Origin of the sequence: Streptomyces monomycini, assembly GCF_022271435.1 — a bacterium.
GTDB lineage: Bacteria > Actinomycetota > Actinomycetes > Streptomycetales > Streptomycetaceae > Streptomyces > Streptomyces monomycini.
This window is the reverse complement of sequence record NZ_JAFIQY010000008.1, coordinates 1-56,190: the sequence shown is the minus strand read 5'-3', so window position 1 is coordinate 56,190 and position 56,190 is coordinate 1. Positions and strand designations below refer to the sequence as shown.

Annotated in this window: 52 protein-coding genes and 1 CRISPR repeat array (1 of these 53 only partly in view); of the genes, 22 read left to right on the top strand and 30 right to left on the bottom strand. The window is 72.6% G+C overall.

What is annotated here, in order from left to right; all coding sequences use genetic code 11:
* The 4 genes from JXZ78_RS12700 to JXZ78_RS12685 all read right to left on the bottom strand — a co-directional run.
* On the bottom strand, positions 1-153 hold the start of the coding sequence (locus JXZ78_RS12700; protein WP_063726087.1) for a B12-binding domain-containing radical SAM protein. It extends 1,467 nt beyond the left edge of the window; only the first 153 of its 1,620 coding nucleotides appear in the window; it begins with the start codon at positions 151-153; the stop codon falls past the left edge of the window.
* A 139-nt stretch (positions 154-292) separates the two neighbouring features.
* Positions 293-685 (bottom strand): cupin domain-containing protein, encoded by a 393-nt coding sequence (locus JXZ78_RS12695; protein ID WP_030020161.1) that lies wholly within the window; start codon positions 683-685, stop codon positions 293-295.
* A gap of 107 nt (positions 686-792) precedes the next feature.
* On the bottom strand, positions 793-1,911 hold the full coding sequence (locus JXZ78_RS12690; protein WP_030020162.1) for a saccharopine dehydrogenase NADP-binding domain-containing protein: 1,119 nt from the start codon (positions 1,909-1,911) through the stop codon (positions 793-795).
* Positions 1,911-7,541 (bottom strand): non-ribosomal peptide synthetase, encoded by a 5,631-nt coding sequence (locus JXZ78_RS12685; RefSeq protein WP_050502476.1) that lies wholly within the window; start codon positions 7,539-7,541, stop codon positions 1,911-1,913. The genes JXZ78_RS12690 and JXZ78_RS12685 overlap by 1 nt, the downstream gene beginning before the upstream one ends.
* Before the next feature lie 634 nt (positions 7,542-8,175).
* Here JXZ78_RS12685 and JXZ78_RS12680 point away from each other — a divergent pair.
* The gene (locus tag JXZ78_RS12680) at positions 8,176-8,646 is read left to right on the top strand and encodes a hypothetical protein (RefSeq protein ID WP_030020164.1); all 471 of its coding nucleotides are present in this window, start codon (positions 8,176-8,178) and stop codon (positions 8,644-8,646) included.
* 303 nt (positions 8,647-8,949) lie between these two features.
* Positions 8,950-9,285: a CRISPR direct-repeat array (repeat unit 29 nt; unit sequence GTGGTCCCCGCGTGTGCGGGGGTGGTCCC).
* A gap of 164 nt (positions 9,286-9,449) precedes the next feature.
* On the opposite strand, the gene JXZ78_RS12675 is transcribed toward JXZ78_RS12680, so the two are convergent.
* On the bottom strand, positions 9,450-10,835 hold the full coding sequence (locus JXZ78_RS12675; RefSeq protein WP_238783070.1) for a glycosyltransferase family 2 protein: 1,386 nt from the start codon (positions 10,833-10,835) through the stop codon (positions 9,450-9,452).
* A gap of 819 nt (positions 10,836-11,654) precedes the next feature.
* Here JXZ78_RS12675 and wecB point away from each other — a divergent pair.
* The 3 genes from wecB to JXZ78_RS12660 all read left to right on the top strand — a co-directional run bounded on the left by wecB (position 11,655) and on the right by JXZ78_RS12660 (position 17,708).
* Positions 11,655-12,851, top strand: a complete 1,197-nt coding sequence (gene wecB, locus JXZ78_RS12670; protein ID WP_030025379.1) for a non-hydrolyzing UDP-N-acetylglucosamine 2-epimerase — start codon at positions 11,655-11,657, stop codon at positions 12,849-12,851.
* Positions 12,852-13,077: 226 nt separating this feature from the next.
* Positions 13,078-15,384: an NHL repeat-containing protein gene (locus JXZ78_RS12665; protein WP_238783069.1), complete on the top strand. Its 2,307-nt coding sequence runs from the start codon at positions 13,078-13,080 to the stop codon at positions 15,382-15,384.
* A 17-nt stretch (positions 15,385-15,401) separates the two neighbouring features.
* Positions 15,402-17,708, top strand: coding sequence for an NHL repeat-containing protein (locus JXZ78_RS12660; RefSeq protein ID WP_238783068.1), 2,307 nt, complete (start codon positions 15,402-15,404; stop codon positions 17,706-17,708).
* Between the two features lie 539 nt (positions 17,709-18,247).
* On the opposite strand, the gene JXZ78_RS12655 is transcribed toward JXZ78_RS12660, so the two are convergent.
* From JXZ78_RS12655 to JXZ78_RS12645, 3 genes are all read right to left on the bottom strand, one after another.
* Positions 18,248-19,642 carry an amidase gene (locus JXZ78_RS12655; RefSeq protein WP_238783067.1) on the bottom strand — a complete coding sequence of 465 codons (1,395 nt, stop codon included), beginning with the start codon at positions 19,640-19,642 and terminating at the stop codon, positions 18,248-18,250.
* Between the two features lie 48 nt (positions 19,643-19,690).
* The gene (locus JXZ78_RS41045; RefSeq protein ID WP_157851444.1) at positions 19,691-20,137 is read right to left on the bottom strand and encodes an MmyB family transcriptional regulator; all 447 of its coding nucleotides are present in this window, start codon (positions 20,135-20,137) and stop codon (positions 19,691-19,693) included.
* 351 nt (positions 20,138-20,488) lie between these two features.
* On the bottom strand, positions 20,489-21,133 hold the full coding sequence (locus JXZ78_RS12645) for a TetR/AcrR family transcriptional regulator C-terminal domain-containing protein (RefSeq protein WP_030017516.1): 645 nt from the start codon (positions 21,131-21,133) through the stop codon (positions 20,489-20,491).
* Positions 21,134-21,189: 56 nt separating this feature from the next.
* Between JXZ78_RS12645 and JXZ78_RS12640 the strand changes: the two genes are divergently transcribed.
* Genes JXZ78_RS12640 through JXZ78_RS12630 form a run of 3 tightly spaced genes read left to right on the top strand, consistent with a single transcriptional unit; the run spans position 21,190 to position 24,778 of the window.
* Positions 21,190-22,731 carry an FAD-dependent monooxygenase gene (locus JXZ78_RS12640; protein WP_050502004.1) on the top strand — a complete coding sequence of 514 codons (1,542 nt, stop codon included), beginning with the start codon at positions 21,190-21,192 and terminating at the stop codon, positions 22,729-22,731.
* Positions 22,728-23,138, top strand: coding sequence for a RidA family protein (locus tag JXZ78_RS12635; RefSeq protein ID WP_033037016.1), 411 nt, complete (start codon positions 22,728-22,730; stop codon positions 23,136-23,138). Before JXZ78_RS12640 ends, JXZ78_RS12635 begins: the two co-directional genes overlap by 4 nt.
* On the top strand, positions 23,135-24,778 hold the full coding sequence (locus tag JXZ78_RS12630) for an MFS transporter (RefSeq protein ID WP_078623931.1): 1,644 nt from the start codon (positions 23,135-23,137) through the stop codon (positions 24,776-24,778). Before JXZ78_RS12635 ends, JXZ78_RS12630 begins: the two co-directional genes overlap by 4 nt.
* Positions 24,779-24,884: 106 nt before the next feature.
* Here JXZ78_RS12630 and JXZ78_RS12625 read toward each other — a convergent pair whose 3' ends face one another.
* Both JXZ78_RS12625 and JXZ78_RS12620 read right to left on the bottom strand, forming a co-directional pair.
* Positions 24,885-25,301: a Dabb family protein gene (locus JXZ78_RS12625; RefSeq protein ID WP_030017520.1), complete on the bottom strand. Its 417-nt coding sequence runs from the start codon at positions 25,299-25,301 to the stop codon at positions 24,885-24,887.
* Between the two features lie 244 nt (positions 25,302-25,545).
* Positions 25,546-26,403: an SDR family oxidoreductase gene (locus tag JXZ78_RS12620; protein ID WP_030017521.1), complete on the bottom strand. Its 858-nt coding sequence runs from the start codon at positions 26,401-26,403 to the stop codon at positions 25,546-25,548.
* A gap of 196 nt (positions 26,404-26,599) precedes the next feature.
* On the opposite strand from JXZ78_RS12620, the gene JXZ78_RS12615 reads away from it, so the two are divergent.
* From JXZ78_RS12615 to JXZ78_RS12595, 5 genes are all read left to right on the top strand, one after another.
* Positions 26,600-27,478, top strand: a complete 879-nt coding sequence (locus tag JXZ78_RS12615; protein ID WP_030017522.1) for a helix-turn-helix domain-containing protein — start codon at positions 26,600-26,602, stop codon at positions 27,476-27,478.
* A gap of 539 nt (positions 27,479-28,017) precedes the next feature.
* A complete protein-coding gene (locus JXZ78_RS12610) occupies positions 28,018-28,662 on the top strand; it encodes a DUF6461 domain-containing protein (RefSeq protein ID WP_030017524.1) in 645 nt (214 codons plus the stop codon).
* Positions 28,663-29,328: 666 nt separating this feature from the next.
* Entirely contained in the window at positions 29,329-30,321 is a 993-nt protein-coding gene (gene dhaK, locus JXZ78_RS12605; protein ID WP_030017525.1) for a dihydroxyacetone kinase subunit DhaK, read from the top strand.
* Between the two features lie 143 nt (positions 30,322-30,464).
* A complete protein-coding gene (gene dhaL / locus JXZ78_RS12600; RefSeq protein WP_030017526.1) occupies positions 30,465-31,088 on the top strand; it encodes a dihydroxyacetone kinase subunit DhaL in 624 nt (207 codons plus the stop codon).
* A complete protein-coding gene (locus JXZ78_RS12595) occupies positions 31,085-31,501 on the top strand; it encodes a PTS-dependent dihydroxyacetone kinase phosphotransferase subunit DhaM (protein ID WP_030017527.1) in 417 nt (138 codons plus the stop codon). Before dhaL ends, JXZ78_RS12595 begins: the two co-directional genes overlap by 4 nt.
* 42 nt (positions 31,502-31,543) lie before the next feature.
* Here JXZ78_RS12595 and JXZ78_RS12590 read toward each other — a convergent pair whose 3' ends face one another.
* The 7 genes from JXZ78_RS12590 to JXZ78_RS12560 form a co-directional block, all read right to left on the bottom strand.
* Positions 31,544-33,442 (bottom strand): complex I subunit 5 family protein, encoded by a 1,899-nt coding sequence (locus JXZ78_RS12590; RefSeq protein WP_030017528.1) that lies wholly within the window; start codon positions 33,440-33,442, stop codon positions 31,544-31,546.
* Positions 33,439-33,786 (bottom strand): sodium:proton antiporter, encoded by a 348-nt coding sequence (locus JXZ78_RS12585; RefSeq protein ID WP_030017529.1) that lies wholly within the window; start codon positions 33,784-33,786, stop codon positions 33,439-33,441. Before JXZ78_RS12585 ends, JXZ78_RS12590 begins: the two co-directional genes overlap by 4 nt.
* Positions 33,783-34,580, bottom strand: a complete 798-nt coding sequence (gene mbhE / locus JXZ78_RS12580) for a hydrogen gas-evolving membrane-bound hydrogenase subunit E (protein WP_030017530.1) — start codon at positions 34,578-34,580, stop codon at positions 33,783-33,785. The genes JXZ78_RS12585 and mbhE overlap by 4 nt, the downstream gene beginning before the upstream one ends.
* Positions 34,577-34,882, bottom strand: a complete 306-nt coding sequence (locus JXZ78_RS12575; RefSeq protein WP_030017531.1) for a DUF4040 domain-containing protein — start codon at positions 34,880-34,882, stop codon at positions 34,577-34,579. Before JXZ78_RS12575 ends, mbhE begins: the two co-directional genes overlap by 4 nt.
* Positions 34,875-35,360, bottom strand: a complete 486-nt coding sequence (locus JXZ78_RS12570; protein ID WP_030017532.1) for a monovalent cation/H+ antiporter complex subunit F — start codon at positions 35,358-35,360, stop codon at positions 34,875-34,877. The genes JXZ78_RS12575 and JXZ78_RS12570 overlap by 8 nt, the downstream gene beginning before the upstream one ends.
* Positions 35,357-35,602 carry a hypothetical protein gene (locus tag JXZ78_RS12565; protein ID WP_033037017.1) on the bottom strand — a complete coding sequence of 82 codons (246 nt, stop codon included), beginning with the start codon at positions 35,600-35,602 and terminating at the stop codon, positions 35,357-35,359. Before JXZ78_RS12565 ends, JXZ78_RS12570 begins: the two co-directional genes overlap by 4 nt.
* A gap of 110 nt (positions 35,603-35,712) precedes the next feature.
* A complete protein-coding gene (locus JXZ78_RS12560) occupies positions 35,713-36,072 on the bottom strand; it encodes an ArsR/SmtB family transcription factor (protein ID WP_030017535.1) in 360 nt (119 codons plus the stop codon).
* Positions 36,073-36,237: 165 nt separating this feature from the next.
* Between JXZ78_RS12560 and JXZ78_RS12555 the strand changes: the two genes are divergently transcribed.
* Positions 36,238-36,624, top strand: coding sequence for a nuclear transport factor 2 family protein (locus JXZ78_RS12555; protein WP_030017536.1), 387 nt, complete (start codon positions 36,238-36,240; stop codon positions 36,622-36,624).
* Here JXZ78_RS12555 and JXZ78_RS12550 read toward each other — a convergent pair.
* A complete protein-coding gene (locus tag JXZ78_RS12550) occupies positions 36,582-38,351 on the bottom strand; it encodes a CocE/NonD family hydrolase (protein WP_078623932.1) in 1,770 nt (589 codons plus the stop codon). The genes JXZ78_RS12555 and JXZ78_RS12550 overlap by 43 nt on opposite strands.
* A 112-nt stretch (positions 38,352-38,463) precedes the next feature.
* Between JXZ78_RS12550 and JXZ78_RS12545 the strand changes: the two genes are divergently transcribed.
* Positions 38,464-39,207 carry a TetR/AcrR family transcriptional regulator gene (locus JXZ78_RS12545; protein ID WP_372498417.1) on the top strand — a complete coding sequence of 248 codons (744 nt, stop codon included), beginning with the start codon at positions 38,464-38,466 and terminating at the stop codon, positions 39,205-39,207.
* A gap of 174 nt (positions 39,208-39,381) precedes the next feature.
* Positions 39,382-39,969: an AAA family ATPase gene (locus JXZ78_RS12540; RefSeq protein WP_208870095.1), complete on the top strand. Its 588-nt coding sequence runs from the start codon at positions 39,382-39,384 to the stop codon at positions 39,967-39,969.
* A gap of 46 nt (positions 39,970-40,015) precedes the next feature.
* Here the strand turns inward: JXZ78_RS12540 and JXZ78_RS12535 are convergent, their stop codons facing one another.
* Positions 40,016-40,456 (bottom strand): hypothetical protein, encoded by a 441-nt coding sequence (locus JXZ78_RS12535; protein WP_050502006.1) that lies wholly within the window; start codon positions 40,454-40,456, stop codon positions 40,016-40,018.
* Positions 40,457-40,781: 325 nt separating this feature from the next.
* Here JXZ78_RS12535 and JXZ78_RS12530 point away from each other — a divergent pair, with 325 nt between their 5' ends.
* From JXZ78_RS12530 to JXZ78_RS12520, 3 genes are all read left to right on the top strand, one after another.
* Entirely contained in the window at positions 40,782-41,294 is a 513-nt protein-coding gene (locus tag JXZ78_RS12530; RefSeq protein ID WP_030017544.1) for a DUF5949 family protein, read from the top strand.
* Between the two features lie 121 nt (positions 41,295-41,415).
* Positions 41,416-41,610: an antitoxin gene (locus JXZ78_RS12525; protein ID WP_030017545.1), complete on the top strand. Its 195-nt coding sequence runs from the start codon at positions 41,416-41,418 to the stop codon at positions 41,608-41,610.
* 234 nt (positions 41,611-41,844) lie between these two features.
* The gene (locus tag JXZ78_RS12520; RefSeq protein WP_050502007.1) at positions 41,845-42,198 is read left to right on the top strand and encodes an STAS domain-containing protein; all 354 of its coding nucleotides are present in this window, start codon (positions 41,845-41,847) and stop codon (positions 42,196-42,198) included.
* A 36-nt stretch (positions 42,199-42,234) separates the two neighbouring features.
* Here the strand turns inward: JXZ78_RS12520 and amaB are convergent, their stop codons facing one another.
* From amaB to JXZ78_RS12495, 5 genes are all read right to left on the bottom strand, one after another.
* Positions 42,235-43,770, bottom strand: coding sequence for an L-piperidine-6-carboxylate dehydrogenase (amaB, locus tag JXZ78_RS12515; RefSeq protein WP_030017548.1), 1,536 nt, complete (start codon positions 43,768-43,770; stop codon positions 42,235-42,237).
* A gap of 77 nt (positions 43,771-43,847) precedes the next feature.
* Positions 43,848-45,380: a 2-oxoadipate dioxygenase/decarboxylase family protein gene (locus JXZ78_RS12510; RefSeq protein ID WP_030017551.1), complete on the bottom strand. Its 1,533-nt coding sequence runs from the start codon at positions 45,378-45,380 to the stop codon at positions 43,848-43,850.
* Between the two features lie 27 nt (positions 45,381-45,407).
* Complete coding sequence (locus JXZ78_RS12505) at positions 45,408-46,739, bottom strand: NAD(P)/FAD-dependent oxidoreductase (RefSeq protein WP_078623934.1); 1,332 nt, start codon at positions 46,737-46,739, stop codon at positions 45,408-45,410.
* 165 nt (positions 46,740-46,904) lie between these two features.
* Positions 46,905-47,621: a hypothetical protein gene (locus tag JXZ78_RS12500; protein ID WP_030017553.1), complete on the bottom strand. Its 717-nt coding sequence runs from the start codon at positions 47,619-47,621 to the stop codon at positions 46,905-46,907.
* A 3-nt stretch (positions 47,622-47,624) separates the two neighbouring features.
* Positions 47,625-48,206 carry an RNA polymerase sigma factor gene (locus JXZ78_RS12495; RefSeq protein ID WP_030017554.1) on the bottom strand — a complete coding sequence of 194 codons (582 nt, stop codon included), beginning with the start codon at positions 48,204-48,206 and terminating at the stop codon, positions 47,625-47,627.
* Positions 48,207-48,549: 343 nt separating this feature from the next.
* On the opposite strand from JXZ78_RS12495, the gene JXZ78_RS12490 reads away from it, so the two are divergent.
* The gene (locus tag JXZ78_RS12490) at positions 48,550-49,374 is read left to right on the top strand and encodes an SAM-dependent methyltransferase (RefSeq protein ID WP_030017555.1); all 825 of its coding nucleotides are present in this window, start codon (positions 48,550-48,552) and stop codon (positions 49,372-49,374) included.
* Between the two features lie 37 nt (positions 49,375-49,411).
* Here the strand turns inward: JXZ78_RS12490 and JXZ78_RS12485 are convergent, their stop codons facing one another.
* Positions 49,412-49,612: a hypothetical protein gene (locus JXZ78_RS12485; RefSeq protein ID WP_157851446.1), complete on the bottom strand. Its 201-nt coding sequence runs from the start codon at positions 49,610-49,612 to the stop codon at positions 49,412-49,414.
* 101 nt (positions 49,613-49,713) lie between these two features.
* Positions 49,714-49,917 (bottom strand): CsbD family protein, encoded by a 204-nt coding sequence (locus tag JXZ78_RS12480; RefSeq protein WP_030017557.1) that lies wholly within the window; start codon positions 49,915-49,917, stop codon positions 49,714-49,716.
* 242 nt (positions 49,918-50,159) lie between these two features.
* Between JXZ78_RS12480 and JXZ78_RS12475 the strand changes: the two genes are divergently transcribed.
* Positions 50,160-51,263 carry a ligand-binding sensor domain-containing protein gene (locus tag JXZ78_RS12475; RefSeq protein WP_030017558.1) on the top strand — a complete coding sequence of 368 codons (1,104 nt, stop codon included), beginning with the start codon at positions 50,160-50,162 and terminating at the stop codon, positions 51,261-51,263.
* 135 nt (positions 51,264-51,398) lie between these two features.
* Entirely contained in the window at positions 51,399-52,016 is a 618-nt protein-coding gene (locus JXZ78_RS12470) for a hypothetical protein (protein ID WP_050502008.1), read from the top strand.
* 58 nt (positions 52,017-52,074) lie between these two features.
* On the opposite strand, the gene JXZ78_RS12465 is transcribed toward JXZ78_RS12470, so the two are convergent.
* The 3 genes from JXZ78_RS12465 to JXZ78_RS12455 all read right to left on the bottom strand — a co-directional run bounded on the left by JXZ78_RS12465 (position 52,075) and on the right by JXZ78_RS12455 (position 54,120).
* Positions 52,075-52,557: an NUDIX hydrolase gene (locus tag JXZ78_RS12465; RefSeq protein WP_030017560.1), complete on the bottom strand. Its 483-nt coding sequence runs from the start codon at positions 52,555-52,557 to the stop codon at positions 52,075-52,077.
* Positions 52,558-52,642: 85 nt separating this feature from the next.
* Positions 52,643-53,260, bottom strand: a complete 618-nt coding sequence (locus tag JXZ78_RS12460; protein ID WP_030017561.1) for a hypothetical protein — start codon at positions 53,258-53,260, stop codon at positions 52,643-52,645.
* A 59-nt stretch (positions 53,261-53,319) separates the two neighbouring features.
* Positions 53,320-54,120: a glutamate racemase gene (locus tag JXZ78_RS12455; protein ID WP_030017562.1), complete on the bottom strand. Its 801-nt coding sequence runs from the start codon at positions 54,118-54,120 to the stop codon at positions 53,320-53,322.
* Positions 54,121-54,240: 120 nt separating this feature from the next.
* On the opposite strand from JXZ78_RS12455, the gene JXZ78_RS12450 reads away from it, so the two are divergent.
* A complete protein-coding gene (locus JXZ78_RS12450; protein WP_030017564.1) occupies positions 54,241-55,407 on the top strand; it encodes a glycosyltransferase in 1,167 nt (388 codons plus the stop codon).
* 25 nt (positions 55,408-55,432) lie between these two features.
* On the opposite strand, the gene JXZ78_RS12445 is transcribed toward JXZ78_RS12450, so the two are convergent.
* Positions 55,433-56,190, bottom strand: a 758-nt coding sequence (locus JXZ78_RS12445; protein ID WP_443735635.1) for a TerD family protein, incomplete at its 5' end; no start/stop codon positions are given.

The window sequence follows — 56,190 nt, the reverse complement described above, 5'->3', positions numbered from 1 at the left end:
GAGCCGCAGTTCCTCGTGTCCGGCGCGGCGCAGCATCTCCCGGCCCAGCTCGCTCGGGTTGTCCCCGAAGAGCGTCCCGGCCATGTACGGGGAGTTGAAATGCGTCGGGCCGAGTTCTCCGGGGCCGAGCCCGCTCAAAAGGAGAAAACGCATGAGATCCCATTCCTGTGAGGACACCGGAAGCGAAGACGAGGGCCGGCCGTACCGGAATCCCCCGCCGGGAAAAGAGCGTGGCAGGCTCCTCTGCACGAAATCTGGCCGCCGTCTGGCGCGGCGGGCCGCCGTGTCCGGCTCAGTGCCCGGGACGCTGTTCGATCAGCGTCCCCTCGGCCCGCAGCACCACCAGCATCTCGGTGGGCGCCTCCAGCTCCACCCGGTGCCAGGCGTCCGACGGCACGACGAACGCCTCGCCCGCGCCGACACGGACCCGCAGCTCGCCGTCGGTGTCCTCGGGGCCGCCCGTACGGTAGTAGATCCGCATCGCGCCCGACAGGACGCACATCACCTCGTCGCCGTCGGGGTGCCGCATCCAGTTGGCCGCGGACTTCAGGTCCGCCGTCGTCTCGGCACGCATGGTCACGGCCGTCCAGCCGTCCAGGTCGGGCCGCATGGTGAACTCCTCGGCGTCGACCGTGCCGTCGTGGCGCAGCCGGAACATGGAGGAATAGAGGTCTACGGCGGACATGGCGAATCCTCTCGGGGCAGTGCGCGGCGACCGGGCCGCCCGGGCTCACCGGATGATGGCAGGGCCGACTGGACGGAATCTGGACCCGCCGCCGGGCGCCCGCCGCGTCACAGGGCGCCCTCTTCCTCCGCCTCGTACGCGAGATCCGCGACGGATGCCGGGTCCGCGTCCCGCTCCGCCACCACGAGACCGCCGACGACCGCGCGCAGCCGGTCCACCACACGCCGGGGCAAAAGCACCTCGGCCGCCCGGCGCACCCCGGCGGGCACCCGCCCGTCACACACCTCGGACACCGCGAACGCACCGATCTCACCGGTCACCCCGGACCCGTCCGCACCACGGACCAGTACGGTCCGGCGCACCTCGGCACCCTCGTGCCCGATGCCGTCCAGGCTGCCCCACAGGGCGTGGTACGGCGTCCGCCCGGCCGCGTCCAGCGCGGACGCCCGCACCAGCTCGGCCGCGCGGGAGTCGAGGTCCGGGCTGTCGCCCGTCCGCACCCGGTTCAGGGCGTCGTACAGAAATCCGCCGTCGAAGGCGTTGTACCAGCGCGCCTCCGCCAGCCCCAGCGCCTCGGCCCGCTCCACCACTTCGGCGGTGAGGAAGGGAACCGCCGTCACCGGCCGGGGCAGGCCCGGCACCCGGAGACCGTCTTCGGTACGCAGCGCCCCGGGCACCGTACGGCCACGCCAGAGCCCCGTCGGCACACCGAATCCACGGTCCAGGCTCAGCAGGTAGTCGAGGGCGCCCGTGTGGGTGAGGGCGCCCAGCCCCGCGTAGCCGCCGGTGAACCGCAGCGGACGGTCCATCGGCCCGGCGAGCAGCCCGGGCAGCAGCCCGGACAGACCAGGCACCAGGCCCGCCGACAGTACGGCAGTACGGGGCCCGCCCGGCGCGGAGGCCGTGCCGTCGTCCATCACGTCCACGTAATCGGCGCCCGCGGCGAACGCCGCCCGCCGGACCCGGTCCAGCAGCAGATAGGCAGGACCGGCGCAGTTGAGCACCACGCGGCAGCCCTCGGCGAACGCCGCAAGCCCGTGCCCGTCCCGGGCATCCACCACCTGCGCCCCCGCCGACGGGCCCAGCTCGGCAGCCAGCCGCCGGGCGGGGTCCAGGGCGCGGCCACCCAGCCGCAGCCGGTAGCGCCCCTCGTCGGCGAGCCGGCGGGCGGCGACCGAACCCACCGCGCCGTACGCCCCGAGAATGCCGATCAGCGGCGCGGCCATCAGCCCCGCCCCCGCGCACCCCGAGCCGCCTCCGGCTCTCCCGCGAGCAGGGCCGCCACCGCCCGAGCATGCGGCGGACGCACACACGTGAAGTGGTCCCCCGGCACGTCCACGGTCCGCAGATCGCCGGTGCACACCTTCTGCCAGTACTCCTCCATGTCCCGGTGCATGCCGGGGAAAACTTCGGCCTCACCGACCTGCCGGACCAGCGTGGCGCGTCCCTTGTAGGGGGTCGCCTCGTGCAGGGCCACCGTCACCAGGCTGTGACGGACCGTGCGGTAGAGGCGGGTCAGTCGCTCCAGCGAGCTGAATTCCGCCTCGTCCCGGGACATGTGGGCGCCGATGGCCCGCAGCCGTTCCTCCTGCGGCCGTTCGGCCAGCGTCCGCAAGGCGCGCTGTGCCGCCGCCGCGTCCGGCCCCAGCCCTTCGGCGGGGTGTCCGGTGAGGCTGCCGTGCGGCACCCGGCCGCCGTGCTCGGCGGTGACCGCCTCGACGAGGGCGCGGGTCGTCGTCTCGTCCTCCGGGTAGCCGAGCCGTACGGTGTCGGCGCGCATCATGCGGGCGAAGACGTACTCGGCCAGCAGATCGTCCTCCACCAGATAGGGCACCCGGTAGCTGCTGATGACCGTCACATCGGTCACCTCTGTACCCGCCCCGGCGAGCCGGTCGGCCAGCTCGGTGACCAGCAGACCACCCATGCAGTAGCCGACAAGGTGGACCCTGGTGCACCCCTCGTCAAGCAGCACCCGCGCGTACCGGTCTGCCAGATCACCGACCAGCGTGCCGGGCTCGGCGGCGAGATAGGAGTCGAGGTCGTCCACGACGAGCCCCGCCAACGGCATTCGCCCGGCCAGTTCCTGGACCAGCGCGCGGTACGGCGCCACCGTCCCGGTGCCGTCGTGGACCAGGACGAGCACCGGCGCGCCGGCCGCGTCCGCGGGCCGCGGGCCGAGTTCCACCAGGGGCGAGGCTTCCGCTCCCCCAAGTGCCCGGGCGGCCCGCAGCCGGTCGGCAAGGGCCGCCACGCTGGGCCGGTTCAGCACCATGCGCAGCAAGTCGTCCCAGGTCACCGCGGCTGCCTGCGGAAGCTCCCGGCGCATCCGGCCGACGAGCTGGGCCACCAGCAGCGAGTCACCGCCGAGGGCGAAGAAGTCGGCGTCCCGTCCGACGGAAGGCACGTGCAGCACCTCGGCCCACAGCGCGGCCAGGGCACGCTCCAGCTCGTCGCGCGGGGCCGCTCCGCCGCCGACGGCGGCGCCGGGCGCGGCCGGCCCGGCCAGGGCGGTCAGCCGGTTCCGGTCCACCTTGCCGTTGCCGGTCAGCGGGATCGCGTCGACCACCTGGAGATCCGCCGGGATCATGTAGGCGGGCAGGCGCTCGGCGAGCCGGGCGTGCAGCTCGGCCGGGGTGACGGCGGCGCGGTCGGCCTTGAGGCGGGCCGCGAGGACCTGCTGGCCGATCTCGGCGAGCGCGCTGTCCGGCGCCGGCAGGCACAGCACGTCGGTGGCGCCGGCCGCGTCCAGCAGGTCGAGCCACTGCTGACGGGTGAAAAACGTGGCGCCGGTACGGGCGCGTTCGTCGGTGAAGCCGGTCAGCCCGTCGTTGAACTCCATGGACGTCATGCCGCGGCAGGTGTCGCGGGTCGCGTCGATGAACACCAGCCAGCCGCCCGGTGCCACCAGCTCGCGCAACCGGTCGAACATCTCCCCCGCGTGCACGGCGTTGTGCAGCACGTTCGCGGCGACCACGACGTCCGCGCAGTTCGGCCGGAGCCCCTGGGCGTACGGGTCCACGTTGAGGTCGTACAGCCCGTAGCGCACCCACGGATACGCGGCGAAAGCTTCCTGCGCCGCGTTGAGGAAGAAGTGCGACACGTCCGTGAAGTGGTAGTCGACGGGCAGGTCCGCCAGGGCCGGGATCAGCTCGGCGCTGGTCCCGCCGATCCCGGCGCCGATCTCCAGTACCCGCACGGGCCCCGGGCCGCCGTGACCGGCCACGATCGTGCGGACCGCGGCGACGGTGGCCGCGTTGTTGTACCGGCTGATCAGATTGTCCCGGTAGGCGGCCGCCGCCGTCTCCAGAGCACCCTCGGGAAAGAGCAGATCACGCAGCGGGAGGTCGCCGCTGAGCAGCTCCCCCAGCCGCCGCTCGCAGTCGCGATGGAAGCGGACGAGGGCGGCTCCCCAGCCGGTCAGCGGCTCCAGGGCGTCGATGCGCTCGTGTACGGCCCGTACGCACTCCTCGTCGGCCGCCGCCAACCCGTACCAGCGGTCCGCCGACGGATCATGCGTCAGGCGCCCCTCAGCGGCCAGTGCGGCAAGCCAACGCCGTACGAGGTAATGATGACCTCGCGAAGCACCGGAAGCAGCAACGACCTCGTCCGTGGAATGCCCGTCGCCCGACGCGGTGAACAGCCCACGGGAGCGCAGCAGCCGGGCCATGGACAGCAGCGCGGACTCGTCCAGGGCGGCACACATCGCCCGTACGTCGGCGTCCCGGACACCCTCCGCGGCGCGCGCGGCCTGTCCGGTCACCGCGACCGGCCAGCCGGCAGGCAGCGGGCCCGGCTCCGTACGGGCGGTCTCCGCGAAGGCCACCAGCCGACGGCCGCCACCCTCGCCATGGACGACCGCCGCGGCCAGATGAACGGCAGGGTGCCCCTGGAGCGCCGCCTCCACCTCGGCCAGTTCGACGCGGTGCCCGTTCAGCTTCACCTGCCCGTCCACCCGGCCCAGGAACTCGATCTCACCGTCGGCCAGACGGCGGCCCATGTCACCGGTGCGGTACAGCCGTTCACCGTCGTGCGGATGCTTGACGAAGCGCTCGGCGGTGCGCCGCTCGTCACCGAAGTAGCCCAGCGCCAGCCCGGCGCCCCCGATGTACAGCTCGCCGGTGACATGTTCCGGGCAGTCCCGCATCAGCGGGTCCAGCACCCGGAAGGTCTGGTTGGCCAGCGGCCGCCCGTACGGAATGCTGCCCCAGCTGGGATCGACCGCACCAATGGGATGATGGATGGACCAGATCGCAGCCTCGGTGGCCCCTCCCAGGCTGACCACGCCCAGCCCCGGCACCCGGGCCCGTACGGCATCCGGCAGCGTCACCGGGATCCAGTCACCGGACAGCATCGCGAGCCGCAGCCGACCCGTACCGGCGGTGGGCTCGGCACGCAGGTACTCGTGGAACATCACCAGTTGCGCGGGGACGGAGTTCCACACACTGACACCGTGTTCGTGCACCAGCTCCGCCCAGTGCACGGGGTCACCGCGGCGCGCGGCGTCGGGCAGCACGAGGGCGCCGCCCACCGCCAGGGGGCCGAAGATGTCGTACACCGACAGGTCGAAGCCCAGCTGGGCCAGCCCCAGCACCCGGTCGTCCGGGCCGACGCCGAAGCGGGAGTTGATGTCGTCCACGGTGTTGCGGGCGGCGCCGTGGCTGATCATCACGCCCTTCGGGGTGCCGGTGGAGCCGGAGGTGTAGATGACGTAGGCGAGATCATCCGGGTCGGTCACGGCCTCGGCGACCGCCGGTGCGTCGCCCGGATCTCCCGCGCCTTGCACGTCTTCCGCACCTCCCGCACCTCCCACGCCTTCCGCGCCTTCCGCGCCTTCCGCGCCTTCCGCGCCTTCCGCCTCCATCGTGTCCACCGCCAGGGCCGACATCCCCGTCGGCAGGCCAAGCGCAGGCGCCAGCCAGGACTGAGTGAGCACCCGCCGCACCCCGGCATCCTTCAGCACCGTGTCGCGGCGCAGCGGCGGCTGGGTGGTGTCGACGGGCAGGTAGGCGCCCTGGGCGAGGAGCACACCGAGGACGGCGACGACCTGCTCCCAGCCCTTGTCCATGACGACCGCCACCCGCTCCCCGCGGGCACTGCCGGAAGCGGTCAGCGCCGCGGCGACGGCCTGGGCGCGGGCGGCCAGTTCCGCGTAGTCCAGGGTGCGGCCGGGCGTGACGACGGCCGGGCGGCCGGGGGTGCGCCGCGCCTGGGCCATGACCTCGGCGTGCAGCGGGTCGGCAGAACGGGGTGCCTCGGTGGCATTGATGCGCGCCAGTCGCTCACGCTGCTGGGCGGGCAACTCCACAGGAACGGCCCGCTGCCAGTCACCGTCCCCCTCAGCCAGCCCGGCAACCAGCGTAGCGAACGCGTCGAACATGTCCTCGACCACACCATCAGGGAACAGCCCCTCCCGGACGTCCCAGTGCACCAGAAGGCCGCCCGTGTCCTCCATGACCTGGCAGTCGATCCACACCTGGGGAGTCTGGGTGATCCCGTGCACCAGTTCCGCGCCACGCAACAAAGCCGCCGGTTCGGATGTACCGGCCCCTGCCCCTGCCCCTGCCGCGCTACGGGACCCGCTGACCGTACTGGTGAAAGTGACCGGCATCAGAGCCTCGGCCCGGCCCCGGCGCCGGGCGAGTTCGCGCAGCACCTCCACCCCGGAGCACAGCTTGTGGTCCATGTCGTCCCAGAGCCGCGCCTGGGAAGCGCGCACCCGGTCCAGCAGCGTGTCACCTTCGGTGAGGTCCACCGCGAGCAGGCTGGTGGAGCTGAAGTCACCGATCACCCGATCGATCCCGGGGTGCAAGGGCAACCGATTCTGCAGAGTCAGACTCAGCGAGAAACACGGCTTACGACTCCACCGCCCCACAGTCTCCGCGAACGCCTGAAGCAGCACCACCGAGGCCGTCACACCCGCGTGGGCCGCACGCCGGTCCAAGGCCCGCCACTGCTCGGCCGTCAACCGGGTACCGTGCCGCCGGAACCTGGGCGGAGCTTTCAGTGACCCGGTACGCAGCGGCAGTTCAGGCGCCGGAGGCAGGTCGTCGACACGCTTCCACCAATACTCACGGTCCCGCTGATAACGGGTCCCCTCGCGCGCGGCCCGCGCCGCCAGCACATAATCCCGGAACGTCGGGACCTCTCCCCCGCCCCCGTCGGAATCCGTGCTCGCGGGTCCCGAACCGACCCACAGCTCCCGCAACTCACCGAGCAGCATCCGAATACTGCCGTAGTCACAGATGAGCAGATCAATCGCGATGTGCAGGAGCAGCCCACCAGCAGTACGGCTGGTACGCACTTCGAACAGCGGCCACTGGTCGGTCGCCCGCACCTGATGGGACATCTCGGTACGGATCTCCTCGACGACCCGCCGCGCCTGCTCGTCATCCACCTGCCGCGTGTCCGTACGGCGTACCGCATAACGCGGCACCTCGGCCAGCACCCGCTGGTACCCGTCGGCCGAGACCACCGCCCGCAGCATGTCGTGCCGCCGGACCAGGACGTTCCAAGCGTCCTCCAGCCGCTGCTCGTCCCCGTCCGGCAGCGCCAGTTCCAGGTACCCGTGACAGGCCACGCCCCCGTAATCGAACGCCTCGCTGCGCCCGAGCAGGTACGCCGACTGGACATCCGTCAGCGGGAACGGCTCGTGCCGCGCCGCCGCGTCCACCACCAGCCCCGGCCCGAACTCCTGGGCCCGCAGGTACGCCAGCACGGCGTCCTTCCGGTCCTTCAGTTCCCGCAGCCGCTCCTCGGTGAGGATTCCCTTCGGGGCCCGGTACCGCAGTCTGCCGTCCTCCTCGTAGAGCGTGACACCCAGTGCGGTGAGCCCGTCCACGTACTCGCCGGCATTCATACCGCTGCCCCTCCTGCGCCCTTCGTGCCGGGTCCCGGCACCGATGTACGGAGAACGCCCAGCGTGGCAGCCCCGGCTGGCGAGAATCTGGATGCCGATGCTGCGCGTGGATTGTCAGTGGCAGGTGGTTTCCTCGTCACCAGGCACCAGGAGAACCAAGTCCTGCCGCGAGAGGAGACCACCTCCATGACATCTGAGCCCGCACGCCCCGGCCCTCGCCCGCGCCCTGCCCTCTGGCGGCCGTGGACCGGGGCGACCGGCATCGGAACCGTCCTCGCCCTGACGGCAGTGGCCCTCAACACCACCTCCCTGCCCTTGTTCCGAGGGCTGGCCGCCCTCTCGGCTCTCCTGCTGCTCGGCTCGTACTGGATAGCGGCACCGTGGTTCATCACCCGCTCGGAGACCTGGCACCGAGTGATCACTTTCCTGCCGATGACGGCCTACGTGACGGCCGTCGGCCTGGTCGTGGCAGCGGCGATCAGCTTCCTGCCGGACGACCCCGTGCCGGCCGGCTCGGCCTTGCTGATGATCTGGATCTTCCACATCGGCGGCGGAGTACGGGAACCGACATCCTTCGCCTACGAGCGCCTGCGGGGACGCCTCACGTGGGCGGCGGGCCCTCCAGGTGGCCGCGATGAGCTGCGGCACGGTGGGAGCCGTCTGCCTGATACGCACACTGCCCGTTCCGGGACGCTACGCGCCCGCGGTCTTCGCGGCCTGCCTCAGCGTGGTGATCGGACTCGTCGTCTCATCGAAGAAGGTTTTCGAACGCGTCCGGAAGCTGGCCACACAACTGGACGAGCGCGCGCAGAAGCTGGAGCAGTGCCTGACCCGACTGTCACGAGGCGCGGTAGCGGACCGCGGCCCCCTTCGGGACGCCGCCGAAGACGCCTGGAACGACCTCCACCGAACCCTCCGCAACAAGGTGGAAACCGGCTTCCACCTGTACGGAACCTTCGTCCTCCCACCCGCAAGGCTCAGGACGCTGGAGGCGTTGGTGAAGGAGGCGATCGCCGGCCCCGGCGCGTCGGCGCACCGGGAGGCGACCGCACGGTTGACCGTGATACGCGCGGCGTGCGCATCCAAGATCGACACAGTGGCGTAAGGAGGGGAAAGCGGCAAAGCTGGTGCCTGAGGCGAGTGCGCCAGCCAACGAAGAGAAGGCTTGCCCTGGACAAGCTGACGGTCCTGCTGCCCTGAGGGAGCGAGGCGGGTCAACGGGTGTGTTTCCGCCTCTGCGGTGTGTCGATGCACCTTAGCCTGTGTCCCGAGATGCCTGACAGGCTCAACTCAAGACCTGCGCGAGCGAAGCAGCCAATCAACACCGGAGGGTATGCCGGATATGCCGGATTCCCAGAAAGTAAGTAAAGACCGCCACCCGCACTGAAAAACGCGCTGGTCACGGCCTGTGGTCCCCGCGTGTGCGGGGGTGGTCCCCACGGGTTCCGGTGTTGCTTGCGAGCGACGTCGTGGTCCCCGCGTGTGCGGGGGTGGTCCCGCGACGGCACTGGACTTCACCGGGGGCGCCAAGGTGGTCCCCGCGTGTGCGGGGGTGGTCCCGTCCACCTTCGCGAGGGCGAGCCGGAGCCATAGTGGTCCCCGCGTGTGCGGGGGTGGTCCCCTCTGATGGGGCGGGGGTGCAGGGGGTGATGCGTGGTCCCCGCGTGTGCGGGGGTGGTCCCACAGGAACTTGTCGCGGAACAACCAGGAGACAAGTGGTCCCCGCGTGTGCGGGGTTGCCCCCGCGGCCGGGGCCCAGTTCTTGAAGCCGGGCCTGTGGTCCCCGCGCGCGGGGTTGGCCCGTCGCCGCCGATGTCGTCGTGCAGCTCGTCGCGGCGGTCCCCGCGCCTGCGGGGTCCACCCCCCGCTGGATCGCCCCCTTCTCCATACCCAGCCGCCCCCGCCCCCTCACACAGCCGAAGCCGCGCCCCCAACCCCCACCCCCTCCACCTCCCGGCTCGTCTTGGTCCACCCCGTTTGGCCGCGCAGCATGCGGAACAGGGCTCTCCAGGCGCAGAGGAAGGACATGTAGTTCATGACGACGAAGGAGTGGCCCAGGAGCAGGGCGCGGGGCGGGCCGACGTTCTTGTCGCGGCGTAGGTAGGTGCAGGAGGTGAGCAGGGCGGGGGCGAAGGCCAGTAGGTACCAGGCCAGGAGGTTCAGGGGGAGGCGTAGGCAGGTGCTGTTGACCGCGGCGGCCGGCTTGCCGCGTAGGACCAGTACGTCGGGGCTGCGGAGGAACCAGTACAGGCAGTACTGGAAGAGGAGGGACCAGGGCAGGTCGAGAGCCCAGGGCACCAGTAGGTAGGCGAACATTTCCAGGGCCGCCAGGTGCCCCATGCGCGGGGCGCGCCAGATTTCGGGCATGCGGCCGATCGCGGTCATGTGGCCCTGGTACCAGCGGGTGCGCTGGCGGACGAGGCGGCGCAGGTCGCTGACGCCCTGTTGGTCGACGGAGGCGTGGGCGGTGGTGCGCAGCTTCCAGCCGCGTACGGCGAGGCTGATGGCCAGGTCGAGGTCTTCGGTGAGGGACTGGGACCAGGGGCGTTCGCCGAGGCCGTCGAGGGCGGAGAGGCGGGTGAACTGGCCGTTGCCGCCGAGACTGACGGTCTGGGTGAGGTTGCGGCCGAACTGGGTGACGGCGGCCATCGCCCAGAACTGGTAGTCCTGGAACCAGGTCAGGAAGTTGGCGCGGCGGTTGCGGATGCGGACGCCGAGCTGGACGCCGCCGACCCGTGGGTCGTCGAAGAGCGGCAGGACGTGGGACAGTGCCCGGTCCGAGAGGCGGCCGTCGGCGTCCATGACGCACACCACGGTCCGTGCGGGGTCCTGGCCGCGTGCCGCGACGCGCTCGCGCACCACGCGGATGGCGTGGTTGAGGGCCTCGCCCTTGCCCTGCCGTGCGTTGGGCGGCTCCCGTCGCAGTACGGTCACTTCGCCCTGGTGGCCGGCCGCGCGGGCCGCCGCGCCCGCCTGCTCGGCGGTCGCCCCCGTGGTGTCGTCCGAGCCGTCGTCGACGACCACGACCGTCGTACGCGGGCCGAGGAGGCCGCTGACCGTGGTGCCGATCACCGACTCCTCGTTGAGGCAGGGGACGAGGACGTAGAGGTGGTGGCGGTCGCGGCGGCCGAGGTGCGGGTGACCGTAGGGGGTGTCGCCCTGGACCCGTAACTTGGCTCGCTGGCGGCGCAGTTCGAGGAGGCCCGCGCCCATGGCCAGGGCGAGGTAGCCGGCGGACAGTCCGATGACGGTGCTGCCGATGGCGTCAACGGTCTTGAGCAGGACGTTTTTCACCTGGGTACCTCCCTTTGTCCCGGTGGGCCCCGGCGGCTCTGGCGGGCGTGCGGGGAGTGGGTCGGGTGCGGTTCGGAGCGTCCGGATGTCCGGGCCGGGGCAGGTGTGCGGGAACCGGCCGGCCGTCGCGCCCCAGTCTGCGCTGGATCTCCCGGCCCAGGACGAAACCCAGCGGTACCACGGCCGCGCCGATGGCGGCGGTGAGGACTCCGCGCCCACCGGACGTGCCGACGCGTGCCGCCGCCACGCCACCCGCCAACGACCAGGTGGTTCCCAGGTACATGGAAGGACGGCACCTCCGGGCGGCGAGGAGGGAGGGGTGGGTGTGGGCGAGCTGGTATGCAGGCCGGGCAGCGGGTCGAGCGGCGGGGCGGGCAGGCAGTAGGTAGGCAGGCAGGCAGTGACCACTGTGAATCACCGGGCAGGCGATGGCCAGACCCTGCCGTGGCGCTCGGGCGCTGCCCGGTGACGGGTGGAGGCGGTTTTGCGTCGATGGGCCGGGCACGGAAAAACACGGGCGGCCGTGGGCACCTGGGCTTTTCCGCTATCTCAGCAGGCATATTGGTCCGATCCGGCCAATCCCATGACTCCGGAACCATTGCCCACGTTATGTCCCCGCGCTTAGCGTCAGCGGACGCGAAGGGTTGCCGGACAACACCTGTATTCCTCGCCATCGCCTGCCACAGGTGTAACACGTCACACGTTCAACGTCCATGAGTTGCCGCGCCCTTACGCGCACTTGTCGTAAACCGACGCGATGAACGGTGTCTCTATGCGCCCGATCTCTTCTCCCCGCCCCCACACGAAAACGACTCGGCATTGAGCGGCCGACAGCGCGTCGTCATTGTCGTGGGCACCCGCCCGGAAGCCATCAAACTCGCTCCGGTCGTCCGGGAATTGCAGCGGACGCGCTGGGCCGAGCCGGCCGTACTGACCACCGGCCAGCACGGAGCGGTGGTACGGGACACCCTCGCCTGTTTCGGACTGCGCCCAGAGGCCGGACTCGACCCACCGCTCGTCACCGGCCGCACGGCCGGAGCCGGGCCGGTCGCCGAGCTGACGGCCGGCCTGCTCAGCGGGCTCGGCAGCCGGCTGCGCGCACCCGCCGTGCACGCGGTGCTCGTCCAGGGAGACACCTCGTCCGCGCTGGCCGGGGCGATGGCCGCCTTCTTCGCCAAGATCCCTGTCGTGCACGTGGAGGCGGGGCTGCGCTCCGGAGACGCGCGCAGCCCGTTCCCGGAGGAGGCCCACCGCCGGATGATCGCCGAGCTGAGCGATCTCCACCTGGCGCCCACGCGGGCCGCCCGCCGCAACCTGCTCGCCCAGGGGGTGGCGGCCGAGCGGATCGTGGTCACGGGGAACACCGTGATCGACGCCGTCGTCGCCGCGAGCCGGAGACCGCTTCCCCGCGCCGTACCCGGGCTCCGCGGAATCGATCAGGATTCCGCTCCGCTCGTCGTCGTGACCGCGCATCGCCGGGAGAACTGGGGCGAGCCGATCCGGCGGGTCGGCCGGGCGGTGGCCACATTGAGCCGTCAATATCCCGACGTGACGTTCGTCGTCGCCGCGCACATGAATCCCTCGGTCCGGAACGCGATCGAGGAATCCCTGCGAGGCCGGCCCAATGTTCTTCTGCCGGGCCCGATTCCGTACGACGCCTTCGCCCGTCTCCTGTCCCGGTCCGTTCTGGCCATCACCGACTCCGGCGGAATTCAGGAGGAGGCGGCGGCCTTCGGCCTGCCGATTCTGGTGACCCGGGACAACACCGAGCGGACCGAAGGGATCGATTCCGGTCTGGCCCGGCTCGTCGGTACGGACGAGACGGAGATCGTGGCCGCGGCGGAAAAGGAATTCGCCCGCGAGGGCGTGCTGGACGTCAAGAAGCCGAACCCGCCTTTCCCCCGGCCCAACCCGTACGGCGACGGACGGGCCGCCCGGCGGTGCGCCGCCGCCTGCGGCTGGCTGCTGGGCCTGGCCCCCAGGCCGTCCGACATCCCGGCCGAGGAGACGCGATGACCTCTGCCGCCACCGCGCCGGTCCGCACGGCCGGCGTCCACGCCGTGCCGGACACGACACCCGGCCGAGCGACGCCCGGTCGAACGACGCCCGGCCCAGCGCCACCCGTCCCGGCCACACCCGTCCCGACGACACCCGGACCCGCGACGGCCGGGCCGCCACCGGCCGCCCGGCCCCCGTACCGCTGTCCCCGCACGTCCTCCGATCCACGACAGGAGCAGCAATCATGACCACCGCATCCAGCACAGGCGCCGGTCCGCAGCCCGCGGGCCTGCTCGACGGATCGATAGCCACCGTCGCGGGCAACGGCGTGGCCGGATTCATCTCCGACGGCGGGCACGGCGCGCTGACCCGGACCCACTACCCCCACGGGGTGGCCGTCGACAAGAACGGCAACCTGTTCATCGCCGACCGGTACAACCACCGCGTCCGCAAGGTCACCCCGAACGGGAACATCACCACCGTCGCCGGAGACGGCACCGCCGGATACATCTCCGACGGCGGACCCGCCCTCGCCACCCGGCTCCACTACCCCGCGGACGTGGCCCTGGACGACGCGGGCAACCTCTACATCGCGGACACCAACAACCACCGCGTCCGCAAGGTCACCCCGAACGGCATCATCACCACCGTCGCGGGCAACGGCGAGGCCGGGTACATCTCCGACGGCGGACCCGCCCTCGCCACCCGGCTCCACTACCCCCACGCGCTGACCGTCGACCGCTCGGGCAACCTCTTCATCTCGGACTACGGCAACCACCGGGTCCGCAAGGTCGGTCCCAACGGCATCATCACCACCGTCGCGGGCAACGGCACCGCCGGATACATCTCCGACGGCGGACCCGCGATCTCGACCCGGCTCTACTACCCCATGGGGCTGGTGGCGGACGGCGAGGGAAGCCTGTACATCGCCGACCGGCACAACCACCGCATCCGCAAGGTCACCCCGAACGGCATCATCACCACCGTCGCGGGCAACGGCACCGCCGGATACATCTCCGACGGCGGGCCCGCCCTCGGCACCCGTCTCCACTACCCGTGGGGCCTGGCGCTGGACGAGGCCGGCAGCCTGTACATCGGCGACGGGCACAACCACCGCATCCGCAAGGTCACCTCGGACGGCATCATCACCACCGTCGCGGGCAACGGCCAGGCCGGTTACGTGGACGACGGCGGACCCGCCGCGGGCACCCGGCTGTACCACCCCTACGGCATAGCCCTGGACCGGGCCGGCAACCTGTACATCGCGGACAGCCACAACCACCGCGTGCGCGGCGTGACGGCCGTGGCGCAGATGACGCCGCCGCCCCCGCCGGCCGCCGACCTGTACGGCGAGGTCGTCAGCCCCTACCGCGTGCAGCGCGAGCAGGAATTCGACCTGGGCGCGCGGATCCGCAACCGCGGCCCCAACCCGGCCGACGGACAGTACGTCACCGTGGTGCTGAACCTGGCCGACGGCCTCGTCGGCGGCCCGGGCACCAGCGGCCGGCGCCTCACCCGCACCTTCTCCGCTCAGCAGCTGCTGTCCCAGCAGGGCACGCTGGACGGCGTGTTCCGGGTGACCGCACCGGCGAGCACCCCGCCCGGCACCTACCTCTCCACGCTGGAGATCCAGTACGGCGGCGACCTCAACCTCAAGGACAACGCGTACACCCTGCCTGTCACGATCGTGGTGCCCGACCCGGTGGCGGACGAGACCGCACTGACGATTTTCCAGGACACCGTCCCGCAGGTCGCGCCGGGCCAGCAGACCGTCCTGAACCTGCGCTACACCTCGGCCGCAGGTCAGCCGGTCAACCCCGGCACGATCGTCCAGCGCTTCACCGCACCGACCGGGTTCCTCTTCACCGGCCGCCCCACCTACGCGTACTACGAGACCATCCACGGCGTCATCTCCGGGGACCTGACCCACAGCGTCCTGGACGGCGGACGGACGCTGCTCGTCACCGCCAACCCACACGTCAACACCACCACCAGCGACACCGGATCGGTGATCTACACCCTTCCGGTGCAGGCCCGCGCCGACGCCGTGCCGGGACGGTACGACAACGGCTCGGCGAGCGTCGGCCGGCACACCCCGGTCCAGCTCTCCGGTGTCATCTCGGGGACCGCCCAGGACGAGACGGCGCTGCGGGTGGTGCAGGAGTCGGTGCCCTCGGCCACACCGGGCCAGCACACCACGTTCAACCTGGAGCTGCGGTCGCTGGGCAGCCAGCCGGTCAACCCCGGCACCATCGAGCAGCGCCTCACCGCCCCCACCGGCTTCGCCTTCACCGGCAGCGCCTCGTACGGCTACTACTTCGTGACGCCGTACGTGACCGGCAACCTGGACGCCCGGCTGGAGGACAGCGACCGGACCCTCGTCATCAGCTCCAACCCGCACCTGAACACCGGGACCACCGACAAGACGGCGCTGATCTACACCATCGGCATCCGCGCCCTGCCCAACGCGACCCCCGGCGCCCGGCACGACGACGGCCAGGCCGTCATCGGCCGCCTCGCGCCCATACCGCTGTCAGCCCAGGTCCTCTGACCTCGACGGGAGTCCGCATGGCAACCGAGACCACTCCGGGAAGCGGCCCGCAGCCCGCGGGTATCGCGCAAGGATGCATCGCCACGGTGGCGGGCAACGGCACCGCCGGGTACCTGTCCGACGGCGGACCCGCCACCCTCACCCAGCTCAACTGGCCGCACGACGTGGCGCTGGACAAGAACGGGAACCTGTACATCGCCGACCGGTACAACCACCGGGTCCGCAAGGTGACCCCACAGGGGATCATCACCACCGTCGCGGGCAACGGCCAGGCCGGGTACGTCTCCGACGGCGGGCCCGCCACCGCCACCAAGCTCTACGAGCCGAGCGGAGTAGCGGTCGACGACGCGGGCAACCTCTACATCGCGGATCTGTGGAACCACCGGGTCCGCAAGGTGGACCCGAACGGCATCATCACCACCGTCGCGGGCAACGGGATCGGCGGTTACGTGTCCGACGGCGGGCCCGCCACCGCCACCCAGCTCAACGCCCCGGCCGGGGTGACGGTGGACCGTGACGGCAACCTGTACATCGGCGACTTCTACAACCACCGGGTCCGCAAGGTCGACGCGCGGGGGATCATCACCACCGTCGCGGGCAACGGGCAGGCCGGGTACGTCTCCGACGGCGGCCCCGCCACCGCCACCAAGCTCTACAACCCGTCCGGGGTCGCGACCGACTCCGCCGGGAACCTGTACATCGGGGACAGCTCCAACCACCGCGTGCGCAAGGTGACGCCGCAGGGCACCATCACCACCGTCGCGGGCACCGGCACCGCCGGCTACACCTCCGACGGCGGCCCCGCGACGTCCTCGCAGCTCAACTACCCCCTCTTCGTCACGCTCGACGACGCGGGGAACCTCTACATCGGGGACCAGTCGAACCAGCGGGTCCGCAAGGTCACCGCGGACGGCATCATCACCACGATCGCGGGCACCGGTACCGCCGGGTACGTGGACGACGGCGGGCCCGCCATCTCGACCCGGCTCTACAACCCCCGCGGCGTCGCGCTGGACCGCGCAGGGAACCTCTACATCGCCGACGGCAGCAACGCGCGCGTGCGCGGCGTGACCTCGGTCGCCACCATGACCCCGCCGCCCCCGCCCACCGCCGACCTGTACGGCGAGGTCGTCAGCTCGCCCTCGGTCCAGACCGGTCACGAGTTCGACCTCGGCGCCCGCATCAAGAACCGCGGCCCCCACCCGGCCGACGGCCAGTACGTGACCGTCGTCCTCACCCTCGCCGACGGACTGCGCGGCCCGGCGGGCACCACCGGCCAGCGCCTGACCCGCACCTTCCCCGGGCAGCAGCTCCAGCCCCAACAGGGTTCGCTCGACGGCGTGTTCCGCATCACCGTCCCCGGCGACGCGCCTCCCGGCCAGTACACCTCCACCCTGGAGATCCAGTACAGCGGCGACCTCAACCTCAAGGACAACACCTACACGCTGCCGGTCATCGTCGTCGTCCCGCCGCCGCCCACCGACGAACGGGCACTGGCCATCACCCAGGACACCGTCCCCCAGGTGGCACCTGGCCAGCGCACCGCGTTCAACGTCAAGTTCGACTCGGCCGGCAGCCAGCCCGTCAACCCCGGGGACATCGTCCAGCGCTTCACCGCGCCGACCGGGTTCACCTTCCCCGGCCAGCCCACCTACGCGTACTACAACACCGCCCAGGGCGTGATCTCGGGCAACCTCGACTACCGGATCGAGGACGGCGGCCGCACCCTGATCGTCACCGCCAACCCGCACGTCAACACCACCAGCAGCGACACCGGCCCGCTGTACTACACCATCCCCGTCCAGGCCCGGCCCGACGCCACGGCCGGGACCTACCAGAACGGCTCGGCCAGCATCGGCAGGCACACACCCGTCCAGCTCACCGGCATCGTCAGCGGCTCCGCGCAGAACGAGACCGCGCTGCGGGCCCACCAGGAGAGCGTGCCGCAGGCCGCCCCCGGCCAGTCCACCACCTTCAACCTGGAGATCCGCTCGCTCAACGACCAGCCGGTCAACCCCGGCACCATCGAGCAGCGCTTCACCGCTCCCACCGGCTTCGCCTTCACCGGCGGCGCCTCCTACGGCTACTACTACGTCCAGCCCGCCGTCACCGGGAACCTCGACACCACCCTGGAGGACAACGGCCGGACACTGATCATCTCCTCCAACCCGCACGTCAACACCGGCACGACGGACAAGACCGCACTGATCTACACCATCGGCATCCGCGCCCTGGCCGACGCCGAGCCGGGCACCCAGTCCGACGACGGCTCGGCCGCCATCGGCCGCCTGACACCCGTACCGCTGAGCGCCCGCGTCAGCTGACCACCCCTGCACCGCAGGCCAGGGCCCCGACCGCAGCGCGGTCGGGGCCCTCGGGCCGACATGGGGGCAGACAGACCTTGCGTCGCCTCGGGTCCTGCCGCACATCCCGAGTAATGCACACCGAGGTATCGCGCCGTCAGTCCCTTTCCTCCCAGCTGCCGAGGAGCCCCCGTGAAGACGCTCATGAATGTCTTGGAACAGGGCATTTTCGCAGGTCACGAGGGCTACGAGGTGCTGCCGGTCAGCAAACAGGCAGCATGCGTCCCCGACTAGGGCCATCAAGCACCCTGCTGCCTTCGAACCGGTTCGCCATGGACATACTCAGCGTGATCTCGGATGTACCTCCTGGACGGAACCCGAGGGCGCGCCTCCGCTCCGGCTACGTATCCGTCAGCCTCTGGGGCCGCCTGCGCGGCCGCCCGCTGACCTACGCCACGGTCTCTACGGCCGGTGAGACCAGCATCTCCTGCCGCGACGTGACCCGGCATCACCGGATCAAAGCCGCGTAGCAGGATGAAACCTCGGTAGGAAACGACCGCTCAGAAGGCGGGTCGGCGGCCGCGGACGGGGCTGGCCTTCTCCAGGCGCTCCGCGAGGTCGAGGAGGAGGGTGTCGGTCCACCATCGGCTGACCATCTGGACGCCGAGCGGCAGGCCGTCGTCGGTGGCGCCGAAGGGGAGTGCGACGGCGGGCAGGCCGGTCAGGTTGAACGGTACGGTCGCGCGCATCACCGCGCGGGCGGGCAGGGAGACACCGTCCACGTCGAGGCGGCTGCGGCCATGAGGCGGTGCGGGAAAGGGGGTTACGGGGCACAGCAGGACGTCGTGGTCGGCGAACCATGCGGCGAATCGTGTGCGCAGGTGCTCCACTTCGTGTTCGGCGGCGACGTAGTCGGCCAGCGGGACCTCGGCGGACTTCAGGGTGGCCGCGATGACCGGGTGCACCTCCGTCTCGCGGCCGGCGGTGACGGCGCGCAGGGCGGGCCGTACCTCTGCGGGAAACAGCGTCGCCGACAGCAGGGTGCAGTCCCGCTCGGCGAGCCAGGGCAGCTCGTCCTCCCGGACGTCGTGGCCGAGCTCGGTCAGTGCCGTGGCCGCCGCGGCGACCGTAGCGGCGACCTGCTGGTCGGCCGCGCCGAACGCTGAGGCGGTCCAGCCGATGCGCAGCCGGCCTCTGCCGAGGGGGCGGTCTGCGGCGGGCAGCGCCACGGCGTAGGGGTCGCTGCCGTCGGGCCCTTCCATGAGGGAGAGGGCCAGGCGCAGGTCGCGCACGCTGCGGGCCATGGGGCCGGCGTGCCACCAGCGGCGCGGCACGGCGGGGAAGTGGCCGGTCATGGGCACCCTGCCGTGGGTCGGTTTGATCGATGCGATTCCCGTGTCGGCGGCGGGCCCGCGTACGGAGATGGCGACGTCGCTCCCGATGCCGAGCGGTGAGAGCCCGCTCGCGATGGCCGCCGACTCTCCGCCGCTGGAGCCCCCGGGAGTGCGCTGCGGATCGTAGGGGTTCAAGGACCTGCCGGTCAGGCGGTTGTCCGTCTCGGTCCAGTAGGACATCTCCGGCAGGTTCGTCTTGGCCAGCAGGATGCCGCCGGCCTGCCGCAGGCGGGCCACCACGGTGGCATCGGTGTCGGGCACCCGGTCGGCGAAGAGCCTCGATCCCCGGGTGGTGGGCGCCCCTGCGGTGTCGAAGGAGTCCTTGACCGTGAAAGGAACTCCGCCGAGCGGGCCTCCGGCCGGTCGCGCGGCGGCGTGCAGAGCCTGTTCACCGAGCACGGTCACGAAGGCGTTCACCCGGTCCGCGACCGCCTCGATCCGGTCGAGATGGGCGGCCACCACCTCTACGGCGCTCACCGTGCCCGCTGCGATCAGCCTCGCGAGGCCGACCGCGTCATGCCATACGAGATCGCTCGGCTCCATCGGCTCCATCGGCTCCATCGGCTCCAGGGCCCCTTTCTTCGCAACGAACGTCCCGAGGCTGTCTGTTCAACTCACCCTAAGGGAGGCGGTGTCACACCGTTTTTTGAGGCCAACGCGCGGGAAAGCCCAGGTAGGGGCAGTGGACCCGGTGCTTTCCCACCAGTGGTCGAAATCCGTGCTCTTTCCGCGCAGCTCTGCGACGTGATCGTTCGTGGCCTGGTCGTCCGCGCCCCGTCCCCCCTCCGAACGCAGGCTTTCCACCGCGGCCCGCGCCTGGTCCTCCCAGTCGGCGAACAAGGACCGGGGAGTCTTCGCGCGCTCCGGCTTTGCCGCCGTGACGGCGCGGCCGTCACGCCGACGAGGACACGATGGTTGTTGGCCATGCCTTGCCGTATCACGGGCGTGGGTGTTTCCCGCGTGGGTCTGCGAGTCCTGATCTGCCGGGTCCACTGTTGCGCAGGGTCCGCCAGGGGCGCCTGCGGGGGCTGGTGGCAGGTCATGCTGGATGTACATCCTCCGGGCCAGTGACCAAGGACGGATCACGGATCACGGATCACGGATCACGGATCACGGATTGCGGCATGCGCGCGGCACACAGGGGCGGTCATGGCCCGAACAGCGACAGTGAAGCCTCGCCCCACCCCACAAGCGCGGCCGATGCCGCCATCGGCACGCTCCCGAGCACCCGCGACGGCGGGGGCCGCGCTCAGCTTTGGCGGCCCCGCGTACCAGCCGCTCCGACCCCGGCGGCCGCGTCACTGCTGACTGCGACGGCACTCAAAAAGCCCCCATCGTCACGTCACTGCCCACGAACCGCAGTCCGCGCCCGTCCTCGTGACCCCGTGGGCCTCGGTTCGGCACAGCTCAGTGCTCGGGTGCCGCTTCGGTCGCGGCGGAGCGGAGGAGCTGCCTGATGCCGAAGTGGAAGCGGGCCTCGAAGTCGACGGACATGAAGTCCTCCAGCGCCGAGTCGAGTCCGGGGAGCCGGCGCTCGGCCACGTGGGCGCGCAGGCGGTCGCGGTCGTCGACGGGTGCCGCCTGTTCCTCCTGGACCAGGCCCAGGGTGAAGTAGAAGAGGTTCCAGGCCGTCCAAGCGGCTGTCCTGCGGGTGGGGCAGCCGCGCAGGAGGGCGGTCAGCAGGCGGTCGGTGAAGGCGAGAGTGCGGGGCTCGGCGGGGAAGGTGCCTGCGACGAGCAGGGCGCCGTCGCGGTGACCGAGCATCGCCTCGCGCAGCCGCCCGAGCAGTTCGGCCGCCTGGTCGTGCCAGTCCTCGGGCAGGTCTTCCAGGCCGACCTCGCCGAAGACGGCCTCGGCCATGGTGTCCAGAAGCCGGTCCTTGGTGCGGATGTGCCACATGACGGTGTTCATGCTGACCCCGAGCTCGGCCGCGATGGCGCGGGTGGAGAGCTTGGCGACACCGCCTCGGTCCAGTACGTCGAACGCCGCGCCGACCACGTGGTCGAGGGTGATCCCGACCTTGGCGGGGGCGGCAGCTTGTTTCTTGGTCACTGATCGAGTATACCTGGCTCCGACAATCTACTTGGTCAGTGATAGAGAGGTGTGGCATGGAGAAAAGCGTCGTCATCGCCGGTGGCGGACCGACGGGCATGTGGCTCGCCTGCGAACTGCGGCTGGCCGGCGTCCCCACCGTGGTCCTGGAGCAGGAGCCGGGGATCGATCCGAACTCCCGGGCGCTGACGGTCCACGCCCGTACGATCGAGACCTTCGCTCTCCGCGGAGCGCACCAGGAACTGCTGGCCGAGGGCGGCCGGATACCCAGCGGACACTTCGCGGTCCTCGACGACCGCCTCGACTTCGCCGGGCTGGACACCGACTTCCCCTACACGCTCACGATCCCGCAGGCGCGCACCACGGAACTGCTCCAGGCCCGGGCCGTGTCCCTGGGCGCGGACGTCCGCCGCGGGCACCGGGTGACGGACTGCGTGGACACCGGTGACACGGTGACCGTGTCGGTCGAAGGTCCGGGCGGTGCCTACGTGCTCGATGCCGCGTACGCGGTCGGGTGCGACGGCACGCGCAGCACGGTGCGCCGCTGCGCGGGGGTCGATTTCGAGGGAACCCCGTTCACGGCCCTCGGGGCGCTGGGCGATGTGGTGCTCGACGACCCGCCGTCGGGCCCGGTCACGAGCAGGTGGACGGAGCGGGGCACGTTCATGCTCGTACCGTTGTCCGGTGGCCGGCACCGGATCGTGGTGCACTCGCCCGAGGACCTTCGTGACGACTGGCCGGGCGACCTCACCCTGGAGGAGCTGCGGGAGCGGGTGCGGCGCGTCGCCGGCACGGACTACGGGATGCACAGCCCCTCCTGGCTGTCCCGCTACAGCAACAGCAGCCGGGTGGCCCGGCACTACCGCAAGGGCCGTGTCCTGCTGGCGGGTGACGCGGCGCATCAGCACATGCCGATGGGCGGCGTGGGGCTGAACGTGGGCGTGCAGGACGCGATGAACCTCGGCTGGAAGCTGGCGGCGGCCGTGAGCGGGCGGGCGACGGACGCGCTGCTGGACACCTACCACCAAGAGCGGCACCCGGTGGGAGAGGACACGATCGAGCACACCCAGGCGCAGACCGCGATCATGTCCGTCTTCTCGCCGCAGGGAGCCGCGCTGCGGTCCCTGCTGGGCAAGCTGATCGCGGAGCAGCCGCAGCTCAACGACGCCCTGGCGCAGCGTCTGTCCGGGTTGTCGGTGGCGTACACCCTGCCCGGCCGGCGCCATCCGCTCGCGGGCTGCCGGGCGCCGAACCTGAAGCTCTCGCACACGGAGAACCTGTTCGACTTCCTGCGGGACGGGCGCCCCCTGCTCATCGACTTCGCGCGCGTCGACGGCTTCGACGGCTTCGACACCGACGGCCGCTCTGCCGACCGCGCCGCCGCCTCCTGCACCCCGTACCGGTGCCCGCAGCCGGCCGAACAGTCCCGTCCGGCATGGGCCGGCGTCAGCGCCGCCCTGATACGGCCGGACGGGTACGTGGCATGGGCCTCGGACGACACCGACGCGGCCGCTCTGACGGCCGGGGCCGCGCACGCCGTCGCCGCCCTCCACGATCCGCAGCCCGCACCCGTACAGCTCGAAGGGGACCTCGCATGATTCACCGCATCGAACCGGAAGGCGTCTACGGCCTTCCGGACCTGGTCAGCCAGATATCCGTCCCGGTCGGCCGCCAACTGGCGTTCCTCAGCGGCCAGGTGGCCTGGGACGAGGAGGGCCGCGTCGTGGGAGAAGGCGATCATGTGGCGCAGGCCGCGCAAGTGGCCCGCCGGATCGACCGCCTGCTCGACGCCCTCGGCGCGCAGCGGCAGGACATCGTCAAGGAGACGATCTACGTCGTGGACCACGAGCCGCATCTGACCCCCGGCATTCTGGCGGCCCTGCACGGTTCGCCGCCGCCCTCGTCGACCCTGGTGGGTGTGGCGCAGCTGTTCGCCCCGGAGTTCCTGATCGAGGTCGAGTGCGTGGTCGCCCTGCCCGGCGGAGAGCGGGAACGCGCGCGATGACCAGCACCGGGCAGACCGGCCAGGCCGAACAGACCAGACAGGCAAGACAGGCAAGACAGACAAGACAGGCCCGGCAGCCCACCGTCCGTCCCTTCCGTGCGCTGTGCGCGCTCACGCTCACGGTTTCGGCGGTGCTGCTGGGCAGCACCATCCTCAACGTGGCGCTGCCCACGATGCAGAACGAACTCGGTGCGAGCAACACCGAACAGCAATGGTTCCTGAACGCCTACACCCTCACCTTCGCCGGCTTCCTGCCCGTGGCCGGAAGCGCCGGCGACAGGCTCGGCCTGAAGCGCCTTCTGACCTGGGGAACGGCCGCCTTCGCCGGGACGACGGCAGTGGCCGGGTTTCTCGATTCGGCCCTGGGCATCATCGTCCTCCGCGCGCTCATGGGCGTGGCCGCGGCCGCCATCATGCCCGCCACTCTTGCGGTGATCCTGCGGATCTTCCCGCCCGAGCGCCGGGCTCGGGCCATCGCCTCGTGGGCGGCCGCGTCAGGGCTGTCCATCTCGCTCGGCCCGCTTCTCGGGGGCGCGCTGCTGAGCGCGGGCATGTGGTGGGGCTCCGTCCTCGAACTCGTCGCGTTGTTCGCGCTCCTCGGCCTCGCCGCGACCTGGGCGTGGGTTCCGAAGACACCGGCGAGCGGCGTCGGACGGCTGCGCATGGTGCCCGTCGCCGCTTCCCTGGCAGGTATCGGCCTGCTCGTGTTCGGAGTGGTGCACGCCACCGACGACGGCTGGGCCTACCTGGGGACCTGGCTGCCCGCGGTCGTCGGCCTGGCTGTGCTGGCCGTACTCGTGCTGGCCGAGGTACGGCACCGGGAGCCGCTCCTGGACGTACGCCTCTTCCAGCACTCCTCGTTCACCGCCGCCGCGGTGGCCCTGACGCTCGGCTCCTTCGTCGTCTTCGGCTACCTGTACTTCACCACCTTCTACCTGCAACAGGTGCGCGGTGACACGCCGTTGCAGACAGGGCTGCTCTTCATCCCGCTGTCGGCGGGCCTGGTGGCCGGAGCCCCGCTGTCACAGCGGGCGACCCAACGGTTCGGCGCCCGGACGACGATCGCCGCCGGCATCGCGCTCATGGGTGTGGCGTTCGCCGGCGTGACCGGGCTGGGCGCTCGCACCAGCCCCGGCTGGTTCGCCCTGGACGCGTTCGCCCTGCAACTCGGCTTCGCACTCGTCCTGGCACCCGGCACCACCTTGGCCACCTCCTCCGTCCCCACGGACCGGGCGGGAGCGGGGTCGGCACTGCTGAACACCCTTCGCCAGCTGGGCAGCGCGCTCGGGGTGGCGGTTCTCGGGTCGGCCCTGTGGTCCCGGTACTCGGACATGATGACCGACCGGCTCACGGACAGCCCGGCAGACGTCCGCCGGACCGCGGCGGAGTCGCTCGCCTCGGCCCTGGGCACGGGCGATCCCGCGGCGACGGAGGCCGCCGCGCCGACGTTCCTCAGCGCCATGCACACGACGACGCTCATCGCCGCCGGAGTGTGCGGGATCGCCCTGCTCGTCACGCTGCTCATACGCCCGTCCCGCCGGACCGGAACCACCCTCGCGCAGGCCGCCGTACGCGAAAAGGAGCGGGAAGAGGAATGGGAAGAGCAACGGGAACGGGAGTGCGCCGGGCACGGTGCATGACCCTCCTTGCGGGAAGCCGCGTACGGGGCCGTGGCGGTCGTCACCGTCCCCCTCCCCGGGGGCCTGTCCGATCGGTACGGCCGCCGCCCCGTCGCCCGTTGGCGGGTCAGGTGGAGTGGGGGCCGGGGGCGGCGCTCCCTTCGTACCGGTTGATGTGGGAGACGAGTTCGGTGAGGCCGGGGTCGGTGTCGAAACGCCGCTGGTGGAGGGCGGCGATCCGCTTGCCGGTCTCGGGGTCGGGGTCGTCAGTGATGTCGAAGGAGACGAACTGGTCGACCAGGGGCAGCCCGATCTCGTCGGTGCGACGGTGGGCCTGGTGGACGAGGTACTCCCAGTAGCCCTCCAGGTCCGCTATCTGGAAGGTGGCACCCCACTCGTATACGCCGCCGTGGTCGCGGCCGACAAGGAAGGACTGTACGGAGGGGATGGCCTCCCCCTGGTGGCGCAGGCCGGCAAGGGCGTCTTCGAGCTGTTCCGGTGTCGTGCCGGGTTTGAAGGTGAAGCGGACGCAGTGGTGGATCATCGAAGTGTTCCTTCCGCAGTTCTTTTCTTGTTGTGAAGGGGGTCGGTGTCGTGGGCTCCGCCGCAGACCGTGTGGCGGAGAGACGAAACGGTTCTGTCTGCCCGCCCCCCACCGCCCGGAGTTGCACGACTGCCGATGCATCTGATGCAGGGCGGTCTCCGGCAACGCGACCGGAGTCAAGAATGAGCAAGAGGCCCCAGGCTGCCGGTGCGCTGCCGGGACGGCGCGGGTGGGCGGCGCGTGCTCAGGCTTCGGGGAAGTCGGTGGCGGGGGCGGTGGCCGCGGTGGCGTCGAGGTTGGCCCGTAGGGCGTCGACCTTCGCGCTGGCGTAGGCGTGGGCGTCGGAGCCCAGCAGCTGGCGCAGGGGGCCGTCGTCGAGACCGGCGCGCTCGATGATGGCTGCGGCTCCCTTGACCGGGTCACCGAGCTGGTGTCCCTGGAGCTTGAGGTGGTGGTCGACCATGGTCCGTACGGCCGGGTAGTGGTCCGAGATCTCAGCGGGCAGGGCCAGCGAGTCCGTGGTGAGGAAGGAGGTGCGGAAGTAGCCGGGCTCGACGACGGTGACCTTGATGCCGAAGTCGGCGACCTCGGCGGCGAGCGCCTCGCTCAGCCCCTCCAGCGCGAACTTGCCCGCGCAGTACAGAGCCCACCCGGGCATCGTGGTCAGCCCCAGGATCGAGGAGATGTTGACGACGCGGCCTCCGCGCTGCTCACGCAGGACCGGCAACGCGGCGCGCAGCACGTTCCACACGCCGACGACCTGGACGTCGAGCATGTCCCGCACGTCCTGGGCGCTGGTCTCCTCGACGGCCGCGAGGTAGCCGTAACCGGCGTTGTTCACGACGACGTCGAGGCGGCCGAATCGCTCGGTGGCCTGGTCCACGGCGCTCTTGACCTGCGTCTCGTCTGTCAGGTCCACGTTCAGCGCGAGGAGGCGGCTGGTGTCGGCCGCGCCGCCCAGCGCGGCCGACAAGCGCTCGGTGGAACGGGTGGTGGCGGCCACGTTGTCGCCCTGGGCGAGCAACTGCCGGACCAGCTCCAGTCCGATCCCGCGGGAGGCGCCGGTGACGAACCAGGTGGCGGGGGCGGTGGTGGCAGGCATGAGTGTTCCTCTTTCGTACGTGCTGAAGGGAAAACCGGACCAGAGCTGCTGTTCCGGCGTTGACTCCAGCGTGAATCGCCCCGGAACGGCTTGTGGGGCCATGCCAGGCCCTGTGCGTCCTGGGCCGCGGCTGACTAGGACTGACAGACCCAGCTTGGGCGGCCGGCAGCGCTTCTCGTGCCACAGACTTGTTCCCATGGCTTCCGTCAACCGTGAAATCGCCGATTTCCTCAGGCGCTCCCGTGCCCAGTGCGACCCCGAGCAGGCGGGGCTGCCACCGGACGGGCGGGTGCGGCGCGTACCGGGACTCCGGCGAGAGGAAGTCGCCCTCCTGGCGGGGGTCTCCGCCGATTACTACGCCCGTCTCGAACAGGGCCGTCCCATCAACCCGTCCCCTGCCGTCGTCGAAGCCATCGGGCACGCCCTGAGGCTGGACGCGGCAAGCCTTGCCCACCTCAAGGATCTCGTCGGCATCACCGCCACCCGCACCCCGGCCCGTACGCCCAGCGTCCAGCGCCTCCGCCCCGGGCTCCACCGGCTGCTGGACACCCTGGACAACGCCCTCCCCGCCCTCATCCTGGGACGTCGGTCCGTGGTCCTGGGAGCGAACCGGATGGCCAGAGCCCTGTTCGCGGACTTCGACGCCATGCCGGCCACCGAACGCAACTACACCCGCTGGCTGTTCCTCGACGAGGACGCGCGCGAACTGTTCGTCGACTGGGAGGCGCAGGCCCGCGCTGCGGTGGAGAACTTGCGCCTGGACGCGGCCCGCGCATCGGAGCGGCAGGCCACGCAGGCACTCGTTGCCGAACTCCGGGAACTGAGCGACGACTTCGACCACTGGTGGCAGCAGCACCGCGTGCACCAGCGCACGCACGGTTCCAAGCGGCTGAGGCACCCCTTGGTCGGCGAACTCACGGTGGCATACGAGACCCTCGCACTGCCCGGGGACAGCGAAACCACCCTGTTCCTCTACACCGCCGAACCCGAATCGGCGTCCGCCCAGGCGCTGAGCCTGCTGGCGTCGTGGACCTTGGCGGAACCGTCCATCGCCCCGGACCGGTCGCGCGACTGACCCGCGGGGAGCGCCCTCTGCGGACCGGTCGGCGTGGACGATGTCCTCGCCGCACGGCGCCCCCGTTGCCATCCGCGTACGGGTTTGATCGCCCGAACCCTCGTCAAGCCCGACCAGCACCGCCAGGCGCCCGCCATATCGCTCACACCACACACCATGCGCACCCGCAAAACCCGCAGGTCAGGCGCTCTTCGCGGCACGCTCCACGATCACCACACACTCCACGTGATGCGTCACCGAATCGTGTCGCCTCGGCCAACGGCTGGAAGGACGTATGCGGTCGCTCGGCCATGTCGGGCTGGATCAACTCCACCTCGACGGTCGGGGCCTTCAGCTCGGGCTTCTCAGGCAAGGACCGGCTGCTGGACAAGGGCCCGTACTGGGTGGGCTTCCCGCAGTTCACGCACTGCAACGCATCCAAGGCAACCGTAGCCTGCACGGTCCCCAAGCCCTGACCGAGCACTGACAACCGGTGGAGCACAGCACACGTTCTACGCTGTGCCCCACCCGCTCTACGTCACGAACGGAGGAAACCAGCAGTGCCCGAAGATCTTGCCTGGATCGCCGACGCCTGGCGCGGCACCCACCTGAACGCCGGCGACCTCTACATCACCTGCGCCCGCGGCCTCAGCCCCCAGCAGCTCGCCGAACGCATATCCGACAACGAACCGGTCGAGACAGGCGCCGCCCTCACCGGCCGGGAAGCATCCGCCCTGGTCGACCTCGCACAGATCTACTGCGTCGGCCGTCTCGGCAAAAGCGGCGACTGGTCGTTCATCGTGGAGTCCGGAGGCAGCGAAGGGTGGGCTCTCGATCCAGCAGTCTCCCGAGACGGTGCCGAGGTCCTGATCTTCGACCCACGGCCGGACGACCCGCCCTCCTTCTTCCGCTACCTCGCCGATGGTGAGCTGCAGCTGCACTTCGAGCTGGGCGCCGGCTACCACCCCAGCGGCGCCCAACCCGGCCTGCTGCGCCCAGCCCTGGAAGCCGTCGGGGCCATCGCGCCGGAAGGCTCCCTCGAAGACCTGCTCGGCGACGACGAGGAACTATCGCCTCACGAAGCCAAGCGCAGGGCCCTCCAGGCCATTGGTGAGCATTTCGGGCTGGCCCTGTCGCGGCAGGTGCTCGAAAGCGGGCAACTTCCTTCCGTCGTCACCCGCACCTCGCCCCCCTCATCTTGGTAAGCCTGAACGGGCCTGTCCGGAGGGACGGACCCGGTGCGGTCCAGTCACCCACCTCACCGCGAGCGTGGCCCCGGCCTGATCACCACCCGTAAGCCGCAGCTGGACACCGACGGGGATCGCGCCTGAGAGAGGACCTCCGCTCGCAGACACTTGTCCCGGCACCAGCAGACAGCTCGCCGCCGAAGTAGGCGTGGTATCGCCGGAGGTAAGCGGGGATGTGGGCGAGGATGTTGCGGCGGGAGGGAGCGAGCCGGTTGCGGTGGCCATGCCGCCGTAGGTGCGCGGGCCAGACCCGAGTGGACCCCCGGGAGCGGGCGATCTACGCGCCGCGCCTAGCGTCGGCCAACCGCCCCCCCCCCGCCCCCGGCGACACACCTCACCTTGACTACGCGCCGCCCAAGACGCCGCCGCGCACAAGGCTCGCGCCCTCCAGCCTCCACCCCTTGCGCCACCTCCAGCGGCTCCACATATCCTGAGGTCGTCACGCTGAGTAACCCGTCCGGAAGCTGACACCTCGTCAGCAAGTCAGCATCAGGTCAGCATCGGTACCGACGGAGTCCGCCGCCAATCGCCGGAGACCGCCAGAGTCAACAAGCCCTTACACCACCTCTGAACTGCAACCTTGTAGGCCACCGCCGATTCCTTCGAGCACCCGAGGAGCCCCGTATGAAGATGCTCATGAACGTCCCCGAAACCGTCGTCGCCGACGCGCTGCGCGGGATGGCCGCGGCCCACCCCGACCTGGTGGTGGATGTCGAGAACCGGGTGGTGGTGCGGCGGGACGCGCCGGTTGCCGGAAAGGTGGCTCTGGTTTCGGGTGGGGGCAGTGGGCACGAGCCGTTGCACGGGGGGTATGTCGGGCCGGGGATGCTGGATGCCGCCTGTCCCGGTGAGGTGTTCACCTCGCCGGTGCCCGATCAGATGGTGCGCGCCGCCGCGGCCGTGGACAGTGGTGCAGGTGTGTTGTTCGTCGTGAAGAACTACACCGGTGACGTGCTGAACTTCCAGATGGCCGCCGAGCTGGCGGAGGACGAGGGGGTACGGGTCGCCAGTGTGCTCGTGAACGACGACGTGGCGGTGACGGACTCGCTGCACACGGCCGGGCGCCGGGGTACCGGGGCCACCCTGTTCGTGGAGAAGATCGCGGGGGCGGCGGCCGAGGAAGGCGCGCCGCTGGAGCGGGTGGCGGAGCTGGCGCGCCGGGTCGTCGAGTGCTCGCGCAGCTTCGGGGTCGCGCTCAGCGCGTGCGCCACGCCGGCCAAGGGCGGCCCGATGTTCGAGCTGCCCGCCGGTGAGCTGGAGCTGGGCGTGGGGATCCACGGGGAGCCGGGGCGGGAGCGGCGGCCGATGATGACGGCGCGCGAGATCGCGGACTACGCGGTGGACGCGGTGCTGGCCGACCTGAATCCCCGGCGGCCGGTGCTGGCGCTGGTCAACGGGATGGGCGGTACGCCGCTGCTGGAGCTGTACGGGTTCGGCGCCGAGGTCCACCGGGTGCTCGGCGAGCGGGGTGTGCCGGTCGCCCGTACGCTGCTCGGGAATTACGTCACTTCGCTGGACATGGCCGGCTGCTCGGTGACGCTGTGCCAGGCCGACGAGGAACTGCTGCGGCTGTGGGACGCGCCGGTGCAGACGGCGGGGCTGCGGTGGGGGCGCTGAGGGCGCGCGGGCGGTGCGGATCGCGGAGGCGCCGGTGTAGCGGAGAGACTGGTGGAGACGTACACACTGGTGGAGACGTTCACCCGCACAGGTGAGTCTGTGCCATGACGTCGCACGCGCACGTACGACCAGAGGAGCAGTTCGTGTCCGAAACGGCACTGGATGCCGGGTTCTTCCTGCGCTGGATGACGGCGGCCGCCGCCTCCGTCGACCGGGAAGCGTCCCGCCTGACCGACCTGGATTCCGCCATCGGCGACGCCGACCACGGCAGCAACCTCCAGCGCGGCTTCGCGGCCGTCGTCAAGACCCTCGAAGCCGAGCCGCCGCAGACCCCCGGTGCCGTGCTGACGACCGCCGGGCGGCAGTTGATCTCGACGGTGGGCGGCGCGTCGGGCCCGCTGTACGGGACGCTGCTGCGGCGTACGGGCAAGGAGCTCGGCGAGGCGGAACGTGTGACCGTCGACGAGCTGCGGACGGCGCTGCGCACCGCGGTGGACGCCGTCGCCCAGCTGGGCGGGTCCGCGCTCGGTGACGCGACGATGCTCGACGCGCTGGACCCCGGCGTCGAGGCGCTGACCACGTCCTTCGCGGCCGCCGCCGAGGCGGCCGGGCAGGGGGCGCGGGACACCGTGCCGCTCCAGGCCCGCAAGGGCAGGGCGAGCTATCTCGGTGCGCGCAGCATCGGCCACCAGGATCCGGGGGCGGCCTCGTCCGCGCTGCTGTTCGCGGCGCTGGCGGAGGCCGCGGACCAGGGGGTGGCCGAGTGAGCGGCGCGGAGACCGCGTACGTGGGCGTCGTGCTGGTGTCGCACAGCGGGCCGGTGGCCGAGTCGGTGGCGCGGCTGGCCGTCGGCCTGGCGGGCGGTGACGTCAAGGCGCCGGTCGCGGCGGCGGGCGGCACTCCGGACGGCGGCCTCGGGACCAGCGCGGAACTGATCACGGAAGCGGCGCGGACGGTGGACCAGGGCGCGGGTGTCGCGGTCCTGGTGGACCTCGGAAGCGCCGTACTGACCGTCAAGGCGCTGCTGGCCGAGGGCGACGAACTGCCCGAAGGCACGCGGCTGGTGGACGCGCCGTTCGTCGAGGGCGCGGTGGCCGCCGTGGTCACCGCTGCGACGGGGGCGGATCTGGACGCGGTCGCGGCGGCCGCCGGGGAGGCGTACGCGTACCGGAAGGACTGACGGGCTACCGCCACCGAGGCCCCGGCAGTCGCTGTCGGGGCCTCAGTGGACGGACGGCAGCAGGAGCGCCGCCACCAGGGCCATGCCTGCCAGGATGAAGGCGACGTAGTCGCCGATGTGTCCGGAGTGGAGGCGGCGTACGGGGGCGGCCCAGCGGGTTTGGCGGGTCGGGCCCGTGTGGCGTACGGCCCACCGGGCGAGGAGGCAGGCCAGGGCGGCGGACAGCAGGCCGAGGGCCACGCCCGCCGCGGACCAGTGCGGTCCGGGCGTCGGTACGGACGCGGCCGGGGGCGTGTGCAGGACGGCGGCCGTGTAGCCCGCCCGGTCGAGGAAGGCGTCGGCGGCCCGGCCGACCGCCGCGTGCAGTCCCGGTACGACGCCGACGGCCAGGGCGCCCGCCAGCAGCACGACCGGGACCGCCAGCATGGTGTCCGGAATGCGGCTCAGCGGGCCGGCGGTCTCGGGTTCCTCGTCCTTGCCGCTGGTCTCGTCCGTGCGGGCCTCCGCCTGGCCGGCGGCTTCGGGACGTACCCCCAGCCCCAGGAAGACGCGGGCGACGGCGCGCAGCACCGCTCCCCCGGTGACCGCCGACACCACCACGAACAGGGCCGCCTGCCAGCCGCCCGCCGCCTCCTCGGTGACGGCCTTGCCCAGTCCCGTACCGAAGGGCGGCAGCCCGGCCAGGGCCAGCCCGCCGACGGCGCAGACCACGCCGACCAGGGGCAGTTCCCGGCCTCGGCCGTGGAGTTCGTGTTCGTCGACGCTGCGGAAGCGGTCGAGGAGGATGCCCATGGCGGCGAACAGCGCGGCCTTGACGCCCGCGTGCGCGAGGACGTACAGCGCCGTTCCGCCCGTGCCCTCGGGGGTCATGACGGCGAGTCCGACCAGGAACAGGCCGGTGTGCGCGACGGTGGAGAAGGCCAGCAGCCGCTTGAGGTGGCGCTGCTGCCAGCACATGAGCGCGCCGACGACGGCGGTGAGCGTGCCGAGGGTGAGGAGCAGGCGGTGCGCGTCGGCGGTGGGGATGCCGCCGGGGCCCGCGAAGATCGTCCAGTAGACGCGGGCCGTGCCGTAGACGCCCAGTTCGACCATGACGCCGGACAGCAGCATGCACACCGGGGTGGGGGCCACCGCGTGGGCGTCCGGGAGCCAGAAGTGGAAGGGGACGGCCGCGGCCTTGACGAGCAGGCCGGTCAGGACGAGGACGAAGGCGGTCAGGACGAGGAAGTCGGGGCCGCCGCCGGAGGACCCGGTCGGGTGGGCGGCCAGCCGGGCGCCGATCTGGGCGAAGCCGAGTTCGCCGGTACGTCCGTACAGCAGGCCGACACCGAGCAGCGTCGCGTAGCCGCCGAGGGAGTTGACGACGCCGAAGGTGAGGGCGCCCTGGACGGCGCGCTTCTCCTCGACGCGGTAGCCGGTGAGCGCGTACGCGACGACGCCCATCAGCTCGAAGAAGACGAACGCGTTGAAGAGGTCGCCGGTGAGCGCGAAGCCGCACATGCCCGCCTGGAAGATCAGGACGAGGGCGGGGAAGGTGCCCGCCTGGCGGTGCGGCGGCTCGTCGAAGTAGCGCCAGGAGTAGGCGAGGACGGCGACGACGAGCAGCGAGGTGACGGCGGCCAGGCCGACGCCGATCCGGTCGCCGACCAGGACGATGCCGACACCCGCGCCGCCGTGCGGGTGCCGGCCGCCGAGCCATTCGACGGCGCGTGCGCCCGGTACGTCCCCGGACGTGCCGCGCAGCAGGACGGAGAGGGCGAGTACGGCGGTGGCCGCGGCGAAGACGGTGCCCGCGGTCTCGGCGGCCCGGCGCGGCATCCGGCGCCCGGCGGCCACCAGGAACGCGGCACCGAGCAGCGGGGTGGCCACGATCAGCGGGAGGGTGGCGGCGGGCGTGAGGGTCGTCGCGGCGGCGGGGGCGAGCGTGCCGGCCGGGGTCACCCGCGCAGCTCCGAGAGTTCGTCCGGGTTCACGGTGCCGTGCCGTTTGCCCACCTGGACGACGAGGGCCAGCAGCAGCGCGGTGACCGTCGCGCCCACCACCACGTCGGTGAGGGTCAGGGCCTGGACGACGGGATCGACGACCGGACGGGCGCCGGGCCGCAGGTCGGAGAAGACCGGCGCGGTGCCGCCGTCCCGGTAGCCGACGGCGAGCAGCAGGACATACGTGGACGCCTGGCAGACGGCGAGGCAGCCGACGGCGTGGATGAGGTTGCGGCTGGTGGCCAGCCCGTAACAGCCGATCAGGAAGATCCAGCCGGCGACGAGATACGGCAGCACGCTCATGTCGGCTTCTCCTCGGAAGGGGGCGGAAGGGTGGGGTGGCGGGCCGGTCCCGAGGCGGTGTGCTCCGTCGCGTCCTCGATCTCCACCGCCTGGTCGAGGAAGGAGGCCAGCAGCACCACGACCCCGCTGGCCACCTCCACCCCGACGGACGCGTTGAGCAGCGGGACCACGCCGCCCGAGGCGAGCGTGCCGAAGGTGCCGTACGGGAGGAAGTTGGCCAGGTAGGCGGTACCGGCTACCAGGCCGGCGGCGCCCAGCAGGAGGTAGGCGGCCTCCCCCGCCGCGTCCGCCGTCGCGTACAGGCCGACCGGTCTGATCCGCTCCAGCGCGCGGTAGTCCACGGCGATGTAGAGCAGGTGCAGGGCGGTGGCGACGACCACCCCGCCCTGGAAGCCGCCGCCGGGGCTGAGCTGGCCGTGCGCGACGACGTAGAGACCGATGAGCAGGGTGACCGGGAGCGCGACGAGCGCGTAGCGGCGTACGGGTGGGTCGACGCGCGCCGGTTCGGGGCGTACCCGGTGCTCGTCGCGCGTCTGGCGGAGCAGGACGACGGTGCCGAGGGCCGCGCAGAAGAGGATCGATTCCTCGCCGAGGGTGTCGAACGCCCGCTGGTCGAAGTTGACCGCCGCGACGACGTTGGCGGTGTGCCGGGCGAGGGCGGCCTCGACGGCCCGCGCGCCGTACGGGTGCCGGTCGCCGCCGAATTCCGGCAGGTCCAGGCTCGCGGCGAACAGCAGGACGGCCACGCCCAGGCCGCCGAGGAGCAGTACCCACGTCCGGATCCGCCGGCTCACCGCCGTTCCCCCTCCCCCGCGCTTCCGGTCTCCTGCTCGCGGTCGTCCGCCCGGCCGTCCGCACGGCCCTTGCGCCGCACCTTCCGCACCGAGAGCAGCAGCATCAGCGGGGTGAGGACGGAGCCGACCGCGAGCTGGGAGAGCGCGACGTCCGGCGCCTGGAGGATGGCGAAGAGGAGGGCGAGGGCGAGGCCGAGGAGGGCCAGTACGGTCGACTGCCGGACCGGGTCGCGGGCCAGTACGGCAGCGGTCGCGGCCGCCGCCACCAGCGCCAGGGCCAGCACGATCAGGACGTCATTCATCGGCCGCACCGGCTTTCTCCCCGGCCCGCCGCCCGGACAGCGCGCGCGAGGACACGATGTTCCCGCCGACCAGCAGCACCCCGATGACCAGCAGCTTCACCATCGCCCGACCTGGCCCGGCAGCAACGCACAGCGGCACCACCACCAGAGGAACGGCGAGGGCGGCGAGCGGTGTCATGGCGCGGTCGAGGCCGCGCGCGACCCGGTCGCGCACCGGCTGTCCGGCCAGTTCGTCGGCGAGCAGCCGGGCGTAGACGAGCGTTCCGGCGGGACCGAGGACGGCGAGGACCAGTCCGAGGTCGGCGTACGAGGGCCGCGCGTAGCCCTGTGCGAGCAGCAGTACGGCCAGGCAGGCGACGAGCGTCGCGAGGTTCTGCGCCATGATCCGCCGCCGTACGGGCCCGCTCGCCGCGCCCCACACGGTGGGGGCGAAGCCGACGAGGAGCAGCAGCGCGGCGGCGAGCAGCCAGCCGTTCACCGCGGCCGGCCTTCCTCCGGGCCGGTGCGCGCGGGCCGGTCGGCGGCGGCACCGCCGACGGCGGCTCTGCGGGCCGCGCGGGCGGCGCACGCGCCGAGCAGGGCGGCCGCCGCGCCGACCAGGCACTCCAGCAGGTCGAGGCTGCTGACCAGCACCAGCCACAGCGCGGTCAGCGCGGCCCACCAGACGGCCAGTTCGACGACGGCCGCCGTCGTCCCAGACGGCCTCGCTGCACCGGACATGCGCTCACCTCCGGCCTCGCCCGTACCCGGCCGTCAGGCTCTCATGCAGCGCTCCCCTTACGGACAAACCGCGCCGAACAGGCCGATTCGCGGCAGCACCGCCACGCCCGTCAGGAGCGCAGCGCCCCGGCGGCCTGCGCGCCCTCGCCCTCGACCACCTCGGGATCGCCCCCGGCAGCCACCAGCACCACGTCCAGCAACCCCGGGAAGCGCGCCTCCAGGTCGTCGCGGCGCAGATGCATGATCAGGCGGCGGCCCTCCCGCCGCTGATGGAGCACGCCGCTCTCCCGCAGCACGCGCCAGTGGTGGCTGGCGGTGGACTTGGACACTTCGGGCAGCAGCTCGCCGCAGGAGCGCTCGGCCCCATGGGCGAGCCGGTGCACGATGCGCAGCCGGATCGGGTGCGCGAATGCCTCCAGGACGTCCGCGATGCGCAGTTCGGCACGGTCGGGGTGACTCAGTACGGCCATGCCCCGAGCGTACGCGGACGCACCGGCACGCGGCCCGCCTCCCTCCCCTCCCCGTCACCATCTTCCCCGCCACCAGTTTGCTACTGTTCTAGTACATACGAACTGACGGGTCGGCAGGTCCGTCCGGACCGGCGCACCCGTCCCCTCTCGCATGAAGGAGCCCTCATGACCGTCTACGAGGACAACTACTCCCTCGGCAAGCAGTTCCACGCCGCGCTCGCCACCACCGACTGGGACACCATCCGCTCCCTGCTCCACGAGGACGCGACCTGGGAGCTGCCCGGCGACAACACGATCTCCGGGATGGCGCACGGAGCGGACGGCGTGGTCGAACGTGCCCGCAAGATCGCCGGGTACGGCCTGAACTTCGCCCTGCTGCACATCCTCGTCAGCCCCCGCAACATGGCGCTGTCCCTGCACAACACCGCCCAGCGCGGCGATCTGGTCCTGGACGAGCACCTGTCCACGGTGTGCACCGTGCGGGACGGGAAGATCGCGGCCATCGAGACCTATCTGTCCGACGTGGACGGCATGAACGCCTTCTTCGTCTGAGACCGCGTCCGCACTGCCCGCTCCGCCCGTTCCACCCCCTCCGCCTCAGGGCCGGCCTGCGGCAGCACCAGCGCCGACGGGTGATGCAGCGAGACCACGACGGGCACCAGCCGGGTGGCCGTCGCCAGCGGCTCTCCCGTCCCGGTGTTGCGGGCGAAGCGCGGGTGGGCGCCGCCGCTGATCTGGAGGCGGACGCGGTGTCCGGCGGCGAAGGAGTGGGCGGTGGGGCTCATCGCCACCGTCACCTCCGCCGGGCCGGACGCGCCCCCGGCCGCGGCAGGGTCCAGGCGCCGGATCCCGTCGCAGACGTTGACCGAACGCCCCCGCTCGTCGACGTCGCAGAGCCGGGCGAAGACGTCGGCGTACCCGGTGTCCGTCGCGACCCGCAGCTCCACGGCGACCGTGCCGAGGACGTCGAGCGGCTCGGTGAGCGGCGGGGTGGTGAAGGTCAGTACGTCGTCGCGGGCCTCCAGGGCGGCGTTGTCCCGGGGCCCGGCGGTCCGGCTCAGCAGGGGACCGCCGACCGAGGGCGTCGGGTCGGCCGGGTCGTGACGGAAGGACAGCGGGGGCGCGCCCTCGGGGGCCCGGGGGCTCAGCGTGCCGTCACCCGCACCGTCGAGGTACCAGCGGCGGCCGGTCGCCGCCGGCGGCCAGTCGGCCAGGTCGCGCCACTCCTGACGCCCTCCCACATGGACGCGCACCGGCGTTTCCCGCAGGCCCGACGCGTCGTCGCACAGGTGGGCCCGGAGCCAGGCCAGGGTCTCGGCGAAGACGTCCGGCCAGCCCTGCTGCATGGCGGAGTTGTGGGTCCAGGGGCCGACGAGCAGGGAGGTCTCGCACCCGGCGCGGCGCAGCCGGTCGTACTGCTGGAGCGTCTGGTCGAGGCAGACGTCGTGCCAGCCGGTGATCAGGCTGGTCGGTACGGCCGCCCGCGCGGCCGCCGCACCGACGTCCGCGCCCTGCCAGTGGGCGTCCTCCGGATCGGGCCGGGCCATCGCCTCGTCCAGGAGCGGCGCCCGGCCGCCGAGACCGGGCACGTACGTCTCGCCGAGCGGCAGCGTCCGGGTGATCCTCCGGAGGTGGCGCTGCAGGCGCAGCGCGGCCCGCGCGAAGGCCAGGGTGCCCCGGCCGTAGTGCATCCGGCCGACGACCGAGACCAGGGCGTTCTCCAGGGCGAACGGGCCCGAAGCGCAGCCCGAGGGGTAGAAGAAGCCGTGCAGGTCGTGCATGCCGACCTGGATCACCATCGCCCGCAGCTCCGGAGGCGGATCGGTGGCGAGGGCCCACTGGGCGTACCCGAGGGCACTGGGTCCCAGCGTGCCGAGGACGCCGGTGAACCAGGGCTGCCGGCGCAGCCACGCGACGGCCGCCCGGCCGTCGGCGGCCTCGTGCTGCCACGGGGCGTAGGTGCCGCCGGACCCCCCGGTGCCGCGGCTGCTCTGCAGGACGACGTGGAAGCCCTGTTCGGCGAAGAGCATGCCGAACATCGGGGCCCACGGGATGCCGCGGCCGTACGGCGAGCGGACCAGCAGGGTGGGGAAGTCGCCGGCGGCGCGGGGGAAGTAGTGGTCGGTCAGCAGCGGGCTGCCGTCGGCGGCGGGCACCACGAGTCCGCCTTCGCGGGCGACGTCGTGGCGCCGCTCGGGCATGCCGCGCAGGGTGCGCCGCAGCACCCGGGCCGAGAGGGGCGGCTTCTTCGTGGTGGGGTGGTTCGTCGCCGTCGTCACGGTGCCTCGATTCCTCGTGCGGACTGCTCCGTCTGGCACGGAACGCTATTCCCGTACTACGTACGAGAATAGCGGATGATTGGATGGCGGCGGACAGCAGAGGGAGGTTGCCGTGACCCGTACAGGCACATCCGGTACAGGCACATCCGGCCGTACCGCCGGAGTGGACCCGGAGGCGCTCTGGGCACCGGCCGAACGCCCCCGGCGCGGCCGTCCCCCGGCGCACAGCCGGGCCGAGATCACCGCCGCGGCCGTCGCTCTCGCCGACGCCGAAGGGCTCGGCGCCGTCACCATGCGCGCGGTCGCGGCCCGGGTCGGAGCCGGCACCATGTCGCTCTACAGCTACGTCCCCGACAAGGAGACGCTGCTGGAGCTGATGATCGACCAGGCCGCCGGGGAGCACCGGCTGCCCCCCGCACCGTCCGGCGACTGGCGCGCGGACCTGCGCCACCTCTTCCACGAGCAGCGCGACCTGATGCGGCGCCACCCGTGGCTGCCCGCGGCGCTGCCCGCACGGCAGACGTTCGGCCCGAACACCCTCGCCACCCTGGAGCACGCCCTCGCCGTCCTCGCTCCCGCGGGGCTCGGCGCCCCGGCGGCACTCGAAATCTTCAGCCTGCTCTCCGGCTTCGTGGCGAGCCATGTCACCCATGAACTCGCCCAGGAAGCGGCGGCCGACGCCACCGGCCGGGCCTTCCACGACGCGCAGGCCCGCTACCTGCGCTCCGCCGCCGTCACGGACGCCTGCCCGAAGGTCGCCGAGGCCCTGACCGCGCCGGGCGGCACGCCCTCCCCCGACGCGACCTTCGACCGGCTCCTCAACCGCATGATCGACGGGCTGACGGCGACCGGCTGACAGCGAGGACGGGCGGCGAGGGGCAGACGGCCAGGGGCGGGCACCGCCCCGCCGCGCCCGTACCGCACCGGCAGGCATCCGCCGTGCTCGGCGCGGGCGTTACGATGCCCCGGCGGAGCGGCCCCGACGGCTCCGCGACCGGCCGGAACCCCGCGCGGAAAGGCAGCCGAACGCATGACGGCACACTCCACCGACAGCGCGCCCATCACACCCCGGGGACCGTGGCTCGGCCCGGGTGTCGTCGTACTGACGGGCATTCAGGCCGCCGGGAAGTCCTCCGTGGCGCAGGCACTCGCCGAGCGGCTGGCGCGGTCGGTGCACCTGCGCGGTGACACCTTCCGGCGCATGGTCGTCCGGGGGCGGGAGGAGATGACGCCCGACGCCGGCGCGTCGGCCCTCGCGCAGCTGCGGCTACGGCACCGGCTGACCGCCGCCTGCGCCGACCAGTACGCCCAGGCCGGGTTCACCGTGATCGCCCAGGACATCCTGCTCGGCGAGCATCTGACCGAGATGGCCGAGCACATCAGGACCCGCCCGCTGGCGGTGGTCGTGCTGACCCCGGACCCGTCGGCGGTCGAGCGGCGGGAGGCGGCCCGGGCCAAGACGGCGTACGGGCCCGACTGGAGCGTGCGCGACCTCGACACGGCGCTGCGCGAGCACACCCCGCCGATCGGGCTGTGGCTGGACACCACGCACCAGACCGTCGAGCAGACCGTGGACGAGATCCTCGACCGGGCCTGGACGGAAGGCGCCATCGCCTGAGCCGCCCGCCGTCTGCCGCCCGCGGCACGACCCACCGGCCCCCGCTTCAGTACCCCTTCGGCGGCCGGGTCGGGTCGGCCTGCTGCACCCGCTCCGCGAAGTTCGAGCCGGACTCGTCGACGCCGTACCGGTCGCGGACGTACCCGATGGTCGCGGTCATGCAGGCCACCACGTCGTACGGCGTGCGGGCGGTGCCGCACCGGTGGTACGCGGCGAAGGTCGGCGGAACGCACTGGGTGGCGCCGCGTGAGCAGTTGCGCGGGTGCCCGTCGGTCATGACCGGGCCCCAGGCGTTGCCGTCGGTGGTGTTCACCCGCCAGCGCGGATGGTTGTACGCGGACTCCCGCCGCGCGATCGTGACCAGCGCCGGTATGCCGTACCGGGGGTCCATGCCGGTCAGTTCGCAGGCCAGCCGGGCGTAGCCGGCCATCGCCTCCTCGCCCGACGCGTCGTCGGGGTCGTGGTACTCCACCTCGGAAAGGTCCATCGGGCCCCCACTCCCCTCCGACACCGGGTCGCGGCACCGGGCCCACCGCCGGGAGCACCGTGTCCCGTGCCGTTGCCGGGCCTGCCGTCATGGTGCCCGCGCCCGGGACGCGCGAACCGGCCGCCGGGGCCCGGCCGCCGCCGGACCGCGGCCGTACGGTGCCGTACCCGCGGCCGTACAGGGCCGCTCGCGCGGCATACGGACCCCTCGGGATCGCCGGTACGGGTGACCCTCCGGACCTCGTTCGGCTGGGATGCCGGCGCGGCTCCGCCAACCGGGTGAAGCGCGCGGACGACGGCGCGTGAAGGTCACTAAGGTGCCCGCCATGACCACATCCCAGGCCACCACCGGCAACCCTCCGTACAGCCAGCTGGGCACGCTCATGATGATCGGCTGGAGCGGCGCGCACCCCGAGGATGGTCACGACGTACCCTTCCTGCTCACCTACTCCCTCGGCGACGGCAAGGACGGCCCGGAGACCGGGACCGAGGTCATGGGCACCATGCTCAGCCAGGCCGGGCTGCTGGTCGGCGGCGAACTCCAGGACGCCTCCCGCACCCCCTCCCTCCCGCTGACGCTGATCGTCGAGGCCGGGCGGGCGGTGCTGACGATGCCGATCTTCAGCGCGCAGTGCCCGGTGCCGCCGGAGTGGCTGGCGGCGGCGGACCACCGGGGGCAGGTGTACGGCATGTTCGCCACCCGGCCGTGGCCGGAGGCGAAGCCGGGCGGGCCGGTCAGCGAGGACATGCTGCGGGCCTTCGCGGGCGACGAGGGCGTGATCAAGAGCTCCGCGCACTGTCTGATTCCCGTGCGCACCTTGCAGGGCCGCCCGTCCTGACAGCTTTTTCGGCCCTTCGTGCCGGCCCGCCGCGTACGGGCGCACGGCACCCCGGATGCGGATTCGGCCGGACCCGGCGACCCTGGAGAGGTGGGGGCGTCAGTGGCGAGGAGGACGACTCATGTCCGTGTTGGACAAGCTCAAGCAGATGCTGAAGGGTCACGAGGACCAGGCCGGGAAGGGCGTCGACAAGGCCGGCGACTTCGTCGACGAGAAGTCCCAGGGCAAATACAGCAGTCAGGTCGACACGGCCCAGGACAAGCTCAAGGACCAGCTCGGCAGGGATCAGGGCCAGAACCAGCCGCCGCAGTCCTGATCGCGTGCCGCTCCGGGCCGGGCGTCGGTGGTCGAGGCGCCCGGCCCGAAGCGCGTTCCGTATCGCGGCACATCCGTCAAGAGATAGCGCAAGGCTTCACCCGTTCGAGGGATGCGACCTTGGCTGATCGATTCTCCCCGTAAACGTCCCGCTACGGTTTTTCTGCACCCCGGCCCCCGGTGCCATCAGCCAGAAGCCGCGCTCTCGCGGCCTGCGCATCCGGTGGGGGGCGCCATGACCGAACGTACCGCCGACACGGCCTTGCTCACGTACGTGGTCGGAGACCAGTTCGTGCTCGCGCTCAAGGGAGAGCTCGACCTCGCCTTGGCGCTGACCTTGCAGCCCCTCCTCGGCGAGGTGTTGCCACCCCGGCCCGGCACGGTGGTCGTGAACCTGGGTCAGGTCACGTTCATGGACTGCAGCGGCCTCGCCCTGCTGTGCCGGATCCGCGAACGGGTGGTCGACCGCGGCGGCCGTCTGATGCTGCTCGGACCGCGTCCCGTGGTCCGCAGGCTGCTGCGCCTGGCACCGCTCGACGAGCGTTTCGTCGTCATCGAACGGCTGCTGCCCGCCCGGGCCCTCAACTGACCGCCGGACGGGCACCCCACCCACGGGCCCGCGGCTCTAGAGGAAGTTGACGCCCTGCGCCAGCGGCAGGTCGTCCGAGTAGTTGACGGTGGTGGTGACCCGGCGCATGTACGCGCGCCAGGCGTCCGAACCGGACTCCCGGCCGCCGCCGGTCTCCTTCTCCCCGCCGAAAGCGCCGCCGATCTCCGCGCCCGACGTACCGATGTTGACGTTGGCGATGCCGCAGTCGGAGCCGTCGGCGGCCAGGAAGCGCTCGGCCTCCCGCTGGTCCCGGGTGAAGACGCTGGACGACAGGCCCTGCGGCACGCCGTTGTGCAGGGCGACGGCCTCCTCGAAGGTGCGGTAGGTCAGCACGTACAGGATGGGCGCGAAGGTCTCGGTGCGGACGACGGCGGTCTGCGCCGGCATCCGCACGAGCGCCGGACTCACGTAGGCGGCGTCCGGTACCTGGTCGGTGAGGTGCGCTTCGCCCCCGGTCAGGACGGTGCCGCCGTCGTCCCGCGCCGCGTCCAGCGCCTTGGCCATGGCCGCGTGGGCAGCGGGATTGATCAGCGGCCCGACGAGCGTGGCGGCGTCGAAGGGGTTGCCGACCGGCAGTTGCCCGTAGGCGTTCGTGATCTTCTCGGTCAGGCGGTCCGCGACGTCCTCGTGCACGATCAGCCGGCGCAGGGTCGTACAGCGCTGGCCCGCGGTCCCGGCGGCCGAGAAGACGATGCCGCGGACCGCGAGGTCGAGGTCGGCGGACGGGGTGACCACGGCGGCGTTGTTGCCGCCGAGTTCCAGCAGGCAGCGGCCGAAGCGGGCGGCCACCCGCGGGGCCACCGCCCGTCCCATCCGGACCGAGCCGGTCGCGCTGAGCAGTGCGATGCGCGGGTCGTCGGCGAGCAGCGCGCCGGTCTCCCGGCCGCCGAGGAGCAGCCGGTGCAGCGCGGCCGGCGCGCCCGTGTCGGCGATCGCGCGGGCCAGCAGGGCGTCGCAGGCCAGCGCGGTCAGCGGAGTCAGTTCGGAGGGCTTCCACACGACCGGGTCGCCGCAGACCAGGGCGATCGCGGTGTTCCAGGACCAGACGGCGACCGGGAAGTTGAAGGCGGACAGCACACCGGTCACGCCGAGCGGGTGCCAGGTCTCCGCGAGGCGGTGGCCGGGGCGTTCGCAGGCCATCGTGCGTCCGTAGAGCTGCCGGGACAGTCCGACGGCGAAGTCGCAGACGTCGGTCATCTCCCGTACCTCGCCGAGCGCTTCGGACCGGATCTTGCCGGCCTCGACGGTGACGAGGTCGGCGAGCGCGTCCTGGTGCTCGGTGAGCAGTTCGCCGAACCGTTTGACCAGCGCGCCCCGCTGGGGCGCGGGGACGGTACGCCACTCGCGGAACGCGGCTTCGGCCGCGGTGACGGCCGCGTCGGCCTCCTCGGCGGTGGCGGCGGGCAGCCGGTACAGGACGCCGCCGGTGAGCGGCGTACGGGCGGTGATCCCGGTGCCCTCGGGGACGGTCGCGACGCCGCAGCGGCGCAGCCGGTCGGCGGCCAGGTCGCGGAGTTCTGCGGTGCTGGGGAGCTGGGTGCGGGTGCTCACGGCGGGTGTCTCCTTCGGCGCGAGGGGAGGTGACGGGCGGGGGCGGACCGGTACGGACCGGAAGTCGGGCGCGGCCCTCAGGAGGGGAACAGTTCGCGAAGGGCGTCGTCCGCTCCCAGCGCCTCCAGGGAGCGCCGTAGCGAGGCGTCCTGCTGTGCGGCGTAGATCTGGAAGGGGTCGTGCACGGGACGGCCGACGGCTTCGGCGAGCCGGTGTTCGTCGTAGGGCGTCCCGGTGCGGGCGGTGTCCCGGGTGCCGTGGCCGGTCAGGTTGGAGGTGAAGATCCCGGCGGCCGAGCGGGGCAGGAAGTCCTCGTAGACGATCGGGCGGGCGGTCAGCCAGCCGTGTTCCAGCAGCCCGGCCAGGTCGGCGGGCGGGTGCTGCCCGTCGCGCGGGCGGGCGGCTGCCGGGGCGTACGTGAAGTAGCCCAGCCCTTCGGCGGCGAGCTGCTGTTCCGAGCGCGGGAAACCGGCCTCCCAGAGGGGGCGGGCCATGTCCTGCCGGGTGGGGCCGCCGCTGTTCCCTTCGCGGGCGCTCCGCGGGTCCGTCGCCGCGGAGCGCCGCGGGCCCGTCTCCGTGGCGCTCCGTCGGTCCTTCTCCGCGGCGCCCCATCGGTCCCGCTCCGCGGCAAGCCGCCGCTCCGTCTCCTCGGCGAACCGCCGGTCCGTCTCCGCGGTGAGCGCGTCGTAGCGGGCGCGGCCCGTACGGCTCAGGGCGATGCCGCGCGCCTCGACCTCGCCGAACCGCACCCGCAACGCGCCGGTGGTCACGCTGCCGTCCGGTTCGCGGAAGGCACGGGGTTCGTCCAGCGCGCGGAAGGAGGTCTGCCGCAGCAGGACGTCGGGGCCGTCCCAGCGGGGTGGCCCCTGGATCTCGTCGATCATGGTGATGCCGCGGTCCGCCATCCGCCGGTAGAGCGCGTCGATGTCCAGGACGCGTGGGGTGAGGTGGTTGACGTGGGTGCTGGTGACGCCGCCGATGTCGGCGGCGACGGCGGAGATCCGGGCGAGTTCGCGGTACCAGGCGCGGTCCACCGGCTCGGGGGACAGTTCGAAGGCGGCGACCGCCAGTGTCAGGAAGCGTTCCGCCTGCTCCGGGGCGAGGCCGTGCTCGCGTTCGGCGTGCTCGGCGAGGGTGAGCAGTTCGGGCGGGAAGAGCGTGCGGCGGTCCAGGAAGGTCTCCAGCCGGGCCTGGAGTCCGGCGTCGAAGAACCGGCGGTCGGCGGCGGTGAGCATCGAGGTGAAGACGCGGAAGGGGTTGCGGTCGAGTTCCGCGGGCTCGACGGGGCGGAAGGCGGTGGAGACCACCGGTACCGCGCTCGTGGTGGCGTCCCGCAGGTCGTAGAAGCCCACCGGACGCATCCCCAGCGCGGCGAACACCTGGCCTGCCTGGCGCAGTTCGCGGGGTGTGCCGACGCGGATGGCGCTGTGCCGCTCCGCGGCGACCCGTTCGATGCCGCCCAGCCGCCCGGCGTCCGGGTCGCGGCGCGCGACCTCGTCGTTCACCTCGCCCGTCACCTCCAGGAGGGTGGTGTACGCGGGGACCTCGGCGCCGTACATGACGGACAGCCGGCGGGCGAAGGCGGCGCGCAGCCGCCAGGTGGAAATCAAACGGTCCTCCTCGGCGTGGGCCGGGCGTCAGATGACGTGTGCTTCCGGGCGGGCACCGTGGTGCCCTACGTTCCCCTCCTCCCCCGTACCGGCGGGCCGGCCGTCGAACCGCGTGGCGGCCAGCGGGCCGACGTCGAGGAACGGCTCCCGGCCCAGGTACAGATCGCGGACCAGCTCCCCCACGGCGGGCGCCTGGAGGAAGCCGTGGCCGGAGAACCCGGTGGCGTACAGGAAGCGGGGGACGTCCGCGGCCTCGCCGATGAGGGCGTTGTTGTCGGGGGTGGTCTCGTAGAGGCCGGCCCAGCCGTGACGGGCCGGCATCGTGGCCAGGGCGGGGGCCCGGCGGCCCACGGCCGCACGGAAAGGTTCCAGCCACTCCCGGCTGAACTCCCGGCCGAAGCCCGGTTCCTGGCGCGGGTCCGACATGCCGAGCAGCAGCCCGCCCGCGCCGTCGTTGTGGAAGTAGGCCGTGGAGGCGAAGTCGAGGGTGAAGGGGATGCGGGGCGGCGGGGTGTCCAGCGGTCCGGTGAAGGCGATCTGGCGGCGTAGCGGGGTCACGGGCAGCCGTACCCCGGCCATCGCGCCGACCTCGGCGGACCAGGCGCCCGCACAGCAGACGACCGTGGTGGTGCGGACGGTGCCGCGCGGTGTCCGTACCGCGTCGAGGGCGCCGTCGCGGGTGTCGATCGCGGTGACGGGGCAGTGCGTACGGATGTCCGCGCCGTACCGGGCGGCCGCGCGCAGGTAGCCGGTCACCGCCTCCCGCGGCAGCGCGTACCCGCCGGCCGGGCAGTACGCGGCGGCGACGAAGCCGTCCGGATCGAGGTACGGGCACAGCGCGGCGGCCGCGGCCGGGCCGATGATCCGGCTGGGCACCCCGAGCGCGTTCTGTGCCGCCACCCCCTCCTCGAACAGCGCGCGTTCGGTGGCGTCGCCGAGCAGGAAGAGGTACCCCACGCTCTCGAACCCGATGTCGGCGCCGGGCCGTTCCCCGAACGCCCGCCACGCCTCCAGGCTGCGCCGGCCGATGCGGATGTTGAGCGGGTCGGAGAACTGGGCGCGTACGCCGCCGATGGGCTTGCCCGAGGATCCGGCGGCGGGCCGGTCCCGCTCCAGCAGCAGGACGCCGCCCACCCCGGCCTCCGCCAGGTGGAACGCGATGCTCGCCCCGAGCACGCCACCGCCGACGATGACGACCTCGGCGCGTTCGGGAAGGGGGGCGGAGGAGGCCGAGGCGGTGCCGGGGCCCGGGCCGGCGCCGCGGCCCGGGGCCGTACGGCGATCCGTGGCCCTGCCGAGGTTCACGGACTCTCCGTGCCCCGTGCCCGTACTGCGGCCCTGGGCCGTACGTCGCTCCATACGGACGCCTCTCCGTCGGCTCGCTCGGTGCGCTGCGGGTGCCGTCCTCCGGCGGCGGACGCGCTGCCGGGTCCGGTACGTGTGGTGCCGTTGCTACCGATGGTGACGGCCACGGCCCGCCGCGTCCATGCGGCGTCCGCCCGGCCGGTCCTTTCCGGTCGCCGGTCACTGCCGCAGGTCGTCCACGAGCGTCGGCGACGGGCAGGGGATCGCGCCGAAGTCCTCGTCGTCGCCCGCGACGGCGAGGCGGTCGATGACGCGCTCCAGGGCCGCGGGCAGGGTGGGCGCGAGGCCGCTGTGCCACTGGACGAGCAGGGCGTGCCGGGCGGCGTCCGGCAGCAGCCGCCCGGCGTCGAAGGCGACCGGTGCCGGCAGTTCCTCGTCCGGGTCGTGGACGGCCTGCATCCGCCAGTAGGCCGCGTCGCGGAACTCACCGTGCCGGCGGTGGGAGAGGTACAGGCAGTAGGCGGCCGTCCGGCTGCCGCCGCCGGCGCCGAACCGCCACCAGAAGTCGGCGGCCTCCGCCCGCCCGGTGATGTGCAGCAGGCAGGCGAAGACCAGGGCGCCCTCGGGGTCGATGCGATGGTCGTCGACCAGCCGGGCCAGGCTGTCCGCCGCCGCCGCGGCGTTCACCACCAGGGCACAGGCCAGGTCGAGTTCGTGGGCGGCCTCGTCGTGGGCGCTGGGGTAGGCGGTGGGCGCCGGGGCGTCCGGGCGGGGTCCGGCCGGGTACGCGGCCCCGGTGTCCTCGTAGGTGTCGCCGGTGAGCCGGTCACGGGCCGCGACGGTGTCGTAGGCGCCGTAGGACTCGGCGAGGACGTCGGCGGCTGCTGCCAGCAGGGACTCGATGGTGTCCCGGCCGGCCCGGTGGGTGTGCGGCATGGGTCACTTACCCTTCGTGGGGCCTGGTTCGATGCCCAGTGCGGCGGCGATCCGGCGCTTGCCCCGGCTCGCGTGGGAGCGGACGGTGGCCTCGTCGACGCCGAGCAGGGCGGCTATCTGGGTGTCGGAGTACCCGATGACATGGCGCAGCACGATCACGTCGCACTGCCGCTCGGGCAGCCGCGCGATCGCCTCGTACAGCCCCAACTGGCTCTCCAGCAGCGCGAACTGCTGCTGGCACTCGCGCAGCAGGGCGCGGGTGACGACGGCGAAGGCGGCGCTCTGGGTCAGGGCCGTGGCGCGCCGGTGCCGGCAGAGCCAGTCGACCACGGACTCCTTGAGGACGGCCCAGGCGTAGGAGTCCACCGAGGACTGTTTGAGCGCGTACGGCCAGCACAGCCGTAATCGCTGGTAGGCGGAGCCGGTCACCTCCAGGGCGGCGTCCTCGCTGCCGGTGTGCAGATAGGCGTAGGCCAGCCATTTGCGGTAGTGCGTCTCGTGGAACGCCTCGAAGGCGATGGCCAGCCGCCGGCCGGCCTGTCGCAGCGGATCGCCGGCCGGACACGGCGGCCGGTCGCGGGTCACGGCCGCTCCCGCCGGCCGTGCCGCCCGGCGCCGGGCCCGTGTGCGGGGGCGCACGGCGGCAGGGGGCTGTCCCGGTACGTGCTCACGTGCGGTCCTCGTTCCGTTCGCCGCGGTCCGGGAGGCCGGCAGGCCCCGGCATCAGCGGGAGGGCGGCGCCCTCCCTTCCAATGAACCGGAAAACAGGCCCGGTTGTGGCAACGCCCCGAAGAAATCTTCCGGAAGCGATGATGTGATGATTCGGAGCGGGGGCGCCCGGTTCCCGCCACGCGCCGGTGCGAGGCCGTGCCGGCGGGGGCAGTGCTCCGGCGTCGGTCCGGCAGCCGTACAGGGAGGCGGTCCTCTGATGAGCGAGCAGCACGGCGAACCGGTGGTGGACCTGCAACTCGACCGCGCCCATTCGGCGCGCATCTACGACTACTTCCTCGGCGGCAGGACCAACTTCCTCGCCGACCGCACGGCCGCCGCGAGCGTGCTCTCGGTCTTCCCGTCGGCGGCGGTCGCCGCGCGGGTCAACCGTGAGTTCACGCACCGCGCCACCCGCGCCCTGGCGCGGGCGGGGCTGCGGCAGTTCCTGGACATCGGTACCGGCATCCCCACCTCGCCCAATCTGCACGAGATCGCCCAGCGCATCGCGCCGGACGCCCGTGTGGTCTACACGGACAACGACCCGATCGTGCTGGCGCACGCCGCCGCCCTGCTGCGCAGCACACCGGAGGGGCGCACCGCCTACCTCCAGGCGGACGTCACCGAGCCGGCCGGGATCGTCGCGGCGCCGCAGGTCCGGGAGACCCTCGACCTCGGCCGCCCGGTCGCGCTGAGCCTGAACGCCCTGATGCACTTCGTGCCGGACGACGGGCAGGACCGGGCGCATCAGGTCGTCGAGCACCTCAAGGCGGCCCTGCCCAGCGGCAGCACGCTGACCATGACCCATGCCACCGCCGACTTCGCCCCGGAGGCGATGGCCCGGATCTCGGACATCTACGCGGCGGCGGGCACGTCCGTGACGTTCCGTACACGGGCCGGTTTCGCCCGTTTCTTCGACGGCTGGGAACTGCTGGAGCCCGGCATCACCCTGGCGCACCACTGGCGCCCGGCCGATCCGGACGAGGCGACGCAGGTCACGGACGCCGTGGCCGTCTCCTACGCCGCGGTGGCGCGCCGGCCCTGACACCACCGGCCGGAGCGGCCGCGGAGCTGGGCACCGGCTACTCGCCGCCGCCCTTCTGGGCCGTGAACGCGGGCGGTGGCTGCACGTCGTGGATGTGCGGAAGCTGCGAGATCAGTTGCGTCGTCAGGACGGCTGTCGCGCCGAGGGCCTGGGGAACCTCCACGGCCTCTGCGGTGGTCTGGGCGGTGGCGGTGACCGAGCCCGCCAGCAGGGCCGCGGCGGCAATCTTTTTGATCATGCCGTGCACAACGAGCGCCCCGGCGCACGGGTCACCCCGCCGCCCGTACCGGTGTACGGACGGCGGGGTGCCGATCGGGGCCCGGTGGGCCGCCGCCGCGGTCAGGTGCTGCCGTCGCCCTTGTTCTTCAGGGAGTCCCGCATGCCCTGGGCCTGGCCCTTGGCATCGTCCATCGCGTTCTTGGCCTTGCCCTTGGCCTGATCGGTGCGACCCTCGCCCTTCGTCCGGTCGTCGCCGGTGGCCTTGCCCATCATCTCCTTGGCCTTGCCCTTGGCCTTGTCCATGGCGCCCTTGTCCTCGCCCATGCCCTGCTCCCTCGGTCCGGTTGGTGGGACAGCACCACGCTGCCGCAGGCGGGCACCGGCCGCATCCGGAGGCGGCTACCGGTAGCGCGGGGTCGCTCCAAGCCGTCCGTACGAGGGAAGCGGCCGTCTCCAATCCTCGCGGGGCCACCGCCCGCGCCGCCTCCATTGACCTCTCCGGCAGCCGGGGCCAAGGTGTCCCCCGCAGTCCCGGACCGACCCTCTTCGACTCCAAGGACGCTCCCATGCGAAGACGCAGCTTCGTCAGCGGCCTCGCGGGCACGGCCGCGGGCCTCGGCCTGGCCGGCACCGCGGCCCCCGCGACCGCCGTGGCGGCCTCCACGGCCCCCGCCTCCGTCCCCGGCTGGTCCGCCGTCCCGGTGCCCGACGCGCGGCCGGGCGCCCGGCTGTACGGCGTCGCCGCCGCCGGGCCCGGTCTGGCCTGGGCCGTCGGCGTGGAGGGCCTGGGCAATGTCAGCGAGGGCACGGCGGTCGCGCTCCGCTGGGACGGCGCCGCCTGGTCGCGTACGGACCTGGGACAGCTCGCCTCCGCCGGCCCGCTGACCGCGGTCACGTCCGCCGGCAGCTGTGCCGCCTGGGCGGTCGGCGCCGGCGGTCTGCTGCTGGCCTGGGACGGCACGACCTGGCAGAAGACGCCGTACCCGGGCGAGGGCGGCAGCGGCACCACGGTCACCGACGTCGCGGCCGCCTCCGACGGCCGGGCATGGGCCAGTGGCCGGCACGACGGGCGCGCCGGGCTGCTGCACTGGGACGGCCGGCACTGGCGCTGGTGCGCCCCGCTGCCGGACACGGCGGCCCCCACTCCGGGGCACGTCCATGTGACGCCCGGCGGCGAGGTCTGGGTCTACGGCGACGTCATCGCGCGCTGGGACGGCGCCTGGACCGTGCTTCCGCGCACCACCGGCATCCGCGCGACCGTCTCCGGGCTGCTCCCGGTGGCCCACGACGACATCTGGCTGACCGGTTACGGCTACGGCATCGGCGGCCCGCCCGGCAAGCCGCCCGGCGTCGTCTTCGAGCACTGGGACGGCACCCGGTGGTCGCCGGTGAAGGCACCGTACGGCGTCGGCCTGCTCAGTTCCGTCAGCGGGGACCCGCTGGGCCGGCCCGACCGGATCACCGGCTGGGACTTCTGGGACCAGAAGCGCTCCCACTACCTGCGGTGGGACGGCGCCGCCTGGGTGAGCGAGCGCGGTCCCGAGATGCCCGAGACGGCCCTCATGACGGACCTGACGCGGATTCCCGGCACCTCCGCCTACTGGTCCGTAGGCACCACGTCCTTCTACGCGGGCACCACGGCCCGGATGCACGTCGAACGCCTCGGGTGAGTGCGGCGGCGGACGGGCGGGCGGGTCCGGTGTTCACCCGTTCGCCCGTTCCGGATCGCAGCGCGCGCAGCAGGCTCCTAGCGTCCGTACGGCGGAGCGTCCCGCCTGCGTCACCCGCGGCCGAAGGAGTTCGACATGCGCCGGCTCATCGCCGTACCGACCGCCCTGCTGGCCCTCGCCGTCGCCGCGTGCGGCGGCGGACCGGACGACACCGCGGCGTCACCCGCCGCCTCCGGCTCGGGCCCGGGCGCGAGTCCCACGAAGAGCCTGAAGGGCGGCCCGGAGGGCAGTGCAAGCGCGCGCCCGTCGGAGCCCGACGGCTCCGCCTCCGGCGTGCCCGGCCAGCCGCTGGACTGCGGCGCGCTGCCCGACGCCATGGGCGAGGGCCTGACCGCGCAGCTCTTCTCCGGCCCCGGGGCCGGGCCGACCGCGGGCTGCGCCGAGGCCCGGAGCGTGATGGCGGAGTTCTTCCGCAAGGCGGGCGCGGACCAGCCGTCGCTCACGGTACGGGGCTGGGAGTGCCAGTACGAGAACGGGCCCACCGGCACCTGGCTGAGCAGCTGCCGCAAGGACGGCGGCCGGCAGCAGATGCACACCGAAGAGGCGGGCCGCTCCACGCCGCCGGACGCCCCCGGGCAGTCGCCGGGCGACCCGGGGCAGTCCGAGATGCCGGAAGGGCCCGGGGGGCCCGAGCTGCCCGGCGGGGGCGAGGAGTCGCAGACCTCGATCCGTCTGCCCCGCATGCACGTCTGACGGCGGCCGCCGGGCCGGACGGCCCCGCCGGAGCCGGAACCCGAGCCGGCCGCTCCGGCTAGCGCTCCTGTTCGATGCCCGCGAACCAGGCGGGCCCGTCGTCCATGGCCATCTTGATCCGCGCCACCGAGAACTCCTCCAGCTGCGGCAGGGCGTCCAGCGCGAACCAGCCCACCTCCAGCGACTCGTCGTCGTTGACGGCGGCCTCCCCGCCGACGGCGCGGCAGCGCAGCGAGACGTCCATGAACTGGCACATGTCGCCGTTCGGGTAGCGGACCCGCTGGAGCGCCTCGACGAGGATCACCCGTTCGGGGACCACGTGCACCGCGGTCTCCTCGAACACCTCGCGCACCGCCGTCTCGGCCGGCTGCTCCCCCGGCTCCGGGATGCCGCCGATGACCGACCACATGCCGTTGTCCACTCTGCGGCCGAGCAGGACGCGGCCGCGGTCGTCGAAGACCACGGCGCTCACGCCGGGGAGCCACAGGAGCTGGTGGCCGATGCCGGCCCGGAGGTCACGGATGAAGTCGGGTGTCGCCATACTGCGCACCCTAACGAGAGCCAGGTGACCGATGCATCGTCCACGCAATCGGGCGGGCGTTCGTACGGTCCCCGGCGAGCGGGCCTCAGGCGCCGCTGCCCCGGCCCTTGTCGATCCCGCATCTGCCGCGGATGCAGCGCACCGCGTTCTCCGCGTCGTCCACCGTGATCGTGAAGCTGCGGCCGTCGCCGAGCCGGAGCACCACCGCCTCACCGCGCCGTACGACCACGGCCGTGCCCTGCTCGGGGCGCCAGCGGTAGCCCCAGCCGCCCCAGTGCCGCGGGGTGACGCGGGGCGCGAAGTCGGCGCCGACGACCTGTTCGAGGGGGATACGGCGGCGGGGCAGGCCCATGTGGCCGCACCGCACCTCCAGGCAGTCCTTGTCGACCCGTACGGCCACATGGACGAAGGCGAGGGTGCCGAAGAGGACCAGCAGTCCGGCCAGGACACAGCCGACCACCGACATCAGCAGCGGCGCCAGACCCGTCGTCCAGGCGCTGTCGACGGCCAGCTCGATGCCCAACGCCAGGCAGGCCGCACCGATGCCGGCCAGGAGCCACTGCACCCGGTTGGTGGCGCGTCCGTGCCACTCCTCGGGGACGTCCGCGGGGTCTCGGTGGCTGCCGGAGGCACCTTCGTCGTCGCCGACCGGGCCGCCGTGCTCGCCGGGGGCTGCTGCCCCCTCGTGGGGGTGGTCCCTCATGAGTCGCAGCGTACGCGTCTTTGCCCGCCCTGGCAGCGTGTCGCGCGCCCTGCGGGATTTCAGTGACGGACGGGCTCCCCGGCCCGCGCCGCGCCGGACAGGAGTCGTCCCTCGTCATAGGCGAGAGCGGCCTCGGGAAGCTGCCCCGGGCGGCCGCTGAGAAGGACCGTGACGGTGCCGGTGGGGGCCGCCGAGGGGGCCGGGTCCGCGCCGATGCGGCGCAGCGCCTGGGCGGCGACCGCCTCGGCGGAGCCGAGCAGGACGAGCGCGGGGGCGCCGGGCTGCTGAAGGGCGGCGCGGATGCGCTCGGCGACCAGTTCGTAGTGGGTGCAGCCGAGGACGACGGTCCGTACGTCACGCGGCGTGTTCGCGGCGGCCGCCGCCACGGCGGCGTCGATCGCGGCCTCGTCGGCGGCCTCGACGGCGTCGGCGAGGCCGGGGCAGGGCACGCCGGTGACCTCGACGCCGGAGGCGAACCGCTCGATCAGGTCGCGCTGGTACGGGCTGCCGGTGGTGGCCGGGGTGGCCCAGATGGCGACCGGGCCGCCGGTGGCCGCGGCGGGCTTGATGGCCGGGACGGTGCCGATGACCGGCAGTTCGGGCTCCAGCTCGGCCCGCAGGGCGGGCAGCGCGTGCACGGAGGCGGTGTTGCAGGCGACGATCAGGGCGTCCGGGCCGTGCGCGGCGGCGGCGCGGGCGACGGCGAGCGCGTGCGCCGCGATGTCGTGCGGCGGGCGCGGTCCCCAGGGCATGCCGTCCGGGTCGGAGGAGATGACCAGGTCGGCGTCGGGCCGCAGCCGCCGTACCGCGGCGGCCGCCGCGAGCAGGCCGGTACCGGAGTCCATGAGCGCGATCTTCACCCGGACACTTTACGCCGGGCCGCCCGGTACTTGTCATACCGGTGACGCCGGGCCGCCTCGCCCCCGGGGCCGCCCGCCGGGTTCCGGCCACGGCGGCTGCCGGTGCGGCAGACTGCGGGCGTGGGAGCGACGGAGTGGGTCGGTGCCGGGTCGCTGGCGGCCTGGGTGTGGCTGGCGCTGGGGCAGGGCTTCTTCTGGCGTACGGACGTACGGCTGCCCGCGCGCGCCGATCCGGAGCGGTGGCCGCCGGTCGCCGTCGTGGTCCCGGCCCGGGACGAGGCCGCGGTGCTGCCGGTGAGCCTGCCGTCCCTGCTGGCGCAGAAGTATCCGGGGCGGGCCGAGGTGGTGCTCGTCGACGACGGCAGTACGGACGGGACGGGCGAGCTGGCCCGGGAGCTGGCCGCCGGGCCGGGCGGGCTGCCGCTGACGGTCACCGCGCCCGGCGAGCCGGAGCCGGGCTGGACGGGCAAGCTGTGGGCGGTACGGCACGGCATGGCGCTGGTCCGGGAGCGCGGCGACGCGGAGTACGTGCTGCTGACGGACGCGGACATCGCGCACTCCCCGGACAGCCTGCGCGAGCTGGTCGCCGCTGCGCGCTCGGCGGAGCTGGACCTGGTGTCGCAGATGGCGCGGCTGCGGGCGGTCTCGGTCTGGGAGCGGCTGATCGTCCCGGCCTTCGTGTACTTCTTCGCGCAGCTGTATCCCTTCCGGTGGGTCAACCGGCCGGGGGCGCGTACCGCCGCGGCGGCCGGCGGCTGTGTGCTGCTGCGGCGCGCGGTGGCCGAGCGGGCCGGTCTGCCCGACAGCATCCGGCACGCGGTGATCGACGACGTGACGCTGGCCAGGGCCGTGCGGCGGGCCGGCGGCCGGATCTGGCTGGGGCTGGGCGACCGGGTGGAGAGCGTGCGCCCGTACGCGGGGCTGGGCACGCTGTGGCGGATGGTCTCGCGCAGCGCGTACGCGCAGCTGCGGCACAACCCGCTGCTGCTGGCGGGGACGGTGGCCGGGCTCACGCTGGTCTACCTGGCGCCGCCCGCCGCACTGGCCGCCGGTCTGGCGGCCGGGAGCGCGACGACGGCGGCGCTGGGCGGCGTGGCGTGGGCCGTGATGGCCGGGACGTACCTGCCGATGCTGCGCTACTACCGGCAACCGCTCTGGCTCGCGCCGCTGCTGCCGTGCACCGCTCTGCTCTACCTCCTGATGACGGTCGACTCCGCCGTCCAGCACTACCGGGGGCGCGGGGCCGCCTGGAAAGGCCGTACGTACGGGGCGCCGGGCGCGTCCTGACCGGGAATCACCTTCCGGCGGGCCTTCACTTGCTGGCCGGAGACCAGTTCAGCCCCCAGCCGTACGCCTCGTCGACGGTGCGCTGCGGGCTGACGCCCGGCGCGGGCACCAGGTAGCGGGCCTCACGCTGGACGACCAGCTCGCTGCCGGTGTTGGTGATGAGGGCGAGGGCGCAGACGTTCGACGGGACGGTGCACTCGTCGAGCGAGAAGTCCACCGGGGCGCCGTACTGCGGCTGGAGGGTGACCGTGGCGTGCAGTCCGGCGAAGCTGGCGGCGCCCGCGTAGACGGTCACGAAGATGAGGATGCGCTTGATGCGGTCCTGGTGGTCGAGGTTGACGGTCAGGTTCTCGCCGGACGCGGCGGCGCCGGTGCGGTCGTCCTGGTCGAGCTGGATGTACGGCGGGGCGTGCAGGGTGCCGAAGTTGCCGCCGATGGGGTGGATCACGCCCGCGCTGCCGTCGGTGAGTTCGTACAGCGCGCACAGGTCGAGGTCCAGGTCGCCGGACTGCGGCAGCAGCGCGCCGCGGGCGCCGAGCGCCTCCATGGTCTTGCGGCCCAGCTTCCTGCCCAGGCGGGAGGCGGGTTTGCCGGCCTGCTGCCAGTTCAGGTTGACCCGCATCGTGGCCGAGGTGCCGCCCTGCTTCGTCAAGGAGACGGCGGGCGCCTCCTTCGTAAGGGTGACCTTCGACAGGCTCACGGGCGGGGCGGGGGCGGGCACCGGGGGCGCGCCGTACGGCTGGGCGGGCGGGGCCGGGGGCGGCGGGTACGCGCCGTACTGCT

What these genes read in the sequence shown, in the direction of transcription:
- JXZ78_RS12470 (WP_050502008.1), top strand. Translation starts at nt 51,399, where the DNA reads ATGCGCCGGCTCATCGCCGTACCGACCGCCCTGCTGGCCCTCGCCGTC.
- JXZ78_RS12665 (WP_238783069.1), top strand. Translation starts at nt 13,078, where the DNA reads ATGACCACCGCATCCAGCACAGGCGCCGGTCCGCAGCCCGCGGGCCTG.
- JXZ78_RS12505 (WP_078623934.1), bottom strand. Translation starts at nt 46,739, where the DNA reads ATGGAGCGACGTACGGCCCAGGGCCGCAGTACGGGCACGGGGCACGGA.
- JXZ78_RS12655 (WP_238783067.1), bottom strand. Translation starts at nt 19,642, where the DNA reads ATGGAGCCGATGGAGCCGATGGAGCCGAGCGATCTCGTATGGCATGAC.
- JXZ78_RS12520 (WP_050502007.1), top strand. Translation starts at nt 41,845, where the DNA reads ATGACCGAACGTACCGCCGACACGGCCTTGCTCACGTACGTGGTCGGA.
- JXZ78_RS12475 (WP_030017558.1), top strand. Translation starts at nt 50,160, where the DNA reads ATGCGAAGACGCAGCTTCGTCAGCGGCCTCGCGGGCACGGCCGCGGGC.
- JXZ78_RS12640 (WP_050502004.1), top strand. Translation starts at nt 21,190, where the DNA reads ATGGAGAAAAGCGTCGTCATCGCCGGTGGCGGACCGACGGGCATGTGG.
- JXZ78_RS41045 (WP_157851444.1), bottom strand. Translation starts at nt 20,137, where the DNA reads ATGTACATCCAGCATGACCTGCCACCAGCCCCCGCAGGCGCCCCTGGC.
- JXZ78_RS12500 (WP_030017553.1), bottom strand. Translation starts at nt 47,621, where the DNA reads ATGCCGCACACCCACCGGGCCGGCCGGGACACCATCGAGTCCCTGCTG.
- JXZ78_RS12680 (WP_030020164.1), top strand. Translation starts at nt 8,176, where the DNA reads ATGAGCTGCGGCACGGTGGGAGCCGTCTGCCTGATACGCACACTGCCC.
- JXZ78_RS12690 (WP_030020162.1), bottom strand. Translation starts at nt 1,911, where the DNA reads ATGGCCGCGCCGCTGATCGGCATTCTCGGGGCGTACGGCGCGGTGGGT.
- JXZ78_RS12480 (WP_030017557.1), bottom strand. Translation starts at nt 49,917, where the DNA reads ATGGGCGAGGACAAGGGCGCCATGGACAAGGCCAAGGGCAAGGCCAAG.
- JXZ78_RS12565 (WP_033037017.1), bottom strand. Translation starts at nt 35,602, where the DNA reads ATGTCCGGTGCAGCGAGGCCGTCTGGGACGACGGCGGCCGTCGTCGAA.
- JXZ78_RS12630 (WP_078623931.1), top strand. Translation starts at nt 23,135, where the DNA reads ATGACCAGCACCGGGCAGACCGGCCAGGCCGAACAGACCAGACAGGCA.
- JXZ78_RS12620 (WP_030017521.1), bottom strand. Translation starts at nt 26,403, where the DNA reads ATGCCTGCCACCACCGCCCCCGCCACCTGGTTCGTCACCGGCGCCTCC.
- JXZ78_RS12685 (WP_050502476.1), bottom strand. Translation starts at nt 7,541, where the DNA reads ATGAATGCCGGCGAGTACGTGGACGGGCTCACCGCACTGGGTGTCACG.
- JXZ78_RS12530 (WP_030017544.1), top strand. Translation starts at nt 40,782, where the DNA reads ATGACCACATCCCAGGCCACCACCGGCAACCCTCCGTACAGCCAGCTG.
- JXZ78_RS12525 (WP_030017545.1), top strand. Translation starts at nt 41,416, where the DNA reads ATGTCCGTGTTGGACAAGCTCAAGCAGATGCTGAAGGGTCACGAGGAC.
- JXZ78_RS12540 (WP_208870095.1), top strand. Translation starts at nt 39,382, where the DNA reads ATGACGGCACACTCCACCGACAGCGCGCCCATCACACCCCGGGGACCG.
- JXZ78_RS12460 (WP_030017561.1), bottom strand. Translation starts at nt 53,260, where the DNA reads ATGAGGGACCACCCCCACGAGGGGGCAGCAGCCCCCGGCGAGCACGGC.
- JXZ78_RS12615 (WP_030017522.1), top strand. Translation starts at nt 26,600, where the DNA reads ATGGCTTCCGTCAACCGTGAAATCGCCGATTTCCTCAGGCGCTCCCGT.
- JXZ78_RS12660 (WP_238783068.1), top strand. Translation starts at nt 15,402, where the DNA reads ATGGCAACCGAGACCACTCCGGGAAGCGGCCCGCAGCCCGCGGGTATC.
- JXZ78_RS12485 (WP_157851446.1), bottom strand. Translation starts at nt 49,612, where the DNA reads ATGATCAAAAAGATTGCCGCCGCGGCCCTGCTGGCGGGCTCGGTCACC.
- JXZ78_RS12635 (WP_033037016.1), top strand. Translation starts at nt 22,728, where the DNA reads ATGATTCACCGCATCGAACCGGAAGGCGTCTACGGCCTTCCGGACCTG.
- JXZ78_RS12695 (WP_030020161.1), bottom strand. Translation starts at nt 685, where the DNA reads ATGTCCGCCGTAGACCTCTATTCCTCCATGTTCCGGCTGCGCCACGAC.
- JXZ78_RS12560 (WP_030017535.1), bottom strand. Translation starts at nt 36,072, where the DNA reads ATGGCCGTACTGAGTCACCCCGACCGTGCCGAACTGCGCATCGCGGAC.
- JXZ78_RS12625 (WP_030017520.1), bottom strand. Translation starts at nt 25,301, where the DNA reads ATGATCCACCACTGCGTCCGCTTCACCTTCAAACCCGGCACGACACCG.
- JXZ78_RS12535 (WP_050502006.1), bottom strand. Translation starts at nt 40,456, where the DNA reads ATGGACCTTTCCGAGGTGGAGTACCACGACCCCGACGACGCGTCGGGC.
- dhaK (WP_030017525.1), top strand. Translation starts at nt 29,329, where the DNA reads ATGAAGATGCTCATGAACGTCCCCGAAACCGTCGTCGCCGACGCGCTG.
- JXZ78_RS12490 (WP_030017555.1), top strand. Translation starts at nt 48,550, where the DNA reads ATGAGCGAGCAGCACGGCGAACCGGTGGTGGACCTGCAACTCGACCGC.
- JXZ78_RS12575 (WP_030017531.1), bottom strand. Translation starts at nt 34,882, where the DNA reads ATGAATGACGTCCTGATCGTGCTGGCCCTGGCGCTGGTGGCGGCGGCC.
- JXZ78_RS12555 (WP_030017536.1), top strand. Translation starts at nt 36,238, where the DNA reads ATGACCGTCTACGAGGACAACTACTCCCTCGGCAAGCAGTTCCACGCC.
- JXZ78_RS12585 (WP_030017529.1), bottom strand. Translation starts at nt 33,786, where the DNA reads ATGAGCGTGCTGCCGTATCTCGTCGCCGGCTGGATCTTCCTGATCGGC.
- JXZ78_RS12465 (WP_030017560.1), bottom strand. Translation starts at nt 52,557, where the DNA reads ATGGCGACACCCGACTTCATCCGTGACCTCCGGGCCGGCATCGGCCAC.